Raw genomic sequence first — 49,974 nt, 5'->3', positions numbered from 1 at the left:
CCCCCACCCACCTTCTCCGCAAACACCCACCGATTGCCAGCCAACGCATCATTCGATTCAGGCAGCGGCCCCCGCCCGAGCCGCCGAGTGAAATCGAAGGGGATATGGACCGTCGTGGACCAACCCCTCTGCGCCAAGGCGCCCGCGGAGTCGGGCCGTGGCTCCTTCGCGAACAGGTGCAGCAGGTCGATGCCGATCTGCTCTCTCGTCGCGGTGTACAGCGGGCTGTCCCGGTACTCCATCAAGTCCTTGTCGAGTTTCACCTCGAAGGCCAGCGCGCTGCCCGGCGCGGCCAGGCGGTCCAGCGCGTGGATGAGCTGCGTCTCGGCGGCGCTGGGTAGGTAGAACAGGAGGCCCTCGGCCAGCCAGGCGGTTGGTGCCGTCGGGTCGAAGCCGGCGGTGGTCAGTGCTGTGACCCAGTCGGCGCGGAGGTCGATCGGGATCGGGATGCGTGTGGCCTTCGGGGTGGCCGCCAGGCGGTTGAGGACCTTGTGCTTGAAGGCCAGGACGCCTTCTCTGTCGATCTCGAAGATCACGCAGTCGGGGGGCCAGTCGAGGCGGTATGCCCGGGAGTCGAGGCCGGCTCCGAGGAGGACGACTTGGCGTGCGCCCGCGTGTACCGATTGGTGGAGGAAGTCGTCCAGGACCCTGGTTCGTAGGCCGAAGTAGCGTGCGAAGCGGCCCCACAGGGGGTTGGCGTCGCCGTCTGGGACCTGTTGGGGGTGGACGGGCCAGCCCGCGGAGGCCGGTGCGGCGCGGACGAAGTGCTCGGCGTAGGGGTCCTGGGCCAGGCTGTCGGGGCGGTGGGTCTCGATCGCGCGGGCCGCGGCGACCAGGAGGGCGGTGACGCCGATGCCGTCGTCCACGCCTCCCTCGCCGCTGTTCCGCTGCGGCACGTCGACCGTCATGGGTACTCCTTCTCGGTTCGCGGTATCAGGACCGGTTTGACGACGCGGCCTGTCTGGCAGTCGTGCTCGGCCTCGTTGATCTCCTCGAGCGGGTAGGTGCGGATCAGCTGGTCGAAGGGGAAGCGGCCGGCCTGCCAGAGTGCTGTCAGCCGCGGGATCAGCAGGCCCGGCACCGCGTCGCCCTCGCAGATGTGGGACAGCTTCCGGCCCCGGTCGAGGGTTCCGGGTTCGAGCGGCAGCGTCGTGGGCAGCCGTGCCACCAGGCCGAGGTGGCCGGTTGGTCGCAGGGCCCTGAGTGTGTCGTTGATCAGCCGGGGTGAGGCCGTGGTGTCCAGCGCGTACCGCACGCCGCCGTCTGTCAGTTGCTTGATACGGTCGGGGAGGTCGGCCGTCCCGTACAGGGCGATGGCGCCGAAGCGCTCGGCCATCGCCAGCCGTTCAGGGTGCTGGTCGACGGCGATGGTCACGGCTCCGGCAGCGGTCGCCGCCATGACCGCGGACAGGCCCACCGCTCCCGCCCCGAGGACGGCGATGGCGTCCCCGGGGCCGGCGCGGAAGGTGTTGAGGACCGCTCCGGCGCCGGTGAGGAATCCGCAGCCGAGCGGGCCGAGCAGTTCGACGGGCAGCGCGGGATCGACCCGGACGGCGTTGCGGGCCGGGACCATCGCGTACTCGGCGAATGAGGACTGGCCGAACCATCGGGGGGCCAGGGGGTTGCCGGCCGCGTCGGTGAACCGCCCGGCGTTCTCCTTGCGCCCGCCGAAGAGGTTGAGCTCGGCGAAGGAGCCGCAGTAGGCGGGGGAGCCGTTGATGCAGGCGCGGCAGTGTCCGCAGGAGTCGAAGCTCAGCACGACGTGGTCGCCGACGCTCAGCCGCGTGTCCGGACCGCCCGTCTCCACGACGACCCCGGCGCCCTCGTGGCCCAGGACGGCCGGCAGCGGCGAGCGGCCCGCGGAGCGGCGAACCGCGAGGTCGGTCCGGCACATCCCGCAGCCTGCGATCCGGACCAGGATCTCGTCGGCGGCCGGCCCCGCGTTCAGGGTCACCTTCTCGAGGGCGAATCGGCTCTCGTATGAACGCAGTACCGCCGCACCGAACTGAATGCCCGCTGGAACCCCCGCCGGAACGCCTACCCGAGTGCCCGCCGGAACGCTCACCTCACGCCTCCTGGGGCCGGTGCACGACGAACGGCCTGAGATTCCCGGAGAAGCCCCAAGGGCCGCCCGCGACCCCGACGCCGCTCTCCTTGATTCCCGCGAACGGCTGGGCAAGGGAGAGCTCGCCGTGATGGTTGATCCAGACCGTCCCGCACTCCAGCTGTTCGGCCACCGCCTCGGCCCGGTCCAGATCGGTTCCCCACACCGAGCCGCCCAGCCCGAAGCCGGTGTCGTTGGCCGCCTCGACCGCGTCCTCGACACGTCGATAGGCGAGCACCGGCAGCACCGGGCCGAACTGCTCTTGAGTCACCACCGGGCTCTCGGACGGGACGTCGGCCAGGATCGTCGGGGCGAAGAAGTAGCCCGGCCGGTCGAGCCGGTGTCCGCCGGCCGCGGCGCGGGCGCCGTCGGCCAGGGCCCGGGCCGCATAGTGCTCGACGCGGGCGAATTGAAGGGCATTGTTGATCGGGCCCAGTTGCGACCCCGCTTCCAGCCCCGGCCGCACGACGGTGCTCTTCGCGCGCTGCGCGAGGGCGTCGACGACCTCGGAGTACAGCCGGGCCGGGGCGTAGACGCGCTTGACCGCCATGCAGATCTGCCCGCAGTTGCGGAACGCCGCCCAGAACAGCCGATCCGCGATCTGCTCCACATCCACGTCATCGAGCAGGATCGCGGCGTCGTTGCCGCCCAGTTCCAGGGTGACCCGGGCGAGAGAGGACGCCGCGCCCCGCGCCACGGCGCGGCCGGTGGGAATCGAGCCGGTGAAGGTGACGTGGCGGATGCCCGGGTGGGACGCGAGGCGCTCGCCGAGGGGTTCGCGGCCGGTGACGACCGTCAGCACGTCCTCGGGCAGGGCTGTGGCGAGCACGGATCCCAGCATCCTGGTGGCCAGGGGCGTGAACGGGGAGGGCTTGAGCACCACCGTGTTGCCCGCGGCGAGCGCGGGGGCGAACTTCGCGGAGGCGAGTTGGAGCGGGAAGTTCCACGGGACGATCGCGGCGACGGGCCCGAGCGGTCGCCAGCGGACCTCGCTGCGCACCGGCCGGCCGTCCGTGATCGGCTGGGTTCCCGGGCGCAGCGCGGCGAAGTAGCGCAGGCGCGCCGCTGTGCGGGCGACCTCCGCGTATGACTCGGGCAGCGGCTTGCCCTGTTCGCGGGTGAGCAGCGGAGCCAGGTCGGGCCCGGCCGCCTCGACCGCGTCGGCCGCCGCGAGCAGCGCGGCGGCGCGGGCGTCGGGGTCGACCCGCCACCCGCGCCAGGCCGTGTGGGCCCGTTCGACGATCGCGTCCAGTTCCTCAGGCTGCTGATCGGGCGCGTCGTCGAAGGGCTCGCCGGTCGCGGGATCGAGGACCGCGAAGGTGTCGCCGTGCCCCTCGTGCGGGCGACGGGGCTCAGTCGTCATGTCGACGACTCAGTTCCCGGCGGCGACGGTCGTCTGCTCGCGGGCATCGGGGGCGGCGGGGGCATCGCGGGCATCACCAGCATCGCGGGCATGCCGGTCCATCTGCGCCCGGAAGGCGGCCACCAGGTGCGGTTGGATCCGTCCGGTATTGCGGTCGCCGCGCTCGCAGACCGCCCCGCGCACGCCGACGATATCCGTGCCGATGCCGGTGAGCGTGCCCAGATCGTCCACCCCGACGCTGCCCGCCAGCGCCGCGAGCAGGCCGGTGTCGTGGGCCCGCCGGACGAACTCCGCGCAGAGCTCGGGCGGCACATGGTCGAACAGCCGGGTCCCGTCCTTGATCGCGGTGTCGAGCATGGCCGCGTCGCAGCCGGAGCGGCCGGCGATATCGGGCAGCGCGAGCGGGTTGACGCAGCCGATCCGGTGGGCGTCGGCGTACCCCGAGGCGACGACGAGCGCTTCGGGCCGGTAGTCCTTCACCGCCCGCACGACGCCCCGCATGACGGTGATGGCCTGCTCGGGCGTCGTGCATCCGTAGAGGCCGACCTTGATGTACGTGGCGCCCGAGACGACCGCGCCGAGCGCCGCCTGGGCGACCGTGCCCGGCTTGTAGGGGACGTCCCCCACGGTCGCGGACACCGGCTTGTCCGCCGGGACGACGTCGCGGATCTCCCTGATCACCCACGGGAAGTTCGCACCGAGCGAGCCCTCGTCCGGCTTCTTGACGTCGACGATGTCCAGGAACTGCGCCGCCTTCGCGCAGTCGCGGGCTTCTTCGACGTCGGCCGGGGAGATGAGCAGCAGCACCGAGCTCTCCTTTCGGTGGGCGCTCAGCGCGCCTGCGCCGGTATCAGGTGGTTGCCGCGGGTGTCGCCGTTCTCCGGCTCGTAGAACTCCACGATCGCCGCCCGCCACACCTCGACCTCGATCTGATCCTGGGCGTTGGGCTCGAAGGAGTCGAACAGCGCGTGCAGGTTCTCGTGCCCGAAGCCGATCGCCTTCATCAGCGCCTCGAAGACGGGGCGCTCGATGAGCCCGTCGCCGTCCGGGTCGCCGAGTGCGGACAGCGCATCGGCGAACTGGTCCACGGCCGGCCCGAAGTGTTCCGGGTTGAGCACGAAGGGCCGGAACTCCTCGACGGTGATCCGTCCGTCGCCGTCGTCGAGCTCGGTGGCCATCGTGGCCCAGTAGCGCTCGAAGGCGGCCCGGATCGCGTCCTTCGCCCCCTGGTCGGAGCCGGTCGCGGCGGTGACCACCCGGTTCGTCATGAGCTCGATGTCGGTGGCCTCGATGAAGCCGTTGCCGTCGGTGTCGAAGAGCTCGAAGACGTGCTCGACCCGGCTGGCGGCCTTCGGGTGATGGTTCATGGGGATTCCGGCCTTCTGTTGTTTGGTGACCTACTTGTCTGATTGTCGGCTCCGGGGAGTGAATTCGTATACTGCGACGGCCGGTATTCACTCGAACAGTTGACCCCGCACTGGCGCGCCATGGCGCGCGTGATCTGACGCGCCCCGTTCCAGCTTCGTGACCGGGGCCGTGGTCGCCGCCGACGGAGGTTTCACCGCGATCTAGCCGTCACAGCGTCAGAGGCCGTGCTCGATCGCGGTGGCGTTCGGCGTGACGGTACCGGCGGCGGCGCTCTGGAGCGTGTCCGGTCGATCAGTGACTTGGTCTGGGTCGGTCGTTGTTCTTGGCATGGGGCGAGGTGGTCTGCGTGATGCCGAGTGGTAGCGGTTGCGGCCGCTGCTGCCGGGCAGGTCGACTGGGACATCCTCCGGCGCGGCATCGTCGGCCGCGCCGGAGGCTGATTCGTGCGGCCTGTGGCCTGAGGGCAGAATTCCGCAACTGTCAGCCCGCACTGTCAGCCCGCACTGGCCAACAGGCAACTGTCATCCCGCGGCGTTCAGCAAGTCCAATGCGCTTTGCTGGCGGGCGGCGTCAATGCTGTCGAGCGGGCCGGCCCAGTGGTAGCCGTACTGGTCGAGTGCGTCCCGGTCGTTCTGGTAGGCGCTGTTCACCTGGCTGGTGAGGTAGGCGCTGTACGGGTGGTTGGAGAGCGTGGTGTTCAGGTAGGACAGGCCGCGGACGTAGGCGCCCTTGAATGATGGGCCGTCTCCGCCGCCGTTGGTGCCTGGTTCGCCCGGGTCGGTGAGTACGCCGTTCGGGTTGAGGGCGGTGCTGGTGGTGGAGGCGTTGGCCAGGGCGGTGGCGCTGGTGAGCAGTGAGCTGTCGCCGGTGGCCTTGTACAGCTCGGTGAGGCCGCCCAGGATCACGCCCTGGTTGTAGGTGTACGTGGGCTGTCCGTTGTTGGCGCAGCCGGAGGTCAGGCCGTCGTTGATGAGGTGGGAGCTGTTGATCATGCCGCTGGCCTGGAACCAGTTCCACTCCGCCTGGGCCCGCTGGAGGTAGACGGTGTCGCCGGAGACGCGGTTGTGCAGCGCGGCGGTGAGTCGCAGGTAGAGCTCGTTGGGGATGGCGTTCTTGTAGGTCTTCGCGGTGCTCCACCACACACCGCCGCCACACGTGGAGTCCCAGTACTGGGCCATGTAGTTGGCGTCGGTCTCGGCGGTGGCGAGGTAGCGGGTGTCACCGGTCAGGTCGTAGGCGTCCACCCAGGCCAGGCCCCACCAGCCGGTGTCGTCGATGTAGGAGTTGGTGAAGTTGCCGCCTTGCGCGTTGATGTTGTCGTTGTAGGTGGTGGACACCGCGTACTCGTAGCTGTTCATGCCGGTGGCCCGGATGTTGTCGATGACCGCGGTGAGCGCGTTCGCCGAGTTCCACCAGCCGGTGGTGTTGAACAGGCCGGTGGAGGTGTTGTAGAACATCATCTCCGCGGTGGCCGCGGCGCGGCGCCGGTCCGCGGCGTTCCAGGTGGTGCGGGCCCAGGGGGTGCAGGCGATCTCGGCGCGGTCGCCGGCCTTGCCGCAGGCGCGCATCGCGCCGACGCCCAGGTTGTTCCAGTCGTCGTTGTTGTACATCAGGGTCCGCCAGCCGCGGTCGCCGCTGGGGACGGTGGTGTCGCCGATCTTGCTGCCGGAGGACCAGGTCTGCCCGCCGTCGAAGGACCGGTCCATCCAGACCTCGTCGCCGGGGTTCCCGTTGTCGATGCTGGCCCACATCATGTCGTCGTTGTCGTCGGAATGGAGCACGATGCTGCGCGAGTAGATGCTGGTGCTGACCGGCTGCCGGTCCACCGGGGACAGCGCGGGGTCCCGTGCGTCGCAGTACTTGTCGCAGATGGTGGCGGCCCGTGCGGGGGCGGCGACCGCCAGAGGGACGAGTGTCATCAGAAGACTGAGGATGAGCATTAGAGAACGCTTCACTGTGAAGACGTAGCAAGGCGTCAGGGAAGCGTCAATACGCAGATGACGGCACGCGTCACCGCCAGGCGCGACAGTGCGGTGGGCTGCTTTCCGGAACCAGCCTCTTGACAGAGTCTCAAGGCCGCTGGATGGTAACGAACGTTCCGTTACTAACTCTGGTAGGTGCCGATCGGCCACTCTGGCTGCGCCGTTCGAGAGAGGACTGTCCATGGCGACCCATGCGAGACGCCGTCTACGTTCCCTGATGATCGCGGCCGCCTGTGTGCTGACCGCGGTGGTGGGTGTGCCGACAGCCGCCGCGAGCGCGGCACCGGACCGGCCGGGATGCGGCCGGTCGGCGGTCGGCACGGAAGCAGAGTCGGCGCTTTTGTCGCGGGTGATCGGGCCGGCGGCGAGGCAGGTCTGCTTCCAGGTCACCCCGGCCGGCGGACCGGAGACGTTCTCGATCCACGGCGTCCCGGGGCGAATCGAGATCCGGGCGTCGAGCCTGTCCGCCGCTTCAGAAGGCGCTGGCTGGTACCTGAAGTACGTCGTTCATGCCGACGAGGGCTTGGGGGACTTCCACCCGAAGGTTCCCCACGTCCTGCCCGCGCCACCAGAGGCCATCACCCAGTCGTCCAACGCGGCGAATCGGTACGAAGGCAACGACACCCAGGACGGCTATACGAATCCTTACATGAGCTGGGCCGAGTGGCAGAACCTGCTGGACATGTACGCGCTGCACGGCATCAACCAGGTCTACGTACTGCCGGGCACCGACGCGGTGTACGAGAAGGTCCTGGAGGACTACGGCTATACGGCGGATCAGGCGCGCGCATGGATCCCGCTCTCCGGAACCCAACCGTGGTGGGTGATGCAGAACCTTTCCAACGACACCGCGCCGATTCCCCAGTCGCTGTTGGACGCCGACGCCGCCCTGGCCAGCAAGATCGTTGAGCGGTGCAAACAGCTGGGCATCACCCCGGTGATACCGGGCTACTTCGGCACCGTCCCCACCGACTTCGCCGCGAAGAACTCCACCGCGGACAACGGGAATCCGCCCTACGTCGTCCCCCAGGGCACGTGGGGCGGCGCGCAGCGGCCGTCCTGGCTGGCTCCGACCGACCCGCTGTTCCCGAAGGTCGCCGCCGACTACTACAAGCAGGCCGACACGCTGTTCGGCGGCAGCACCATGTACCGCATGAACCCCCTGCAAGAGGGCGGGAACGCCGGGAACATCGACCCGGGCGCCGCGGCCGGCGCCATCATGACCGCCCTGCAGGCCGGCGAGCCCGGGGCGACCTGGATGCAGCTCGGTTGGCAGGCCAACCCGCGCTCCAGCGAGTTGAACGGTCTGACTCCCGCGCAGCTCTCCCATCTGCTCATCGCCGACGGTACGACCGACACCGGCTCCTCCATGCCGAACCGCGACGCCGACTGGCCGAACACGAACTGGCTGTTCGGCACCATCCCGTTCGGCGGCGGGCAGACCGCGATGGGCGGGAACGGACAGGTGTGGCTGGACCGCTACTTCGCCGAGCTGGCCAAGGGCGGCGGTCACATGACCGGCATCGCGTTCCAGCCCGAGGGCGTCAACGATCCGGCGGCGTTCGAGCTGTTCGCCGAGATGCCGTGGCACGCCACCGAGTTCGACCTCGACACCTGGCTGTCCCGATACGCGCTCGGCCGGTACGGCACGAACCAAGCGAGCGCCGCGTGGTCGGCCATCGCCAAGGCCTACGCCAGACCGGTGAAATGCTGCGGTCAGGAATCCCCGCTCGGCCGGACACCGTCCCTGACCGACAGCACGGCGCCGAACTTCGACGTCCAGACGTTCGCCACGGCCCTGCCGCTGCTCACACCCGCGGCGCGATCGGCGACGCAGACTGCTGCCTTCGACTACGACCTCGCCGACGTCGCCAACCAGGTCGTCACGGACTGGGCCAACGCCGAGCTGCCGCAGATCGGCAACGCCTACCAGGCGAAGGATCTGACGAAGTTCAATGCCCTGACTCAGACCTGGCTTCAGGCGATGGACCTCGACGACCATGTACTCGGCACGGTCCCGGCATTCATGCTCGGTACCTACGTCAGGGACGCCCTCGTCGCCGGTGACGACCCGACCGAGTCCGCCGCCCTGCGCTCCAACCTGCTGCATCTGTGGACGACCTGGTTCAGCGACTCCGGGTCGTCGGCCGGCAATGGGGATCTTCAGAACTACGCGGCGCACGTCTACTCGGGGATGGTCAACAGCTACTACGTGCCGAACTGGCAGTTGTATTTCAATACGCTGAGCACGGCGCTCGCCGACAACACGGCTCCGGCGCCGATCGACTGGCTGACCCGCGGCGATCAGTTCGCCTCGGCCTCCACGCCGTTCCCGACCAGGCCGACTGGTAGCACGGTCGCCTTCGCCAAGCAGCTCACCACGCTGTTGTCGATAGCCCCGATCACCTCGCCGAAGATCACCAGCCCGGTCAACGGCTCCGCCCTCGCGACGTCGCTGCCCACGGTCACCGGCACCGGGGTGTCTGGCGCGACGGTCAACGTGACCGAGAACAATGCACTGATATGCTCGGCCACCGTGACCGCCGGCGGTAGTTGGCTCTGCACGCCGTCGGCGCCACTGTCCACCGGCTCGCACACACTCTCCGCCATCCAATCCAACAGCGCGGGACAGTCCTCCAACGCCACGACGGTCTCGTTCTCCGTGGGGACCGCACCAAGCCTGGTGGACGACTGGACGTTCGACAGCCAGGCGAACGGCGTCATCCAGGACACCGGCAGCAGCCACTTCAACGGAACCGTCACCGGCACGACGACGCTGGTGCCCGGCAGGGTCGGGGATGCGGCGAAGTTCGACGGCACGGCCTCCCCGATCGTCACCTCCGCGCCGAATCTCCAGACGCCTTGGGCGGTCGGTGCCTGGGTGAACCCGAGCGCGAGATCCGGTAGCGCGAACCTGCTCGATGGTCCGCGGGTGCAAGGCGACAGCTCGCTGAAGATCCAGCAGAACGGCACGTCCGGGTTGGTCGGGGCGACGTCGTTCTATGTAGAGGACTACTCGGTCGACTACGCGGCGCCGCTCAACACCTGGACCTACCTCACCTACGTCGATGACGGCAGCCAGATCACGGTCTACGCCAACGGCACGGCTGTCGGGGCGATTCCGGCTAGTTTCGCCCTCAGCCGCGCTGACATCGGCAGCAACCAGAGCAACGCCGGACTCGACGCCTACACCGGGCTCATCGACCAGATGAGTGTTTTCGCCAACAGCCTCACGCCGGGTCAGGTGGCGGCTTTGTATAAGTCGGCACAGTCGGGCGGCACCGGCACTGGCAGCACTGGCACTGGCACCGGCACTGGCACCGACACTGGCACTGGCACCGGCGCTGTCCGATGAAGCTAAGGCGACTGGTTCGCGGCAGAATGACGGCATGAAGCTCGAGCGCGTCGAACTGCGCCGGATCGACATCCCGCTCAGTACGCCCTTCCGGACCTCGCTGGGCCTTGAGCTGAATCGTGACATCCTGCTGCTGCGCGCCGACACCTCTGAGGGGCCGGGCTGGGGCGAGTGCGTCGCCATGCCCGAACCCGGCTACTCGGAGGAGTACCTCGACGGCGCCGCGGAGATCATCCGGCGCTTCCTCCTGCCGGCGGTGGCCGCGCTCGACGAGCTCACACCGGCTCGGGCGGCTGCCGCGATGGCGGCGTTCCCCGGCCACCCCATGGCCAAGGCGACGGTCGAGATGGCGGTCATGGACGCGTGGCTCAGGGCGCGCAGGACCTCCTACGCCGACCATCTCGGCGCGGTCCGCACGGTCGTGGACTGCGGGGTGTCGGTGGGTATCGCTGACACGATCGGTCTGCTCATCGCAGAGGTCTCCGGCTACGTGGACCAGGGCTACCGCCGGATCAAGCTCAAGATCGAGCCGGGCTGGGACCTCGAACCGGTCCGGGCGATCCGCGAGCGCTTCCCGGACATCGCGCTCCAGGCCGACGCCAACGCCGCCTACACCCTCGCCGACGCCCGCCACCTGGCCGCCCTGGACGCCTTCGACCTGGTGATGCTGGAGCAGCCGCTGGGCTCCGGGGACCTGCGCGACCACGCCGCCCTGGCCCGCATGCTGCGCACCCCGATCTGCCTGGACGAGTCCATCACCTCCGCGCGCGCCGCCACCGACGCCATCGGCCTGGGGGCGTGCGCGATCGTCAACATCAAGGCCGGCCGGGTCGGCGGCTACCTGGAGGCGCGACGGATCCACGACGTCTGCGTCGCGCACAGCGTGCCGGTGTGGTGCGGCGGGATGCTGGAGACCGGGCTGGGGCAGGCGGCCAACCTGGCGCTCGCGGCACTGCCGGGCTTCACACTTCCCGCCGACATCGTCCCCTCCGAGCGCTACTTCGCCACCGACGTCACGGCGCCGATCCGCATGAGCGAGGGCCGGATCGCGGTTCCCGGCGGGCCGGGTCTGGGGCTGGAGCCGATGCTGGAGGTTGTTGAGGGGTACACGACGGATGTGGTTACGGTTACCGGGTTCAGCTGATCGCTGATCGCTGACCGCTGACCGCGCCGCCGACTGGGATCGGTTCGGGCCGCCGATCCCCGTGAACCGGCTATGGCTGTTCGGACCAGCACAACCAACCTTCATCGCCGATTCCGCGCCACTATTAGGCGTATGGACTCCATCGACGCCGCCGAGTTGGCGCTGAGCCTGCCCGAAGTCGACCCCAGCCGGGCGAGTATCGCGCGGATCTATGACTTCTGGCTTGGCGGTTCGCAGAACTTCGAAGCCGACCGTGAGGCCGGCCGGCGTGCGGCGGAGGCGCTGCCGACCTTGCCGGCCTGGGCTCGGGCCAATCGGGCGTTCTTGCGGCATGTCGTCGACGAACTGGTGACCACCTATGGGATCCGGCAGTTCCTCGACCTCGGGTCCGGCGTTCCCACGGCCGGCAACGTTCATGAAGTCGCTCAGGCCGTCGCTCCTGAGGCCACGGTCGTCTACATCGACATGGATCCGGTCGCCATCGCCCACGCTCGGGCACTGCTCGCCGACAACCCCACTGCGCACGCGGCGCTGGCCGATCTTCGTGAGCCGCCGGTGGTGCTGGACCATCCGGTGGTGCGCGACACCATCGACTGGAGCAAGCCGGTCGCCGTGCTGATGTTCGCGGTGCTGCACTTCATCCCGGACGATGCCGACGCCGCGCGGATCGTGCGGGCGTTCATGGAGCCGTGCGGGCCGGGCAGCTATCTCGCGATCTCGCACGGCAGCCATGACCGCGCCGCTCTGGCGGCGCAGCAGCAGGCGGCCCGGAACTACCTGCAGTTCACCGGCGTGCCGTTCACGCCCCGATCCGCCGAGCAGATCGCGCCGTGGCTGACCGGTCTGGAGATCCAGCCGCCGGGCCTGGTCGACGTGGACGTCTGGCTGCCGAGCCTGAGAGACGGCGACACTCCGAACGTGCCCAGCCTCGGCGTTCTCGCCCGGAAGGGAGCCGGAGCGGGAACCGCTCGGTGACCGGCCGAGCGGTTGACGACGGGTTCGGCGGGTGTTCGGCGGGTGCTTACCCGGCTGGAAGGCCCGCGGTTTGCAGGGCGGGACCGAACCAGCGTTCCAGTGCCTGCCGGATGCCGTCGGTGTGATCGTGGACGGTGGTCTGGAGCCAAGCGATGTGGCCGTCCGGACGGACCAGGACGGCACGTAGTTCGGGGTGCTCCGGGCAGGTGGCTCGGACGACATCGACGCGGTCTTCCCATCCGCGTGCCGACTCGCTGATGCCGGATCCCTCGGCCAGGTCGAGCAGTAATGCGCGGCCGGGGGTCAGGAACGTGGCCAGGTCGGTGGCTCCAGTGTCGGTGGCCAGCGCGAGGTTGGGGCACAGTCTGCCGAGCCAGGGGTGGTCGGCGTCGGGCAGCATGTCGTATCGCGTGTCCAGGCCCGTGACGGTCTCGACGAAGGCGCGGTTGCCAGCCGGGTGCTTGGCGACGCGGGTGAGCAGGTCGACCAGAGGCCGAAGCTGGCTGTCGGCCTGGGCGAGGAGGACTTGGGCCCGGGTGTTCGCCAGCACCCGGGCACCGGCCGCGTGGCGCTCGGTGTGATAGCTGGCGAGCAGGCCCGTCGGCGCGGTGCCGCGGACGGTGGCGGCGAGTTTCCAGCCGAGGTTGAAGGCGTCGTCCAGGGCGACGTTGACCCCGATCGCGCCGGCCGGCGGGTGGATGTGCGCGGCGTCCCCGGCCAGGACGATCCGGCCGCGCACGTATTCGGCGGCCTGCCGGGCGGCGTCGCCGAAGCGCGTCAGCCAGCGTGCGGCGCGCAGCTCGACGTGCCGGCCGAGCGCGGTGTCGACGGCGTTCTGAAGCAGGCTCAGCGGGACGGGGGTGTCCTTGTCCGCCGGGGGATCCTGGTCCGCGGTGATGATCCGTACGTAGCCGGGGCGGGGGATGGCGAACACCGTGCCGCCGGGGCCGTCGGTGGCGCCGAACGGCAGCGCCGCGGGATCGGTGAGTTCGACGTCGCCGAGCAGGGTGTGGCGGGTCGCGGCGGTACCGGGGAAGTCGATGCCGGCCAGTTTGCGCACGGTGCTGCGGCCGCCGTCGCAGCCGGCCAGATACGCGGCGCGCACCCGGTACTCGCCGGCATCGGTGGCGATGGTGGCGCTCACGGACTGGTCGACCTGATGCAGGGCACGGAGTTCGTGGCCGCGCCGGATGTCGGCGCCCAGGCTGACGGCGTGGGCCTCAAGGACCTCCTCGACGCGGGTCTGCGGGATGCCGAGGGTGAAGGGATGGTCGGTGTGGGTGCCGGCGAGGTGGAACGTCACCGGCAGGCCCGAGACCGGGGCGTTCGGAACCTGCCAGCCCTCGCTGACGAACCGGTCGGCGAGTCCGCGGCGCGCGAGCAGATCCAGGGCGCGGGCGTTGAGATTGAAGCCCCGGCAGAAGTCCGGCCGCCGGGCGTGGCGCTCGATCACGATCGTGTCGACGCCGGCCAGCCGTAATTCGGCGGCGAGCAACAGTCCGGCCGGCCCGGCTCCGACGATCAGCACCTCGGTGGATATAGCTAGTGCCTCGGTATCCGTTGCCGTCTCACTCATCGCTCGGATCCCTTCCCGTCGTCGGCCGCCGACCAGGTCCAGCCTTGCTCGGTGCGTTCGACCCGAGGCCAGGGCAGGCGGCCGTCGCCGATCTCGGCGACGGTCCGCCGGGTCCAGTCGAGCTCGGCCCGCCAGGCGTGCAAGGCGCACTCGACCTCGATCATGAACAGCCGCGGAACCGCGCCGGAGCCGACCGTCTGGTCGAGTACCGCCTGGGTCTGCTCGATCCGCTGGACCAGATGCCCGGCCCGCTCGGTCAACGCGTCCGCCGCACCGTCCGGCCCGAGCGCGCCGAGGTAGGAGACGGCCGCGATGAACTTCGGGTACTCCGCGACCGGCGTGCGGACGAGCTCGTCGACCCAGCGCACGAATTCCCCCTGGCCGAGTTCCGTCGGCGCGTACACGGTCCGCTCCGGCCGCCGGCCGTCGCGCGCCGTCTGCACCGGCTCGATCCACCCGTGCCGGACCAGCGCCTCGACCGTGTCGTACAACGACCCCGAGTTGACCTTGAAGCTGCCGTCCTTGTGGCGCTCCCGCAGGGTGGACGCCATCTCGTAGGGGTGCATCGACTGTTCCTGCAACAGCCCGAGCACCGCCAACGCCAGCGGGTTGGAGACCCTTCGTCTCGCCATCAACATCACCGATCCCTAATAGTCGGAACCGACTATATCGCGGGGGCTGCTTTCGGCGGCGACTTTCGGGGAGCGGGGCTGCGCGCGCTGCCGTCCGAGCAGGATTCCGCCGATCACCAGCGCCAGTCCGCACCATTGGCGGGTGCCGAGCGTTTCGCCGGCCAGCAGAGTGCCCAGCAACACGCCGGTCAGGGGATTGAGCAACCCGAGCAGGCCCACGGTTCCGGCCGACAGGTGCCGCAGCCCGCCGAACCACAAGGCGAAGGCGAGCGCGGTCGCCACCAAGGCGGCGTACCCGAACGCCAGCACCACGCTCGGCTTCGCCACGGGAGGCGCCCCCTCGGCGATGACGGCGAGCGGAAGGAGTGCCAGGCCGCCGATGGTGAGCTGCCACGCCGTCATGGCCAGCGGGTCCGCGCCGTCGCGCCAGCGCGCTGAGAGCACGTAGCCGACCGTGGAGGTGAGCATCGCCGCCGCGGAGGCCAGGACGCCGGACAGGCTGACCTTCTCCCCGGCGCCGCCCAGCAGCATCAGTGCTACTCCGGCCAGGCCCGCCACCGCGCCGATCAGGTGTGCGCGCGTTGCCCGCTGTCCGGCCAGCATCCAGGCGATCAGCAGCATCGCCAGCGGCGAGGCGGCCATGACTGTGGAGGCGATGCTGGTCGGCAGGAGTGTGGAGGCTATGTAGACCAGGACGAAGAACGTCGCGGTGTTCAGCAGGCCGAGGACGGCGGAGCGCCACCACCACCGGCCGTGCGGTCGGCGGCGGGCGATGGCCAACAGGACGAGTCCGGCCGGTAGCGCGCGCAGGGTGGCTCCCCACAGTGGCCGGTCCGCCGGCAGGTAGGCATGGGCGACGTAATAGTTGGCGCCCCAGGCGATCGGCGGGATCGCGGTCAGCGCGGTCCAGCGAGTACTAGCTTCCATGGAAGTTAATATAGCTTCCGTGGAAGTTATCTAGGTAGGGTGAGGTTGTGAACCAGGAGAGGGAGCAGGCTGCGGACACCGGTATGACGGCGGACATCGGTGTGTCGGCGGACACCGGTATGACGAGCGCGCCCGCCGATCACGTGGCCGCGATCCAGGCCGAGTGGCGCCGCGAGCGGCCCGATCTCGACGTCTCCCCGCAGGCGGTGATCGGCCGTCTGCACCGGCTGGCGGCGCGCCTGACCGCCGAGCTGCGCGTGGTCTATGAACGTTTCGGGCTCGGCGAGGGCGAGTTCGACGTGCTGGCCGCGCTGCGCCGGGCGGGCGCCCCCTTCGAGCGGGCCCCGGGCGAACTCGCCGCACACACGATGGTGACCACGGGCGCGATGACCAAGCGGATCGACCGCCTGGAGCGGGCCGGGCTCGTCAGCCGCCGTCGTACCGAGGAGGACGGACGGGGGCGCATGGTCGCCCTCACCGAAGCCGGCCGCCGGCTGATCGATGAGGCTTTCGCCGCGCATATGCGCAACGAGCACCGGCTTCTCGGGCTGCTCGCAGGTGAGGAACGGCAAGCCCTTGAGAAGCTGCTCACCGACTGGCAGGAGCGTCTCGACGGCGGGACCGGCCATCGAATCCAGAAGGCGACCGAGGACGGCGGTTGAGCGCGAGGTCTATTTCTCGGACCCCTGTGCGTCCGCGAACGTTGACTCGATCGCCGCGATGACCGCCTCGGGCTGCTCCAGCATCGCGAGGTGGCCGCCGGGGACGATGATCGAGGGCTGCGACGCCGGGCCGAGCCGCCGTCCCGCGGACAGCGGCAGGATGCGGTTGGACGCGGCCCAGACGGTCAGTACCGGCACCTTGACATCGGCGACGGGGTCGGCGGCGGTGAAGCTGCGCATGTTGGCCGCCAGGCTCATCAGGACTCGGTTCTGGGCCCGGTCGCGGTAGCGTCCGCGGAGGTCGGCGAGGATGGAGCGGTCGACGCGCGCCGGGTCGACGAAGTGCGTCCGTTGGAAGACGCGGCTGCTGATGGCGGCGGGCACCGGCAGCCGGCCGAGGGACTTCGCCGCCAGCGCGCTGCGCCGTGCCAGACCGACGAAGGGGCCCAGGGCGCCGCGGGCGACGGTGTCGGGTGTCAGGATATTGATGGCGATGACCTGCTTTACGCGGCCGGGCCCGGGCTCGCCGGCCGCGTAGCGTAGCGCGGTCGCGGCGCCGACGCAGTTGCCGACCAACGTGACGGCGCGCAGATCCAAGTGCTCGATGAGGGCGGCGAGCATGCGCGTGTAGAGATCGAGCGTGTAATCCACCCGCGGTTTGTCCGACGCGCCGTAGCCGAGCATGTCCGGCGCGATGACGTCGTGCGTGGCGGCGAAGTGCTCGATCTGCGGGGTCCAGATGCGGTGCGTGGTTCCGCCGTTGTGCAGGAACACGATCGGCTCGCCTGAGCCGGCCCGCAGGTAGCCGACGTCGTGGCCCTCGAAGCGGAAGCTGTCCATGACGCCCACTGTCGCAAAGCCCGTTCACAAAACGCGCACAGGCGCTTCACACCCGGGCACCACGATTCTCAGCCTTGCCGGGCAAGCGCTGGTCCAGCCAGGCCGCCGCCGCGGCGAGCGCGATGAACAGCAGGCAGATCCAAAGGCCGTTGAGGATCACCCGCAGGTAGCCCAGGGCGTGCACATCGGCGAACGGGTAGGGGTACCAATTCGAGGACAGCGGGCCGCGGATGGCGGTGAAGGCCATGTAGGCGAGTGGGTACAGGACGGTCAGCGTCACGACCCGCGGTGAGGTCAGGCCGCGGGGGCCGAACGCGAGCCACCCCAGTACCGCCAGGATCGGTACCACGAGGTGCAGGAGTCTGTCGGCGACCAGGGCCCAGGTGTCGAGTTCGAGCAGGTTGCCGAGCGCGACGTGGTAGACCAGGCCGGTCACCGCGATCGCGACCACCCCGATCAGCCTGAACACCCGGAACACGGTCGAGGTCCGGTTCGGATTGAGGGCGAGCAGCAGGCAGGTGCCGCCGACGATCAGGTTCGACTGGACGGTGAAGAACGCGAGGACGTTCAGGGCCCGCCCCGCCGGGCTGCCGCCGAAGGTCTGGAACGGCTCGCCGGTGTCGGCGAGTACGGGCATGTGGTTCCGCCAGGCCAGAACCATCTGCACGGCCACGCCGACGACGACGCATGCCGCGGTTCCCGCGAACCAGGGTCGTGCCCACTTCGTTCCCATAGACGGACAATATTCGCTTCTCGCCGCCGCCGCGGGGGACACGCCCGGGACAGGTCGCCGGCCGGGACGATCAGCGGGCAGAGACTCACGCTCACCCCCGGAGGCAGAGACTGACGCTCACCCCCGGCCGGCCGACCGCCCCGTCACCAGCGTGGACGAGATGCACGTTCCGGTACGGCCGCGCAGCTGATCGCGGCAGGGGTCAGTCGGCCCAGTTGCGCTTGATGAACGCGGCGGCGGCGTTCAGGGCGTGGTCCGCGTCGTCGAGGATCGCGGCGAAGCCCTGGAAGACGTGCGGGACCTCCGGCCAGACCTGGAGTTCCACGGGGACGTCGTGCTCTCCGGCGCGGGCGGCGAGCCGGACGGCGTCATCGAGCAGGATCTCGTGCGAGCCGACTTGGATGAGCAGCGGGGGCAGGCCGGTGAGGTCGGCGAAGATCGGGCTGGCCAGCGCGGTGGCGGGGTCGCGGACGCCGAGGTAGTCGCGGGCCCTGGTGCGCAGTGCTTCGGGGGTGAGGGCCGGGTCGAGGGCGGCCTTGCCGGTCGCGCTGGCTCCGGACACGGTCAGATCGGTCCACGGGGAGAAGACGGCGGCCGAGGCGGGCAGCGGGACACCGGCGTCCTTGAGCGCGACGAGGGTGGCCGCGACCAGGCCGCCTCCGGCCGATTCGCCCACGAAGGCGATGTCCGAGCTGGGCACACCCTGGTCGAGCAGGGCGCGGTAGGCGGCGACCGCGTCATCGACGGCCGCGGGGAACGGGTGCTCGGGGGCGAGGCGGTAGTCGACGGATATCGCCCGGGCCGCCACGCGGCGGGCGAGGTCTGAGGCCAGGCCGACGGAGTCGGGTGCGGATCCGAGGGCGTACGCGCCGCCGTGCAGATAGAAGATCACGGCCGACGGATCGAGCTGGGAGGTCTCCACGATCACGACGGGAACGCCGCCGAGTTCGTCCTGCTTGGTTGAGACATCGTCGGGCAGGGGCGCCGAAGCGATCATCTCGTGGAAGATCGCGCGCTGTTCGGCGACGTCGCCACCGATGTCGAGCGGGCCGTGCCGCAGGATCTCGTCGAGGTCTTGGCGTTGCTGTTGCGTCATGGTGAGGCCTTTCCGAGGGCTTAGTAGGGGTTCGGGGCTACGAGGGGTTTGGCGTTCACCGCGCCGCGCTGGACGGGACGAGCAGGACCTTGCCGTGGATACCGCCGCCGGCGCTGAGTTCGTGGACCGCCGCGGTTTCGGACAGGGGGCGGGTGGCGCTGATCTCGACGGCCAGCTCTCCGGCGTCGACCAGCTTGGCGAGCTCGGTGAGCTGCTCGGCGTCGGTCCGCAATTGCATGGCGACGGCCCGCACGGCGCGGTCCGGGTCGCCGGTGGCGGGCGTGGCCGTGGTGACGATCACCCCTGCGTCCCGGATCAGCGCGGTCAGGGCTTCGGTGTCTGATCCGGGGCCGGCGACGAGGCTGAGCACGACATCGACGGGCTCGCTGATCGCCTCGGCCGGGGCGGTCGCGGTGTAGTCGATGATCTCGTCCGCTCCGTGCGCGCGGACCGCTTCGGCGCTGCGCGGGCTCGCGGTCGCGATGACGTGGGCCCCGGCCCGCTTGGCGAGCTGTACGGCGTATCCGCCGACGCCGCCGCCCGCGCCGTTGATCAGGATCCGGGCCCCGGGCTGGAGCTCCGCGTGCTCGGACAATGCCTGCCACGCGGTCAGGGCCGCCGCGGGCAGCGCGGCCGCCTCCTGGAGCGGGATGCTCGTCGGCGCCGGGGCCAGGACGTCGGCCGGCGTGGCCACGTACTCGGCCGCCGCGCCGTCCCGGACCATCGACAGGAACCCGAACACCGCGTCCCCGACCTTCCAGCGCGTCACCCCCTCGCCGAGGGCGGCGACCCGGCCGGCCACGTCCAGGCCCGGGATGTGCGGGAGCGAGATCGGGAAGACCTGCTGCAGGTAGCCCGCGCGGATCCCGGCGTCGGCCGGGTTGAACGAGGTCGCCGAGACCTTGATGAGGACCTCGCCCGCCGCGGGCTCGGGCCGCTCGGTCTCCTCGTAGCGCAACACGCCGGGCCCGCCGTATGCGTGGAATCGGATTGCCTTCATCGGAGCCTCCACTCCTCAGTGCTTCGAATTCGAAGCCGATTCGATGCTAGACGTATTTCGATTTCGAAGCAAGTAGAATGGGCCGCATGCCCGACGCCACACCTCTGGACCCCGAGCAACTGGCCGCCTACTTCGCTCTGATGGAGGTCGGCAACCTGCTCCAGCACGCCGTCGACCAGCAGCTCCGCGACGAGGGCGGCCTGAGCTTCATCCAGTTCCAGATCCTCGCCGTGCTCAGCGAGGCCGCCGGGGGGCGGGGGCGGATGACCGACGTGGCGGACCGGCTCGTACACAGCCGCAGTGGGCTGACGTATCAGGTCTCTCTGTTGGCCGAAGCCGGTCTGGTGGCCAAGGAGGCTTCGGCCGAAGACGAGCGCGGCGTCGTCGTCACGCTCACCGCGCAGGGCCGCGACCTGCTGGACCGGGTGATGCCCGGTCACATCGAGGTTGTACAGCGCGTCCTGTTCACGCCGCTGAGCGACCGGGACGTCGCAGAGCTCGGCGACGTCCTCGGGAGGATCCGGGCGCACATGCGGACGCTTCCGCCCCGCTCCGCGGCGCTGCGTCGCAGGCGCGGTGAGGCGAGCCGGGCGTCGGACAAGCGCTGACCGTGGATGGACGGCTGACCGTGCACTGCGGCTGATCGTGCACGGTTGACCGCGCGCGGCGGCTGATCGTGGACGGGCGGCTCAGCGCGGCGGCCCGACGATGACGTTGCCGTACTTGGCGGCCAGACCCGGATCGGGCTTGACCTCGAAGCCGGGCGGGCGCGGCGTGGACTTGTCCCGGCCGGTCTCCCGGAACATCCCCTCGATCCCGGCCGGCGTGTTGATCATCAGCAGGTCGGCGCGCTTGGAGGTGATGCGGTAGCCGTGCGGGATGTTCTTGGGCAGGTAGACGACGCCGCCTTCGGCGAGCTCGTATTCCCGGTCGTCGCACCAGACCAGGGCGGTGCCCTTGATCAGCAGGAAGACCTCGTCCTCGCGGGTGTGCTTGTGGTAGGGCGGTGCCTCACCTTCGGCGACGTCGAAGCGCCCGATCATCAGTTGCCCGTCAGTGGCCTTGCCGTCGAGCAGCATCGCCAGGGTGCCGCCGTCGAGCCATTCGAGGTTCTGCTGCTGTTCCGGTTGTGCGAGATAGGCCATGATCATGGATCGCTCCGCTCGGATCGTTCAGGGTCAGGTTCGGGATTCAGACTCAGGTTCGGGGACGCTCGTGCAGCCGCAGCGTCGAGAGATATGCACGGTCGTGATGGTAGGTATCGGTTCCGACCTTGGTCCCGTAGAAGTGGGTCATCGGCGCGTCGGTGATCAGTGAGTCCTGATTCGTGATCTCCAGCCGGATCCGATCACCGGCGCCGGCGAGGAAGGACATCGGCAGCAACTCGACGCGCAGTTCGTAGACCTCGCCGGGAGTGAGGGGCTCGACCTGCGTGTGCCGGTGGAAGGGGCGCATGTCGCGGGTCAGTTCCGGGTCTTCGGCGCGGTGCGAGGCACGCAGCCAGCCCTGGCTGACCTTGATCGCCTGTCCCGCGCTCGCACCGGAATCGCCATCGCCATCAGTACCGCCATCGGCGGGCAGGAGCGAGACCTTCACGAAGACGTCGAGGTCGCTCTGGTCGGTGGAGGCGAACAGCGTCAGCACGCCGTGGCCGGTGAACTCGCGGTCGCCCTCCATCGGCGCGGTGGTGAAGGTGTTGACGCGGGCGACGTGATCGGGCATGCCACGGTCGTCGAACACGGTGACACCCGCCGCCCACCGCGGATCCGGGTAGGACCACGAAGTCGAATCCTGATCCGTCCCCGGCGCCGTCTCGGTCAGCGAGCCGTCGTTGAGCGAGGTGACGGCGCCGCTGGGCCGACTGGTCAGGTAGAACGCGGTCGGCCGCGCGTCCGGCGGCGGCCAGGCTTCGGCCGAGCGGTACGCACCCTCGCCGTTGACGTAGAACCGCACCGCGGGCTGCTCCATCACCCCGTTCTCGGCGCCCTTGAGGTGATGGTCGTACCAGGGCAGCAGCTCGTCGCGGTGGAACCGCTCGTCGAAGTAGTACTCCTGCGCCGCGGCGAATCCGGACGGGTGCGCGACCAGGAGCTTCTTCGGCCCGCTCACCCGCTCGTAGCCGTAGAAGTTGCCGCGCAGGTGCAGCGCGGCCTTGCCCCACACCCCGATGGAGAACACCGGGATCTCGACCTCCGGCAGCTCCCAGAACGGCGATCTGCGGCGCTGCCACTCGTCGTCGAGCGGGTGCGAGAGCACGTCGTAGACGAACTCGTGCTTGTCGCCGACGTGGAAGTCGATGCCCCTCAGCTCGTGCTGGTAGAGCACCGATCCGAACAGCCAGCTGCTCAGGAAGCCCTGGATCGGGATGCCGCCGTGGTACATCCAGTCGCGGTACATGTCGGTCGCGCCGTCGTAGGCGACGATCGTCTTCAGGTGCGGCGGCCGGGTCCGCGCGGCGTTCCACTGGCTCCAGCAGTAGTGCGACATGCCGATCATGCCGACCGCGCCGGTGGACCACGGCTGGACGGCCACGTGCTCGATCATGTCGTGGATCGCCTCGCCCTCGCCGCGCGAGACCGGGTCCCAGGTCCCCTCGGAGCGGCCCGTGCCCGGCAGGTCCATGGCGACGTAGGCGTAGCCGTTGTCGAGATACAGCTGGATCGGGCCGTACTCGGTGAACGGGAACACGCCGTTGGGCGGCAGATAGCGCAGAGCCTTCTGATAGGGGGAGGCACCCAGCACGATCGGGTACACGCCATCCCCGTTCGCGGGGAGGTACACGTCGGCGCGCAGCAGGTCTCCCGTGCGCCCGAGCACTTCGACTTCGAAGGGCGATACGTCGACGTCGACCATGGTGATCCATTCCTGTCTGCGGTGGGCTGGACGTTCCAAGCGTGCAGCGGGATCTGGTGAGCCGACGTCACCAAGTCTTGGTGATCCGTTCGGTGGTGCGGGTGATCCACCCGGCGCTACATTTGACCCATGCGCGACCGGATCGTCTCCCGTGCCGCGCTGTTCGATCAGCTGGACCGCGCGAACCGCATCACCGAGATGTCGGCGCCCGCCGGGAGCGGCAAGACCACCCTGCTCCGGTCCTGGGTCGAGACGTCCGATCTGGCCGAGCGTGCGGCGCAGGTGTCGGGCGAGGCCCGTGACCCGCGACGGTTCTGGCCGACGGTGGTCGCCGCGCTCCGGGGCACCGCGGCCGGCTCAGCCCTGGTACGGCCGCTGACCACGGCGCCCGATCTGGACGGCTGGGCCGTCGTCGAGCAATTGCTCTCCGATCTCGGCCCGCTGCCAGAGCGCCTCTGGCTGATCATCGACGATCTGCACGAGCTGGCCGGCACCCAGACGCTGCACCAACTTCAACTGCTGATGATGCGGGCGCCCGCCGAGCTGCGGTTCGTGCTGGCGACCCGGCATGACATGCGACTGGGCCTGCACCGGCTGCGGCTCGACGGCGAGCTGACCGAGATCCGCGCGTCCCAGCTGCGGTTCACCCGCGAAGAGAGCGGTGCACTGCTCGACGCGGCAGGGGTGACCCTGTCCGAGAACGCCGCCGACCAGCTGCACCGGCGGACCGAAGGCTGGGCCGCCGGGCTGCGCCTGGCCGCGCTGTCCCTGGCCGGCCACCCGGACCCGGAGCGGTTCGCGGCCGAGTTCTCCGGCAGCGAGCGCACAGTGGCCGACTACCTGCTGGCCGAAGTGCTGGACCGGCAGCCGGAGCCCATCCGGCAACTGCTGCTGCGGACCTCGGTGCTGGAAAGAGTCAACGGCGAGCTCGCAGACCTGCTGACCGCGAGCTCGGAAAACGAGCAGATCCTGCTGGACCTGGAGAACGCCGGCGCGTTCGTGATCGCCGCGGATCCACAACGGTCGTGGTTCCGGTACCACCGCCTGTTCGCCGATCTGCTTCAGCACGAACTGCGGCGCACCGACTCCGCCCGACTGCCCGCCCTGCACAGCACCGCCGCCGACTGGTACGCCGCGAACGGATACGTGATCGAGGCCGTCCGGCACGCCCAGGCGGCACAGTGCTGGGAGCAGGCCGTGCGCCTGCTGTCCGACCACTGGGTCGACCTGTACCTCGACGGCCGGATCGGCACCGCTCAAGAACTCCTCGCCGGCTTCCCCGCGAGCGCCGCCACCGCAGACGCCGAACTCTCCGTCCTGATGGCGGTCAGAGACCTCGACCACGGGTCGCTGCTGAAGGCCGAGCGCCGACTGGCCCTCGCGGTCGACCAGTCCACGACAGTGCCCGCTGACCGGCGTACCCACTTCGAGGCCATGTGCACGGTCCTTCGCCTGCGCATCGCCCGCAGACGGGGAAACCTCCCGACCGTGGCAGAGCAGGCACAGCGGCTGCTCACCGTGGTCGAGACCGCGGACGCGCAGCGGTTGGGCGTCGGCGACGGACTCCAGGCCCTGGCCCTGATCAGCCTGGGCAGCGCCGAGATATCCGCACTGCGGATCGGCGGCGCCAACCGGCACCTGGAACAGGGCATCGACCTCGCACGGCGAATCGGCCGGCCGTATCTCGAACTCGCCGGGCTGGTCCACGAAGCACAACTCGTGGTCGCCAGCTCCTATACCGCCGGCGCCGACCTCAGCCTGCGGGCGATCGAACTGGCGAAGCGACACGGATGGAACGACAAACCGGTCACAGCCGTCGCGCACACGGTGCACGCCGCCGCCCTCGTCGCCCAAGGACACACGACGGAAGCCGAGTTCTGGATCAATCAGGCCCGACGCACGCTGCGCCCCCAGGAAAACCCCGTCGCCGCGTTCAAACTCCACTACGTTCACGCCCGCATCCAGCTGGCACGCGGCGAACACGTCGCGGCGCTCGCCACCCTCGACGAAGTCGAGCACCTGTCACGCGCTCTGGGCACGCCGCACGTGCTGCGGCCGATGGCGCGTGCGCACATGCTGCACGCCCTGGTCCGGCTGGACGAGACCGCACGCGTCGAGCAGCTCCTGGCGGACATGGACGCCGACGAGCGCGACGGCACACCGGCGCGGACGGCCCAGGCGGCGCTGCGACTCGCTCAGGCCAACCCGCGAGCGGCGCGCGACTTGCTCCCGTCAGATGCCGACGACCCGCGGGCTGGGACTCGTCCGCTGTGGAGGGTGGCGGCCTTCCTCCTCGACGCTCTGGCCTGCGACGCACTCGGCCGTACGCAAGACGCCTCCGACGCGCTGGAGCGAGCCTTCGACGCCGCCGCACCGGACAACCTGCTACTCCCATTCCTCCTCCACCCCGCACCCGCCTTGCTCAAGCGGCATGCCGAGGCGCGCACCGCGCACCCCCGGCTGCTCGGTGAAGTCCTGAGTCGGCTTCAGGCAGACGAAGACGCGACTCAGGCAGCTACGGCGCCGGGGGCGTCGGAGTCGGTGTCGGTGTCTGTGCCGACGTCGGCGCATCTGCGCGAGCCGCTGAGCGGAAGCGAAATGCGAGTGCTGCGATACCTGCCGACCAACCTGTCCGGGCCGGAGATCGCCGCGGAGCTGTCGTTGTCGGTCAACACCGTCCGGACGCACATGCGGCACGTCTACGAAAAGCTCGGCGCGCACAGCCGATTCGAAGCCGTGGAGCTCGCCCGCTCATACGGGCTGGTGGCGCCCGCCGTCGGGCTGCGGTGAATCACGGCGTCGGCGTCGGCGACCCGGTTCGCCGAGGCCGCCACGGAATGACCGCCGAGGTCCGCCGCTGATAGTCCGCATACTCCGGGTACCGCGAAACACTGATGCTCTCGGTGAAACGGGTCGAGCCGATGAACAGCGCGGTCAGAAGCACCGCGCCGAGCACCGTCCACGGCACCGTTCGGGCCGCCGCCACGCCGAACCCCGCGATCATCCACCACTGCGCCTGCTCGAAGAAGAAGTTGGGATGCCTGGAGAACCGGAACAGGCCCGTCGTGACGAAGCGCGCCGACGGCTCGCGGCCGGCGACCAGGTCGGCCCGCTTCGCCTGCTGGAATCGCCACTGCTGCTGGTCCGCCACCGTCTCGCCGAGGAGGAACCCGGCGAACAGCACGGTCAGGATGCCGTCCGCGATGCTGAACGGCCTTCGGTGCGCCAGCGCGGTGTCGGCAGGCAGGGTGATCAACAGGAGGATCGCGTTCTGATAGAGCGTGATGAAGAAGAGATTGAAGAGCTGGAACTGCCAAGGCGCCATCCGGGCCCGTAGCACCGCCCAGCGGTAGTCCTCGCCGCCGCGCGCATAGCCGCCCTTGCGCGCGAAATTGAAGGTGAGCCGCGCTCCCCACAGCGTGACCAGGGCGAACATGACGTTGAGGCGCGCGTCGTGGAAGCCTGCCGCTCCGGCGAAGATGCCGGTATAGGCCAGGGGGACGAGCGACCAGATCCGGTCGACCCACGAGTATTCGCGGGTGAGGACCGACATCAGCCAGGTCGCGAAGCAAACTCCTGCGTACACGTACAAGCAGATCCTGAGCGCGTCCATAGGCTGACTGTAAGGTCCCGGATCGTAGAAGGGCAGCACCGCCCCGCTCTACGATCAGGTCATGGCCGACGTTGATGACCGGCCGGAACCGGATCCAGCTGCCCTCGGTGACACACGCGACGATGATCGTCACGCTGACCGGCGTGGTCGTCTTCGGAGCGGAGTCTTTCGATGAGCCCGCGACGAGGAGAAACGATGACAGGTCCAGAGATCCTCGATACCGCCGTGGTGGGTGCCGGGCCTTACGGCCTCTCGGTGGCGGCGCACGCCAAAGCGCGCGGCTCCGGCACCCGGGTTTTCGGCACGCCGATGCGGGCCTGGGCCGAGCACATGCCGGTGGGCATGAAGCTCAAGTCCGAGCCTTGGGCCTCGCACCTGTCGGACCCGCGCGGCCGGTACACGCTGAAGGCGTACTGCCATCTCAATGGGCTGCCGTACGCGCACGGCCTGCCCACGCCCGTCCAGACGTTCGCCGACTACGGCCGCTGGTTCCGGCAGCAGACCGCGCCGGACCTGCACGAGACCGATGTGCTGCGGGTCGACCGGGAAGGTCCGGTGTTCGGCCTGGAGCTGGCCGACGGGTCCTCGGTGCGGGCCCGCGCGGTGGTGCTCGCCGTCGGTTTCCTGCCGTTCCCGCGGATCCCCGAGGCGCTCGCCGGACTGGAGGCGCCGCGGGTGCTGCACAGCAGCGCGGTGAACGAGTTGTCGGGCTTCGGCGGCAAGCGGGTCGCCGTGGTCGGCGCCGGACAGTCGGCGGTGGAGACCGCGGCGCTGCTGGACCAGGCGGGCGCGGAGGTCACGCTGGTGGCGCGGGCCGGCACGCTGAAGTGGAACGACCTCCCCGGCGACCTCGCCACCGGTTGGTGGCAGCGCCTCCGCTACCCGGACACCGGCCTCGGGCCCGGGTGGTACAACAAGGTGCTGGCCGACATGCCGACCCTGTTCCGGCGGTTGTCGGGGGAGCGCCGCGTGAAGATCGTCGCCAACACGCTCGGCCCGGCCGGCTCGTGGTGGCTCCGCGAGCGCTTTGAGAAGTCGTTCGACGCCGAGCACCTCCGCACCGGAACCCGGATCACCTCGGCCCGGTCTGAGGGTGACAGGGTCCTGCTGGAGCTGTCCGACGGGCGGAAACTCGAGGCCGACCACGTGGTCGCCGCGACCGGGTACGAGGTGGACGTCAGGAAGCTGACGGTACTCGGCGAGGGGCTGCGCGGCCGGGTCCGAGGCATGCGGGGCTCGTACGGCCCGCCGGACCTCGGCGCGGGCTTCCAGACCTCGGTGCCCGGGCTGAGCATCGTGGGGCTGGCGGCGGCGGCGACGTTCGGGCCGTCCATGCGCTTCGTGTTCGGGTCCGCGTTCGCCTCCCGCACCGTGGCGGCGAGGTTGCCGCGTTGACGCGGGAAATCCGCGCCGGCGGACAGATCACGACTCCGCGCGTTTTGGTAGGACGATGACTACCTTGAGCTTCAATAGATGACTACCTTGAGCTTCGACATAAGATGATTGCCATGTCACCGAACGCGTCGGTGGACGCGGATACCGCGACCGACGCCGTGCTCCTGAAACTCGACCGGAACATCTTCCACCACGGTGGGCTGGGAGTGATCCGCAGCCTGGGGCGGCTGGGGATCCGGGTCCACGCCATGCGCGAGGACCGGTTCGCCCCGGCCGGGGCATCCCGATACGCCCGCGGGTCGGCGTTGCCGATGCCGGCCTGCGCCGATCCCGCCGACGTGCTCGAACTGCTGGACCGGCTCGCCGGCCGGCTGCCCGGCCCGGCCCTCCTGGTCGCCACGGACGACGCGGGCGCGATCCTGCTGGCCGAGCACGGCGACAAGCTGCGTCCCCGGTACCTGTTCCCCAACCCCCCGGCCGACTTGCCGCGCCGGGTGGCCGGGAAGGCGACGCTCGCCGAGATCTGCCGCGCCGCCGGGGTGCCGCATCCGGCGACGATGGTTCCGGTGGATGCCGCCGAGGCCACGGCCTTCGCCGACGCCTACGGATATCCGGTCGTCGCCAAGGTGAATCTGCCCTGGTCGGCCGACAAGGCGGTCGGATTGCAGAGCACGACGGTCGTCCACAGCCGGCACGCGATGCTCGGGCTGGTCGCCCGCGCCCGCCGGGCGACCGGCGACGGCCCGGACACCGGCCTGCTGCTCCAGGAATACCTCCCGCCCGGGCCGGACGGCACGCGCCAGGACTGGTTCTTCCACGGCTACTTCGACGCGAGCGCGCGCTGCCTGTTCGGCCACACCGGAATCAAGGAGCGGTCCTTCCCGGTGCACGCGGGCCTGACCAGCTACGGCCGGTGGGCACCGAACGAGCGGCTGCGCGCGGAGGCGGTCGCCCTGTTGTCCGGGCTGGGCTATCAGGGGGCTGTCGACCTCGACTACCGGCGGGACCCGCGGGACGACAGCTATCGCCTCCTGGACTTCAACCCCCGGCTGGGCGCCCAGTTCCGGCTGTTCCAGGACTCGGCCGGCATCGACGTCGTCCGGGCCCTGCACCTGGATCTCACCGGACGCGACGTCACCGCGGGGGAGGCGGTGCCCGACCGGACCCTGGTCGTGGAGAACTTCGACCCGATCGCCGCCCTCGCCTATCGGCGGGAGGGGCACCTGTCTGTGCGCTCCTGGCTGGCCTCTGTGCGCGCCGCGGACGAGGCCGCCTGGTTCTCCTTTGACGACCCCGTCCCGTTCCTCCTGACCGGCGCTCGGACGCTGTGGCAGGCCGCGGAACACCGCTTGCGCCGATAAGATCCGCGAGAACGTGAGCCCGCCGGCCGAGGACTGAAGGGCATCGGACGGGGCCCGTCGGCGCGGGCCCCGTCCGCGTGCCGGCGGAGTACTAGGAGGTGCGGCGCTGGACCTTTCCGGCCTTCAGGCAGGCTGTGCAGACCTTGAGCCGCACCGGCCGGCCGTCGACGGTCGCCTTCACGGGCTGGATGTTCGGGCGGAACATCCGCGCCGAGCGCCCTTGCACCCGCCGCCGCTGGGCGCCGCGTCCCAGCCGGGCGACCTGGTTGCCGAAGCTCGGTTCCTTGCCGCACACGTCACAGCGTTTTGACATCAGCATTCTCCTCGAAAAAGTTCGCGATGGCATGCCGACCGCCCATCGCGATGTCGATCGGGAAGGGAGAAGTGCCGCTGCGGAAGCGGTGGTCGGCGGCATGGGAAACAAGGGCAGGACTGAGCGCGCAGCGTCGGGGAATCGACCGCTGTCGCCTGCCTGATGAGGTGTCTCGACCTATGCCGCTTTTAGAACATGCGGCCGACCGTAACGGCATGCTCCAGCGCGTTCAAGCGGTTTACGCACGACCGCGCGCCGCGACGGCCTCGCGGTACCAGGATTCGTAGTCGTCGAGGCAGCGGTCCAGGCCGAACGCCTCGGCCCGCCGGGCCGAGCCCGCGCCCAGCCGTGCCAGCCGCTCCGCGTCGCCGACCAGCCCGGCCAGCGCCTCGGCCAGCGCGGTCGCGTCGCCGGGAGCGACGAGCACACCGTTGTCCGGCCCGACCAGTTCCGGCAGCGCCCCGATCCGGCTGGCGACCAACGGCCGGCCCAGCCCCAGCGCTTCCAAGGCGGTCAGCCCGAAGATCTCCGGAGTGGTCGACGGCACAGCGAGCAGCGCTGAGCCGCGCAGGCACTCGGCGACCTCCGGCGGCGTCAGCCAGCCGCGGAACTCGACCGTGCCGGCCGCTACCAGTTGGGCGGCCCGCGTCTGTAGCCGCGCGCGCTCCGGGCCGTCGCCGACCACCACGAGCCGTGCCTTCGGCTGCGTCCGGGCCAGGATGCCGAACGCTTCCAGCAGGACGTCCGCCCCCTTCAGGGGACTGAGTCGACCCACGTAGACCGTCTGCCACACGTCCGAGGCCGGGGCCGGGGTGAAGACCGGGTCCACCGCGTGCGGGATCACGCGGATCGGCACCCGGCCGACGTCGGCGCGGATCAGCTCGGCGACGAACCGGCTCGGGGCCGCGAGGCCGTCGATCCGGCGCAGCCCCGCCAGCCGGTAGGCGGGGCGCATCAGGAAGCGTAGATGCAGGTAACGGGGCAGCGCGCCGGGGGCGATCCGGCCGGTGTTGTCGGCGACCTGCCAGCGCAGCAGTTTCCGGGTCCAGTCCTCGGGGCCGTGGATGGTGAGGATCCGCACGGCGCCGCGGGTGGCCGGGAACACGGCCGGGCCGAACCCGCCGACGGTGTGCAGATGGACGCAGTCCGGCCGGAATTCCCGCATGATGCGTCGCACCCCGCGGTAGGCCCGGTGATGCCAGAGGAACCCGGCCAGCTTGCCGACCGGGCCGCCGGCCACCGGCTCGACCAGGTCGTCGGCGAACACGGCCCGGTCGCCCGGGTCGGCGTCCAGGGCCACCACCCGGACCTGGTGCCCGCGGGCGGCCTGGCCGTCCCGGAGCATACGGACGAACTTCTCCGCGCCGCCGGCCTCGAAGCCCAGATTGACGATGTGCAGAATTCTCACCGGCGCCGCGCAATCCTCGAAGATGTCAGGGTTCTAACCGCCCGGGATCGAGAATCGGCACAAGCACACCGAAGACGGCCGAACCATGGGACTATGAACCCTTACAGGCGGGAAATCATAATGGCGAACAGCAAGCGACGGCACTGGACGTTCGTCGGGGCCGCCGCGGCCGCGGTGGTCCTCGCCGCCGGCATCGCGACCGCCGTCTCCGGCGGCGACCCCGGTGAGCCCAAGGCGTTCGGCCACCCGCCGCCGGCGGCCGTCGCCACGGACACCTCCGGGGCGACCACGACCCCGGGTGCCGGTCCAGGCTCCGACCCGGGCTCCGCGCCCGACACCGCCGCCGGGACCGGACCGGCCGCGAGCGGCACCAAGACCTCGCCGACCTCGTCGCCGGCCGACCTGAAGTGGGGTCTGGACTACAGCGACACCCTGACGTTCGACACGCCGGACCAGCTCAACACCGCGCTCGACGACGCCAAGCGACTCGGGATGGACTACATCCGCGTCGACTTCGGCTGGGAGGACTACCAGTCCTTCGCGAACTACCCGCCGGACTTCTCCAAGTTCGACAACGTCGTCGCCGGGGCGAACGCCCGCGGCCTGAAGGTGCTGGCCACCATCGACTTCCCGCCGCCGTGGGCGCGCCGGGCCGCCTGCAAGGACACCGCCGCCTGCCCGCCCGCCGACAACGCGGTGTTCGCGAACTTCGTGAAGCAGGCGGTGGCGCGCTACTCGGCTCGCGGCGTCCACTACTGGGAGGTGTGGAACGAGCCCAACATCACGGCCTGGGCCCCGCTCCCGGACCCGGCGGACTACACCAAGCTCCTGGTGACGGTCTCCGCGGCGATCCGCGCCGCCGACCCGCACGCCTTCATCCTGATGGGCGGCCTCGCGGCGGACCACCCGAGCCCCGGCGCGCCGTTCATCGCCCCGTACGACTTCATCACCGCGGTGGCCAAGGCCGGTGGATTGAAGGCGGTCGACGGGATCGGCTACCACCCCTACCCGGACGGCGACCCGGCGACCAGCAGCACGTTCCTGGCCATCAGCCAGTCGCCGAAGAGCATCATCACCGCGCTGAACCAGGCCGGGGCCCCGAACATGCCGATCTGGATCACGGAGACCGGGGCGAACATCCCGGCCCTGATCTTCGGGCCGCCGGACCAAGTCAAACCACAGGAGGCGCAGCAGGTGCAGCAGGCCAAGCGGGAGGTGGACGTGCTGTCCTCGTATCCGAACGTGGCGTCGTTCTTCTGGTTCTCCTATCAGGACTCGCCCCCCGATCGCCTGTTCTTCGGGCTGCGGCGGGGTGACGGGACCTACCGGCCGGTGTTCGACACCCTGCAACAGATCATCGCCGACGCGAAGAAGGCGCCATGAGCGCGGGCCGGGCGCCGCGGGTCTCCGTGCTCATACCGTGCGCCCCGCGTCAGCACTTCCTGGAGGAGACGCTGCTCTCCATCCAGAAGCAGACCTTCCAGGACTGGGAGGTGGTCCTGGTGCTGGACGGCGAGTGCGAAGAGAACCGGCGGATGGCCGCTGTGCTGCCCGCCGACCAGGTCCGGATCGTCCTCACCGCGCGCCCCCGCTCCGGCATCGCGGCGGCCCGCAATGCCGGTCTGCCCGAGTGCCGCGGCGACCTGGTGGCGTTCTGCGACGGGGACGACCTCTGCGAACCCGGGCGGTTGGCCGGCCAGGTCGCCGAATTCGACCGCCGTCCGGCCTTGGGGATGCTCGCCACCTGGTCCCGCCGCTTCGACAGCGGCACCGGTGCCGACCTCGGCCCGCGCCGCTGCCCCGCCGAGTCCGAGGCGCTGGCCCGCAAGCTGTTGCTGTTCAACACGGTGACGGTGTCCACGGTGATGGTGCGGCCGGAGGTGGTGCGCGAGGCGGGAGGCTTCCGCGACGCCGCGGTCCAGTGCGAGGACTACGACCTCTGGCTCCGGATCCTCGGCCGGGCCGAGGTGGCCGCGCTGCCGGAGGAGTTGGTGCGCTACCGGGTGCACGAGGGGCAGACCAGCCACCGGGCGAAGATCATGCCGAGCAGCGGCCTGCTGCGGCGCGAGAAGCTGGCGGCGGCCCGGCGGCTGGGGTACAGCGTGCCGGTGGCGCGGATGAAGCACCTGGCCTGGGTGGGGGTCCAGCTGGCGAACCGGCGTTGGTAGCGGCCGGTGGGGCGGGGCGCTCGGGCGCGCCTGCCTCACTGCCGGGGTGGTCGCCAGGGGCCGTCCCCGGAGGCGTCGTCGACCGGCGGCTCCGGGCGCGGATCGCGATCTTCTTCGGGCTCGGGTCGGAAGAACGATTCGGGCACATTGATCGGCCGGACGATCGTCGGCTCCGGCTCCGGCTCCGGCTCCGATGACGGCCGCGGCACCGCCGGTCGCGCCTGGCGGGGTATCCACCGGGGCCGTACTCGCAAGCCCCCGGCCCCGACCGGCTGCCAGCTCTCCCGTCCGTAGAGCTGCGGCGGGGCGTAGTCGTCACCATCGGAGCCGTACGCCTCGAACCGGTCGCTCCGCCCTCGTGCCTCCGGACGGTTCCACGGGAAGAACATCGGCTCGGTGATCGCCGTCGAGTCGCCCACCGCGACCCGCGCGAAGTCCTGCTCGGGCTCCGGCCTCTCGGAGGGGCCGCGGTCCTCGCCGGCCTCGTCCAGCGCCGCCATCTTCGCCCCCGGCACGAACGCCACGGCGAACAGCCCCGAGGCCAGGTTCCCCAGCGCCCAGGCCCAGCCGATCCAGTTCAGGCCCCGGTGGGCGAAGCCGAGCGCCAGCGTCAGCGTCGCGAGCAGGTACACCAGGTTGCTGCCGAGCAGCGCCGTCATCCGCCCGGTGATCCGCAGCGCGCTGCTGGCCCAGGTGTGGAACGCGACCGCGAGCGCGCCGAGCGCCAGTATCGTCAGCAGCCCCTGAGCGTGTCCCGGGTACTTGCTGCCGAACAGGCTCAGCAGCGGCTCGCGCACGAGGATCACGGCCGCGACGCCCGGGACCATCACCGCGGTCATGATCGCCGCCGACCGCTTCATCAGACTGCGAAGTTGCTCGGGGTCGTGGGCGCCCTCGGAGAAGAGCGCGTCGCCGATGGCGTAGGAGCCGGTCGAGAGCAGGGCCGCGACCTGCGAGCCCAGATAGTAGTAGGTGACGTCGTCCGGCCCCAGCCAGCGCAGCGTGATGATCGGCAGGGCCAGCTGCGGTATCAGGTTCAGCAGCGAGGAGAACTGCGTGGTCGCCGAGTAGCCGGCCGTCTCCCGGATCCGGGTGCCGCCGAGCCGGAAGGAGAACCGGAAGTCCAGCTTCCGGTACATGAAGTACAGCGAGGCCAGCGTGGCGACGACGTATCCGGTCCCGGAGGCCGCCACGATGCCCATGGCGCCCATGCCGACCACGAACACCGGTATCGCCAGCTTGGCCACGCTCTGGATGAAGCCGTCGACCAGCGTGTTGTACTCGGCCCGGCGCGCGGCCATGAAGACCGAGTCGGTCACCAGGTTGACCGTGGCGAAGACGCAGATGACGATCAGGACCAGGGCGTAGACCGGTTTGTCGCGGACGAAGGCGAGATCCGGGGAGATCATCCGCACGGCCAGGACATAGCCCGTGCCGAGGACGAAGCTGGCGGCCGCAACGAGCGCCAGCATCATCGACACCTGACGGTGCCGCGCCGCGCCGCGGGCCGGGAACCGGATCATCGTGGCCCCGAACCCGAACGTGCTCAGGAACGAGATGAGCGAGATCGCCGACAGCAGCGTGGTGGCCAGGCCGATCTGGGTCGAGCTGTAGAGGTGGGCGACGAGCGCCCAGAATATGAAGCCTATGCCAGCGGTGAGGCCGGCGGAGGCCATGAGGAACAGCGAGTTCCGGAGCATCTTCGTGCCCGGGCCGCCGCCGGTGTCGTCGGTGCCGGTGCCGGTGCCGTCGGTGTCGCCGGTCTCGTCGGTGCTGTCGATGCCGTCGGGGTCCGAGTGGCGCCCCCTAGCCATGTCGTGTCTTCCGGACCCGGAGGCCGAACAGGCAGCCGGACAGCAGCACGAAGCACAGCACGGCCGTTGTGCCCTCCGACGGGTGCGCCAAGAAGTGGGTGAGCCGGTACCCGGTGGTCCAGGGGTGGATCAGGTTGTTGAGGCACAGGTAGACCCATACCAGGAACGCGTACCCGCCGACCGCGGCCAGAGCGGCCTCGGCCGCGTCCGGCCGGCCGGCGCGGCGGGTCCAGAACGTGCCGGTCCGGGCCCGCAGCGGATACGCGCAGCCGAACGACACCGCCAGGCTCAGGGCCCCGAAGGTGTCACGCCGTATCGGCAGCACGGTGCTGACCGGCGTGCTGAGCACGTCGGGCCGCAGCACCGCGACCAGGGCCACATAGGCCCAGCCCAGCAGCCCGGCGACCATCAGCGTCTCGGCGGCGGGCCGGCACAGCGTCCTCATACGTCATCCCCGGTCGGCGGAACTCGTTTTCGGGTGGATCGCCGCGCGGTATGCCTCGATCAGCAGGGAAGCGTGGTCCGGCCACGCGAAACGCTCCACCGCGTACTCCCGGGCGTACTTGCCCATCTGCCGGCGCAGTTCGGAGTCCGCGGCGATCTCCCGCAGCCGGACGCGAAGCGTCTCCGTGTCCCGGTTCACCAACGATACGCGATCACGATCCAGGCCATAGGCCGCGTAGCCGGTGTCGTCGGTGGTCAGGACGGCGATTCCGGAGCTCATCGCCTCCTGGACGGTGAGCGGGAACCCCTCGGAGGTCGAGGGCAGGGCGAAGACGTCGCAGGCCCGGTAGACCGCGGCCACCTCGGCCGGGGCGAGGGAGCCGAGGTAGAGCACTGATTCCGCCGCTCCGGACAGCGCTCCGGACAGCGCTTCGGCCGGCCCGCCGGCGAACACCAGCCGGTAGCCCGGATCGGCCGCCGCGAGCAGCAGGTCGAAACCCTTCTTGGGCACGAACCGCCCGACGAACAGCACCAGCACGCCCGCCTGTGGCAGGCCCAGCCGCTCCCGCTCCGCGGCCTGCTCGGCGGCGTCCCGGATCGGCCGGAACAGCGTGGTGTCGACGCCGTTCGGCAGATGGCGGACCCGCTCCGGCCGCGCGCCGAGGCCGCGGGCGAAGGCCGCGACGTCGGAGTTCATGGTGAAGACGGACCGCGCGCCGCGCATGAGCAGCCGTCCGGCCGTCGCGTAGACGGCCTTCTGGACCAGGCCCACGGCGGCCGAGTCGTGGTGCACCAGCGCCACGTGCTGCGTGGCCACTATCGGGGTGTGGGTCAGCTTCGCCGCGGTGAGCGCGGCCCACGACGTCAGGTAGAAGGCATCGTGGATGTGCACGACGTCAGCCCACCGCGCCCAGTGCACCGCGCGGCGCAGCAGCTTCGGTCCCGGGATCGGGAACGGCACTCCGGCCTTGCGCTCCAGCCCGTTCCAGGCCCGGACCCGCACCACCCGGACCCCGTCCTCGACGGTGACGCCGCTCCGTTCCCCGCTGGTGAGCACGGTCACCTGCATCCCGGCGGCGGTCAGGTGCCGGGCTTCGGCGTGTGCGACGTTCTCTATGCCGCCCAGGTGCGGCGGGTAGTAGTGGCTGACCATAAGGACTTTGAGTGGTCCGGCGTCGTCGTGGCTCATCGGTAGATCTCCACTCCGGGGCTGACGTAGATCTTGTCCTTCAGGTCTTCGAGCAGAGCGGTCGGGTACACGTACGGCACCGCCGTGCCCCGATAGTCGATGGACGCCCGATCCTGGTCCACCTCCGCGTGCCCGAGCATGACGTAGCTCCCGGGTCGCAGCAGGAGCGGATCGACCGTGCCCTCGGCCGGACCGATGTAGACGCTCTGAATCCGCTCGAAGACGTCCTGGCTGGTCTGGAGCAGCATGGTCTGCTGCGCGTCGGGCGGGATGTGGTCGTACACGCTCTGGAGCCAGGCGGCCGCGTCCAGCTCCTCAGGGGTCGGGTAGTACTCGTCGTAGTACTGGCCGGAGTCCGACAGCGCGAGCTGCGGCGGATAGCCGCCGGTGAGGCGCGGTACGACGCCGGTGAGGTCGACCGCCATCACGGCCAGCACCGTCGCGAGCACCGGCGTCCGGTAGCGGCCGCACCAGCGCAGTGCCCAGAGCAGGCCGGCGGCCATGAACGGGCCGAAGAAGAAGATGCCTTGCTGCAGCGCGCGCAGGACGCTGTAATCGACCGTCAGCTGCGGCACGAGCGTCAGCAGGACCAGCACCGCGATCGAGCCCACGGCCAGCGCGGCCTGGTCCCGGCTCGGGGTCAGCTCGGCCCGGATCCGCCGGTAGCGCAGGCCCAGCAGGGCCACGGCCGTGCCGATCACCAGCAGCAGCTGGATCGCGGCGGCGATGCCGAAGCGGACCAGGCCGTTCAGGCTCGCCACCGGCAGGCCCAGGCGCTGCAGGCCGGTGCCGACCGAGGTCAACGGCAGGTCAGGGATGGCGGTGACCGGGGTCGGGGCCTTGTCGATCACGTCTTGCGGGTACAGCAGACCCTGGTCACGGTCGTGGGCGGTCGAAGCGCGGGTCTCGGCCAGGTAGGCGGCCATGCGCTGGTCGTCGGTGACGTGGGAGCCGCCGACCAGGCTGTTGCTGGTGTCGGCGGAGCCGACGTCCGAGGAGTGGCCGATGACCTCTTGCCAGGAGGAGAACAGAGTGCTGGTCAGTTGCCCGCTGGTGTGGGTGATCGGGCCAGCCCAGGCCACGGCCAGGACCGCGGTGAGGGCGACCAGCCAGACGGTGAGGAACGCCGGGGCGGCTGATCTCGGTTTCGCGGCCTCGTTGTCAGAGCTCTCAGAGCTCTCAGGGTTATCGGAGCTGTCGTCATCGTCGTCGCCGCTGTCGGTGACGTCGTCGACGTAGTCCCAGTCGCCGTAGTCCCAGATGTCGGCGGGGGCGCGCCGGCCGGCCCGGGTCCGCCGCCGCTCGCCGATCCGGTCCAGCAGCCGCCAGACCGTCGTGACCACCACCCCTGACCCCAGGACCATCACCAGCACATAGGCCGTCGCATAGTGCGCGAGCACGATCCCGGCCAGCAGGGGGATCATCGCGTAGCGCCGCAGCCGGGCGTCCCGGTGCTGCTCGGACATCACCACGGCCGCCGCGCCGAGGATGACGAACGCGATCTCCTGGCGTGCCATGTACGCCATGTCGGTGAAGAACGTCGGGAACGTCAGGAACAGCGCCGAGGACAGCAGGGCCACCTGCCGCGAGGCCAGGTTGTGGACCGACCGGAACAGGGCGACCGGCGCCACCGCGAACATCAGCGGGAACACGATCTTCCAGACCCCGGTGGCGGAGATCGCGGTGAGTTTGGTCAGTGCCAGCGGCAGCAAGGTGATGCTCAGGCAGGCGTTGTACGAGGTCGGATAGTCCGCGATCACCCAGTGTCCGCCGCCGAGGTTGAGCCGGTAGACCTCGTACTCGACCTGGATGTCGTGCCCGGTGATCAGCCACCCGCGCAGCGAGGTCAGCAGCAGCAAGGCGGCCGCGCCGAGGAAGACGCCCAGCTCCAGCACCTCGACCGCGTACCGGTTGTGCCGGATCAGCAGCAGCGCCAGCATCCCGGCGATCGCCGTGTATGCCAGCATGCTGGCTTGCGGGCCGAGTCCGTTGTTCAGCCGGGTGGCGCCCGCGACGGCCAGGACGACGCACAGCGCGCCGTAGCCCGCGACGATCCGCACGCCGGGCAGGCGTACCCGCCGGATCCGGGCCCACGTCCCCTGTCCGCACTCCGGGGACAACGAGCCGATCACCAGGTCGACCAACGCGAACCCGGCCGCCAGCGGCACCTCCGCGAGCGGTCTGCTGTAGCCGACCAGCGGTGCGCCGAAGTTCACGAGCAGCAGCACGGCGAAGTCGGTGACCACGGCGAAGCCGAAGGCGAGGAGCAGTGCGGAGTCCATCCGGGACACGACACGCCGTGCCAGGGCCACCCAGAACACGGTCGGCGCGCCGAGGATCAGCCACAGTCCGGCCAGGGTGGCCAGCGGGCCGGGGAGGTAGTAGGCGCCGAAGGAGGCGGTCACACCGGCGAGGACGACGCTCGCCAGGAGTGCCTTTCTGGCGTCCGAGCTCTCCGTCTTCAGAATCCCACCTGCTCGTAGACGTCCTCGATCGCGGCCACGACGCGGTCCCAGCGGCTGTCGGCGACCCGCGCCGCACCCGCCGCCGCCGGGGCGGCCAGCGCCGAGCGGTCCCGGGCCAGGCTGTCGATCGTGGTGGCCAGGGCTTGCGGGGTCGGCTCGACGAGCACTCCGACGCCTTGGACCGTCTCGATGTTGCCGGGCACCGCCGTGGCCAGCACCGGCAGCCCGGCGGCCATGGCCTCCAGCGCCACCAGCGCCATGCCCTCCCGGTCCGACGGCAGGACGAACAACTCAGCGTCCTCATACTCCTTGACCAGGTCCTCGCCGTGCTTGCGGCCGACGAACTCCACCCGGTCGTCCAGCCCGAGCCGGCTCGCCTGCGCCTGCAGGGCCTGGCGCAGGTCGCCGTCGCCGACGAGCCGCAGCCGCACCGGCTCGGTGACCCGCGCCATCGCGTCGAGGAGCCGGGCGACGTTCTTCTGGATGTCGAGGCGGCCGACGAACAGCAGCCGCAGCGGGTCAGGACTCGAACCGGTCGCAGGCTCCGTACTCGGCGCGCGCAGCGGCAGGAAGAACTCCTCGGCCACGCCGTTGGGGACCACGTGGACCAACGCCGGGTCCACGCCGTAGCGCTCGGCCAGGAAGTCGCGCTGGGACTCGGTGAGCACGATGACCCCGGCCGCGCCCCGGACGACCCGGCCGAACAGGTGCGTCTTGTAGAACGGCAGCAGGCGGCCGAGCGGTCCGGAGGCGTCGACCTCCATGTGGAAGTGCAGCAGGTACTTCAGGCCACGTATTCGGGCACTGATCCAGACCTGCTCCGGCACGACCGCCGTCGCGCAGTGCAGATGGATCACCGTGCCGCGCCGGATCCGCAGCAGCGAGCCGAACATGCCGGGGGCGAGCGAGGTGTGCGCGACGGTCAGCGCCCGGTGTCGCCGGACCTTGACCCCGCCCGCCTCGACCGCGCGGTGCGGCGCGCCGTCCGCCTTGTTGTCGGTGGTGACCACGCTGACGTCGTTCCGGGCCGCGAGCCGGGTGGCCAGGATCTGGACCACCTGCTCCAGGCCGCCGAGCAGCGGCGGGTAGTTCGGGGTGACCTGAACGATGTGTCGGCGCCTGCCCGGCGCGGAGCCGGTGGCGGGTATGTGCTCGGGGGAGCTCTGCTGGGTCATGCCACCGCGATCTTGTAGTGGAGGGTCTCGGTGCTGCCGTTGAGCGCGACCCACACGTAGTCGGCCTGGGGGTTGACGGGCATGCTGACGACGGCGCTCAGCGCCTGACCGTCCCACTTGAGGTCGGCGGTCTGGCTGTCGTCGACCCGGCCCTTGGCGTCGACCGTCCACACGCGGACGTTGTAGGTGTCAGTGCTCGTGTCGACGGCGTGCACGCTCACCGGCACGGTCAGGACGGTGCCGTCGACCCGCGGCGGTGAGGTGAAGTACAGGGCCGTGTAGGGCTGCGGCAGCCGGGTGAAGGAGTCTCGCAGCTGGGTGCGGATCGGCGGCAGCGCGAGCAGCACGCCGACGGCCGCGACCCCCGCCGTGCCGATCGCGAGCCGCCTGCGCTGCCGGGTGAGCCGGGACCGGATCGCGGACCAGGACCGCGGCGACTCGGCGTAGGGGGCAGCCGGTTCTGTGGTCGGCTGCGGCAGGGATCTCCGGAACCGCGCGGCGGACAGCCGGGTGATCACATCGCTCAGGCGGCCCTGCCGCTGCTGGGCTGGCATCCCGGTGTTGCTCCTTCTGCCGTTGCCACGTTCACCGTTGCCACGTTCGCCGATGAGACGTTCACCGAACGCATCGCCGGGAGCGGGACGCTCTTGGCCTGGGTCCGGACGGGGACTTCCTGGTCTTGCTGGGAATCGCCGGACGCCGGGCCGTCGTGCCGGATCCGGTGGCCGAACTGTTGCGCCAGATTACGAACACCGTCGCGCACTGAGTTGAGCTTCACATCGCCGCCGCGCACCCGGTACTCGATGGTCGTCTCGGCCACTTTATAGCCAGCGAGCACCACCGCGTTCTTGATCTCCTGGGAGAAGGCCATGCCCGGGGAGCGGACGTCCACTCCGGCCCAGACCCGCCGGTGGAAGACCCACATCCCGGACTGCGAGTCGCGGATGTCGTGCCGGAAGATCAGCCGGGAGAAGAAGCTCAGGATGTGGTTGGCCCAGAAGTGGGACTGCTTCATGGCGCCGCGGTTGCCCGAGTGCAGGCGATCGGTGGTCAGGAAGTCCGCGCCGGAGCTCTCCAGCTTGGCCAGCAGCTCCGGGAGGTAGTCGAACGGGTAGGTCCGGTCGGCGTCGCCGGAGGCGATCACCTCGCCGTCGGCGGCGGCGAAGCCGGCCTTGTAGGCGTTGCCGTAGCCCTGCTCGGGCTGGAACACGACTTGGGCGCCGCAGGACCGCGCGAGCTCCCCGGTCCCGTCGCTGGAATTGTTGTCCACCACGACGATCTTCGTCGACCAGCCCAGATCGGCCAACTCCGATACGGGTATGGAAGCGATAACCTCTTCAATGTTCCCAGCTTCGTTATACGCTGGAATTACTACCGACAGCGAACGCATTCGAGTCCCCCCAAGGGAAAGTCTGACGGTGGTACCCGCCCAGCCCTGCAGCCCGCAATGGCTTTTGGCGGAAGGTGTACGACAGCTTACGCGTGGTGAAGGTATTCGGGGGGCGGGAGAAGGAAAGGATTCTGAGACAGAATGTGAGTGATCGAATTCGCCACGGGCGCCGGGCCGGCGTGCGCGCCCTGGAGATCAGGCGGTATTCCGACCGGAAATCCGGCGGTGGAGCCGATACGTATACAGCATTTTGACAATATGCTTCGATGTATGGGCTTGGCCGACGTAGATCCTCGGCAGGGCCCGCGGCCCCAGGGACAGCCGGGAGATGATGGCGCAGGCGTAGTCGTAACCGGCCTCGGCCACCGCCGCGCGGGCCGCGGCGTCCATCGACCCGTAGGCGTAGCAGTAGCCGCTCACCGGTTTCCCGACGAGGTCTGACAGCTTCCTGCGACTGTCCGCGACCTCGGTGCGCAGCACCTCCGGGTCCGCGCCGGCCAGTGCCACGTGCATCGCGCCATGCGACCCGACCTCGAACCCGGCGTCGGCCCAGCGCCGGATCCCCGCCTCGTCCAGCAGCGGCCACGGCGTGCCCTCGTCCCACTCGTTCGCCCCGCCGATCCGGCCGGACAGAACGAAGGACGTCGCCGAGAATCCGAAGCGCTGCAAGACGGGCAGCGCGTGCTCGACGGCATCGGTGTAGCCGTCGTCGAAGGTGAGGCCGATCAGCCCGCGCGCCGACCCGGCGGCCCGGGCGGCGAGCAACTCGGCCACCGAGACGCCGCGCAGCCCGCGCCGGCTCAGCGTGGCCATCTGCTCCTCGAACCGCTCCGGAGTCACGGCCAGATCGTTCGGGTCGTGCGCCCGCACGCCCACCGAGTGGTACATCAAGATCAGCGGCAGGTGCGGCAGGCGCCGGCCTGACGCCGCCGAGTCGTGGGAAAGCGCTGCGGTCATTGGGTTTCCGACTCCAATACAAGTCGAAACGGCCGGGCTGCCAGTGGGCAGCATATGCCCAGGCGCGCCTGATCCGCGTCGCCGCAGAGCTCCACTATCAGCGGCGGTCGCCGCCACGGAGTTCGGACGTGGTCTTGCCGGTGCGGTCGCGCAGGAGCGAGCGCAGGGTGCGGGGGTGCTCGTAGCCGACTTTCCGGGAGATGGTCTCCACCGACATGTCGGTGGTGCGCAGCAGGTGGCAGGCTCTTTCGATTCTCAAGTCCTGGACGAAGCGGATGGGCGAGGTCCCGATGGTGCGCTGCACGGCGCGTTGCAGGGTTCGCTCGCTCACGCCGATCGCTTCGGCGGCGTCGGGCATGCTGAGGGGTTCGGCCAGGTGCTCGCGGGTCCAGATCAACCCGACGACGACTACGTCGAGGACATCACGTTCCGCGCGACCTTCCCGATCGGCCGGGACGACATCGCGGCGGTGGTCGAGGCCGGCGGCACCTATGGCAAACCTCCCCAGGCGTTCCCCACGGCACGGGCCTACGGCGCGTGGGCGGCCGACAGGCTGCTCCCGAACGTCATCAGGTTCGCCGGGGACCGTCGCGCTCTGGGACCCCTGGTGCGACGTTCAGAACGGTAAGGGCATCGTCGAGGACATCGCGTCCAACATCATCAAGATGGTCGTGAACCAGGACTTCTCCTCGGGGCTCACACCCGGGCCGGTCCTGGACTACTTCCCCTACCTCGCCCCGCCGCCGCAGGCCGGCCGACTCCCTCATGCCCCGAAGGGTGCACCGCCACCGGCGGTGCCACGACCTGCGACCTCCGCCTGGGAGGCTCGGACTCCTACGGATGGCCGCGCGGTTGGCTGAGCGGTTGGCCGAGCGGGTGGTGCGGGTCCGTGTGCGGAAGCCAAGCCCCCGCGGCGTCCAGGCCCAGCGTGCCGACGCCGTCCGTCAGGGCTTTGATCACGCCGCGGACCGCCGTGCGGGTCTCGTCGCGGCGGGCCACCAGCGACCAGGTCCAGTACGGCGCCGGACGGACGACCGGCCGCCGGGCCAGGTCCGGGGGCAGCGCGGCGTGCTGGCCCTTCGGTGAGTTGAGTACCGGCCGGCGCAGTCTGCGGACGTGTTCGAAGAACGCCGGCCCGGTGATGCCGCCGTCGTCGACGCGTTCGATGCGGGCGCCGGTGTCCCGGGCGAACTGGCTGGCGTAGAGGTTCCATGACGACCAGCTGTCCGTGTCGGCGTCCACGAGGACCACGGTGTCCTGCGCGGCGACCGCCGAGGTCTGCGTACCGGTGCTCACCGCGTACAGTTCATCGGCCCCGATCAAGGCCGCTTCGAGTTCGTACTCGGCCAGGTCGGCGGTCTGCACCCAGCAGATCGCCAGGTCGATGCTGCGCTCGGCGACCCGGGCGGCCTGGGCGTGCGAAGGCAGGACCCAGGCGTCCACCCGCAGGTCGGCGACCCCCGCGACTTGTTCGGCCAGGTCCGGCGGCCGCCAGTTGACGTACCCGAGGCGGACCGGCTCGCCGCCGGACAGACCTGCGGCGTGCCGGCGCAGCCGGTCGGCCTGTTCCAGGACCGCCCGCGCGTCTGTCAGCAGGACCTCGCCGGTCGAGGTGAGCGCCACCGAGCGGCGGTCGCGGTCGAACAACCGCACCCCGAGATCCCGCTCAAGCGCCTTGATCTGCTGGGACAGCGACGGACCGGCGATGCGCAGCCGGTCGGCGGCGCGCCCGAAGTTCAACTCCTCGGCGACCACGACGAAGTAGCGCAACTGACGCAGTTCCACCCCCTCATCCTACGGCCGCCTGCGGTGGGAGCCGGGGGCTCACAGCCGGAGGCAGCAGGTCGTGGCGTCGCGGCCGGCTGCGGACCGAAGATCGCCCTACCCCGATCCCGAAAGTGAGCCATCGCCATGGCCGGCAAGCAGAAGGTCGTCATCATCACCGGTGCCTCGCAGGGCATCGGCGCGGCGCTCGTCCCCGCCTATCGCAAGCTCGGATACGCCGTCGTCGCCAACTCCCGCGCCATCGCGCCCTCGGAGGACCCCGAGGTGCTGACGGTGCCCGGCGACGTGGCGGTACCCGGCGTCGGAGCCCGCATCGCCGCCGAGCCGCTCGCCCGCTTCGGGCGGATCGACTCGCTGGTCAACAACGCGGGCGGGCCACTGAGGAAGGCGAGTCAGCATGAACTCCACGAGTACGCCCACTAGCACTGCTACGACCACGGCTACCACTACGGCCCCGGCTGCAACTTCGCCGACGACCGCGGTCGAGAACGAGACGGCGCTCCGCGACGTCCTCGACCGCTGGAAGACCCACGTGGACGCGCACGAGCCCGAGCGCGTCGCCGCTCTCTTCACCGAGGAGGCGCTGTTCCAGGGCCTGCACCCATACAGCGTCGGGCGGCCCGGCGTCGCCGAGTACTACGCATCGCAGCCCCTCGGCATGACGGCCGACTACCAGATCCTCCACACCCGGCGCCTCGCCGATGCTCTGGTGCTCGGATACCTTCGCGTGTCCTTCGCGTTCACCGACCGTCCGACGCTCCCGGTGTATATCAGCGTTCTGGCCAAGAGGGAGTCAGAAGGCTGGTTCCTCGACCACTACCAGGTCTCGAAGCCGGACTGACACCGGTCTTCAGCCGATCGTGGCGCGCAGCCGGTCTTGTGTCTCGTGCATGAGGGCTCGTGCCTCGGTCGCGTGCGGCCCGGCCAGGACGCCGTCGCGTTTGGCGAACTCTCCGCCGACCAGGACCGTCTCGACGTCGGCCGGGCCGGCGCCGAGTCCGAGCATCGCGACCGGATCGCCGAAGCCGTCCAGGTGCGGCGAGCGCAGGTCGACGACGGCGATGTCGGCCTGCTTGCCGGGGGTGAGGGAACCGGTCTGGTCGGCCAGGCCGAGTACCTCGGCCCCGCTGAGCGTGGCCAGCCGCAGCATGTCCCGCTGGTGCAGGGCGACCTCGTGCACCATCGTGAAGCAGGGCCCGCGCAGTGCCATGCCCATGCGAAGTCTTCCGTGCTTTCCCGGTCCTGCGTGTGCTCCCGGTCCTGCGTGTGTTCCGGGTTCTCCGTGTGCTCGGTGCCCGCCGGGTCCTCCGGTGTCGCTGTCGGCGGGGAACTGCTCGTCGCGCATGCGCCGGGCGTCGAGCGGGTGCGGCGGGTTGGGATCGGTGCTGGCCGGGCCGGGGCCGCCGTAGAAGAAGACGCCGCGGATCCCGGATTCGCGCAGGCCGCGCAGATCGGCGTCGGCGTGGTCGGCCGACTGGAGCGCGTGGGCCCAGTCGCCGATCGTGGTGATGCCGGCGTCCAGTGCCTGCAACGCTCCCCACAGGGTGCCGGCGTAGATGTCGGCCGGGGTGTGTTTGAGGGAGATCCCGGTCAGGACGGCGGGGCCGTAGCCGTATCCGGTCATCTGCGGGGTGACGCCGTCGAGCACGCGCACGTCGCCGCCGGGGACGTCGCCGAGTGCGTCGTCGAACGTCACCACATAGCCGCCGGTGATCAGGATCTCGTTGGGCATGGCGGGCTCTTCCTCTCGGATCGTCATTTCAGACCGTCATTTCAGACCGTCATTTCAAATCGCTGTGCCGGTGAGCTCAGCGCAGTAGTCGAGCAGCGCGTCTTGAAGCGTCGCGTCCTGCGCCTCGGCGGAGACGAAGCGCTCTTGCCGGTGGTAGAAGTGCCGGCCGGTGACCATCGCGGCCGGGTCGTCGCTGACGGCGAGCCAGGCTTGAGTCACAGGGCCCTGATCCAGGTCGTCCGGCGCGCCGGGCCCGCCCATCCTCGTCGCGACCCACCCGGGTTCCACGGAGTTCGACAGCACGTCCGGCCATCGGCGCGCGACCCCGAAGGCGAGCAGGACATCGAACAGCTTGCTGTCGCTGTAAGCCTGCGTGCCGCTCCAGCGGCGGTCGGTCCACTGCGGATCGGACAGGTCCGGATCCCCGCTGCGGGCCAGGCCCGAGCTGAGGTAGACCAGTCGGCCGGGCCGCGTCATCAGCGCGGTCAGCAGGTAGGGCGCGAGGACGTTGATCGTGAACAGCTGGGACAGGCCGTCGACGGTCTGGACGCGGCGCGGCTCGCGAAAGCCGATGCCCGCGTTGTGGATGACGGCGTCGAACCGGCCCGCCGCGTTGGCCGCGGCGGCGAGCGATCGGATGCCGTCCAGCGATCCCAGATCGCCCACCAGCACGTTCTCGGCGTCGGGCACAGCGGCGCGGGCGTGCGCGGCCCGCTGGTCGTTGCGGGCGTGCAGAGTGACCGCGTGGCCCTGGCCGACCAGCAGTCGACCGGCCATCAGGCCGAGCCCGTCGGAGGATCCGGTGATCAGGATGTGAGCCATCGTTACACCTTCAGGAGAAGTGTTCGAGATTCCTCTCGGGCCGCTGTCGCGGCGACACATCCACTGTCGATCTCCCGACCTCGTGCTGTCCAAGACCTGTCGCGCGTCCTGTGATGCCGTCCGGGTATCTGCGCGGCATCTACGTGACGCGCGCGGCATCTGCGCGGCGTGATGCCTTACGGGCATCACAGAGCGTGATACAGGTCTTGGACGTCGGCGTCGATCAGGCCGCAGGGTGGAGACGAACCTGAAGAACGACGAGGGATGAGACATGAGGATTTTCCTGACGGGTGGATCCGGCTACATCGGCCGGGCCACGATCGCCGAGCTGGTGCGCCGCGGTCACGTCGTGGAGGCGCTGGCCCGCAGCGAGGGCTCGGCACAGGCCGTGACGGCAGCGGGAGCGGTCGCGGTGCGCGGCGGGCTGACCGACCTGGACGTGCTCAATCATGCGGCCGTACGTGCCGAAGCGGTGATCCACCTCGCGCAGGCCGACTCTGCGCAGACGGATCTCGCCGCGGCCACGGCCATGCAGGACGGCGTCGGAGCCGGAACCTACGTACACACCGGTGGCAGCTGGGTCTACGGCGACACCCACGGCGTGCAGGACGAGACCGCGTCGTGGAACCCGCCGAGCGTGGTGGCCTGGCGCGAGTCGGTCGAAGGCCAGGTCTTGGCGCGTGCCGCTGACGGCGGCCGTCCGGTCATCGTGCAACCGGGGCTGCTCTATGGAGGCGACAACCGGCTGATCGACCACTTCTTCATCACGCCGGGTAAACTGAATGGTGCCGTTCCGTATATCGGTGACGGCGCCAACCGCTGGGCGCTGGTGCACATCGACGACATAGCGACGCTGTATGCCGCCGCGCTCTCGGCGAAGGCGGGATCGGTCTATATCGGGGTCGGCGAGAGCCACCCGACGACGAAGGAAGTCGCCGAGGCGGCGGCGCGCGGCGCCGGGCTTGCGGGCAAGACGGCGTCGATCACAATGGAACAGGCCCGCGCCCAGATGGGGCCCATCGCGGACGCGTTCGCGCTGGACCAGCGCCTGACCTCGGCCAAGGCCCGCCGGGAGCTGGGCTGGGCACCGACGCACGACGATCCGCTCGAGACCTTCGAGCGGATCTGACATCCGAAGGAACCGCATGGACGTCGACCTGCGCAAGCTCCGCTACTTCCTCGCGGTGGCCGAGGAACTCCACTTCGGACGCGCCGCGGAGCGCCTGCACATCGCCCAGCCCGCGCTCTCCCGTCAGATCCGGGCGCTGGAAGGCGAACTGGGCGCGGAGCTGTTCATGCGGGACCGCCGCCACACCGAGCTGACACCGGCCGGCGAACAGCTGGTCCAGGAGGCCAAGCCGCTGCTGGCCGGTGCGGACGCGCTGCTGCGCCGGGTGCGCGCGGCCGGCGAGGGCCTCACCCGCTTCACGATCGGCTTCATGCCGGGGATCACGGTGACCCCGGTCGTCCGCCTGCTCCGCGAGCGCCATCCCGGGCTGGACGTGCGGATGCTGCGCACCGGCTGGCACGACCAGGTGGCGGTGCTCCACGACGCCCGCGCGCAGGTCGGCATCGTGCGGCTGCCGATCGACCCGGCGGGCCTGGAGATCAGGCCGCTGTTCACCGAGCCGCGGGTGGTCGTGGTGGCCTCGGCGCACCGCCTCGCGGGCAAGGAAGCCGTGCGCGTCGCCGACCTGGCGGCCGATCACCTCCTGCAGGACCCTGACGCGGTCCCCGAATGGCGTGACATCGCGGTGGAGCTGCGAACAGGCGACCGCCGCCCGGTACCGGCGATCCACAGCGTCGAGGAGAAGCTCGAACTCGTCGCCGGCGGACAGGGGATCGCCGTGATCCCGGCCTCCACCGCGAACTTCTACACCAGGCCGGGCATCGAGGTGATCCCGGTCGAGGATCTCGGCCCCAACCGGGTGGCCGCGGCTTGGCCTATCGGCCAGACCGGCGGACTGGTCGCGGAGTTCGTCGAGGCGGCTGTCACCCTTCTGCCGGAACAGTAGGCCTGCTCGGGTGGGGTTGTTCGCCGACGGTTGGGGTGGGGATGGCTGGCACGGCTTGTGAGCGGGCGGCAAGCACGACCGTGAGAAGGGCTGGCAGCAGTAGGAGTACGAAGACCGCAGAGTAGCCAGCTTGGTTGGTGCCGGTGCCGCACAGTTCTCTTTGCCTGCCGCGGCGAGCGGGTGCTGTCGTTCTGGCCGCACTGAGATTTCTTCGTTGCGTGACCGTGGCGGCGGTTGCGTGGGGTGGGTCCTGGCTGTGGGCTGTTCAGGGCTCGGATCCTCTTCTGGAGGTTGGGGTTTGTGGGCCGGGTTGCTGTTGGGTTGTGGGTTTCAAAGCTTTTTACGGCCTTCGGTCATGGTTGTGCCGGTTCGGGGTTCGGGTCGGCGGGTGTGTTTGTCGGCTGCCGGTTCCCGCGTTCACAACCCCGCCTCACCTCAGGCCTCTTCAACTCCGGCAGGTTGGAGCAAGGGCAAAGGGCCAGATCAAGAGCAAGAGCAAGATCAACGGCACAGGCAAGATCAAGAGATGAAGATCAAAGGCTGAAGGTCAAGGTCAAGGTCAAGGGCTGTGATGAACGGCCGGGCCTCCGGCGGGCCTCGGCAACCTCAGGGAAACTAGCGCGGTTCCCTAGGGTGGCCGGATCAGTCTCAGCGGCGGCGGTCCCTGGGGTGGTTGCGGTCCGTTCCCCTCGGTCGCGTCGTCAGCCCGGGGGGTACAGCACCGGTGTCCGGGGGTAAAGTCCGCGCGCGGCGGACATGCAGGTAGGCGGCGGTTTCGCGCAGCGCGAACTTGACCCCCGGCCACCGGCACTGTAGGCGAAGCCCTGCCGACGCGACCGAGGGGAACGAACCGAAAACCGACCGGAAGAATGGCAAGGCCCAGTGGTTCGGTACCGGCGGCTCGGCGAGTTCGGCCGCCGGTCTGGAGCTGGCAGCGCGACAGTCCCGAAGGTGCGCATTCTGGGCTGGCGGGTGCGGACCGGCCCGACTGCCGAGATGGACACCGGCCGACAGCGGATTGACCTCGCCGCCAAGGCCGATGCTGCGGACATTGAGGTCTACCAGGGATATCAGCAGCTGGCGGTTGGCTGTTGTGGCACATGCCCCATATCGCGCTGCACTGCACCCGGGCGTGTTCTCGACTAACTGACCACCGACCCGCCACCACGCCCTCACCGGCAGCCGCACCATCCAACCGGTGTCCTCGTTCCCTGCGTTTTGTATTTCTCCGGCTGGTTTTCGGTTCGTTCCCCTCGGTCGCGTCGGCAGGGCTTCGCCTACAGTGCCGGTGGCCGGGGGTCAAGTTCGCGCCATACGA

Annotated in this window: 45 protein-coding genes; 15 read left to right on the top strand and 30 right to left on the bottom strand. The window is 70.0% G+C overall.

Features of this window, described 5'->3' with window-relative positions; all coding sequences use genetic code 11:
* The 6 genes from KGQ19_RS19180 to KGQ19_RS19155 form a co-directional block, all read right to left on the bottom strand.
* Nucleotides 1-908: class I SAM-dependent methyltransferase (locus tag KGQ19_RS19180; RefSeq protein ID WP_212010567.1), on the bottom strand; the 908-nt coding region annotated here is incomplete at its 3' end.
* Complete coding sequence (locus tag KGQ19_RS19175; RefSeq protein ID WP_212010568.1) at nt 905-2,011, bottom strand: NAD(P)-dependent alcohol dehydrogenase; 1,107 nt, start codon at nt 2,009-2,011, stop codon at nt 905-907. The genes KGQ19_RS19175 and KGQ19_RS19180, both read right to left, overlap by 4 nt.
* A gap of 55 nt (nt 2,012-2,066) precedes the next feature.
* The gene (locus tag KGQ19_RS19170; protein WP_212010566.1) at nt 2,067-3,467 is read right to left on the bottom strand and encodes an aldehyde dehydrogenase family protein; all 1,401 of its coding nucleotides are present in this window, start codon (nt 3,465-3,467) and stop codon (nt 2,067-2,069) included.
* A gap of 9 nt (nt 3,468-3,476) precedes the next feature.
* On the bottom strand, nt 3,477-4,274 hold the full coding sequence (locus KGQ19_RS19165) for a (5-formylfuran-3-yl)methyl phosphate synthase (RefSeq protein ID WP_307856454.1): 798 nt from the start codon (nt 4,272-4,274) through the stop codon (nt 3,477-3,479).
* A 23-nt stretch (nt 4,275-4,297) separates the two neighbouring features.
* Complete coding sequence (locus KGQ19_RS19160) at nt 4,298-4,834, bottom strand: EF-hand domain-containing protein (protein WP_212010565.1); 537 nt, start codon at nt 4,832-4,834, stop codon at nt 4,298-4,300.
* Nucleotides 4,835-5,356: 522 nt separating this feature from the next.
* Nucleotides 5,357-6,754, bottom strand: a complete 1,398-nt coding sequence (locus tag KGQ19_RS19155; RefSeq protein WP_212010564.1) for a glycoside hydrolase family 76 protein — start codon at nt 6,752-6,754, stop codon at nt 5,357-5,359.
* A 244-nt stretch (nt 6,755-6,998) separates the two neighbouring features.
* On the opposite strand from KGQ19_RS19155, the gene KGQ19_RS19150 reads away from it, so the two are divergent.
* The 3 genes from KGQ19_RS19150 to KGQ19_RS19140 all read left to right on the top strand — a co-directional run bounded on the left by KGQ19_RS19150 (nt 6,999) and on the right by KGQ19_RS19140 (nt 12,291).
* The gene (locus tag KGQ19_RS19150; protein WP_212010563.1) at nt 6,999-10,172 is read left to right on the top strand and encodes an alpha-N-acetylglucosaminidase TIM-barrel domain-containing protein; all 3,174 of its coding nucleotides are present in this window, start codon (nt 6,999-7,001) and stop codon (nt 10,170-10,172) included.
* Between the two features lie 34 nt (nt 10,173-10,206).
* The gene (gene menC, locus KGQ19_RS19145) at nt 10,207-11,316 is read left to right on the top strand and encodes an o-succinylbenzoate synthase (protein WP_212010562.1); all 1,110 of its coding nucleotides are present in this window, start codon (nt 10,207-10,209) and stop codon (nt 11,314-11,316) included.
* Between the two features lie 132 nt (nt 11,317-11,448).
* A complete protein-coding gene (locus tag KGQ19_RS19140; RefSeq protein ID WP_212010561.1) occupies nt 11,449-12,291 on the top strand; it encodes an SAM-dependent methyltransferase in 843 nt (280 codons plus the stop codon).
* A gap of 46 nt (nt 12,292-12,337) precedes the next feature.
* On the opposite strand, the gene KGQ19_RS19135 is transcribed toward KGQ19_RS19140, so the two are convergent.
* Genes KGQ19_RS19135 through KGQ19_RS19125 form a run of 3 tightly spaced genes read right to left on the bottom strand, consistent with a single transcriptional unit; the run spans nt 12,338 to nt 15,426 of the window.
* Nucleotides 12,338-13,867 carry an FAD-dependent monooxygenase gene (locus KGQ19_RS19135; RefSeq protein ID WP_212010560.1) on the bottom strand — a complete coding sequence of 510 codons (1,530 nt, stop codon included), beginning with the start codon at nt 13,865-13,867 and terminating at the stop codon, nt 12,338-12,340.
* Nucleotides 13,864-14,499: a PadR family transcriptional regulator gene (locus tag KGQ19_RS19130; RefSeq protein ID WP_212010559.1), complete on the bottom strand. Its 636-nt coding sequence runs from the start codon at nt 14,497-14,499 to the stop codon at nt 13,864-13,866. Before KGQ19_RS19130 ends, KGQ19_RS19135 begins: the two co-directional genes overlap by 4 nt.
* A 15-nt stretch (nt 14,500-14,514) precedes the next feature.
* Nucleotides 14,515-15,426 carry a DMT family transporter gene (locus KGQ19_RS19125; protein ID WP_212010558.1) on the bottom strand — a complete coding sequence of 304 codons (912 nt, stop codon included), beginning with the start codon at nt 15,424-15,426 and terminating at the stop codon, nt 14,515-14,517.
* A gap of 119 nt (nt 15,427-15,545) precedes the next feature.
* On the opposite strand from KGQ19_RS19125, the gene KGQ19_RS19120 reads away from it, so the two are divergent.
* Nucleotides 15,546-16,088 (top strand): MarR family winged helix-turn-helix transcriptional regulator, encoded by a 543-nt coding sequence (locus tag KGQ19_RS19120; protein ID WP_230421719.1) that lies wholly within the window; start codon nt 15,546-15,548, stop codon nt 16,086-16,088.
* A 9-nt stretch (nt 16,089-16,097) separates the two neighbouring features.
* Here KGQ19_RS19120 and KGQ19_RS19115 read toward each other — a convergent pair whose 3' ends face one another.
* From KGQ19_RS19115 to KGQ19_RS19100, 4 genes are all read right to left on the bottom strand, one after another.
* Nucleotides 16,098-16,928 (bottom strand): alpha/beta fold hydrolase, encoded by an 831-nt coding sequence (locus KGQ19_RS19115; protein WP_212010556.1) that lies wholly within the window; start codon nt 16,926-16,928, stop codon nt 16,098-16,100.
* Between the two features lie 46 nt (nt 16,929-16,974).
* Nucleotides 16,975-17,661: a Pr6Pr family membrane protein gene (locus KGQ19_RS19110; protein ID WP_212010555.1), complete on the bottom strand. Its 687-nt coding sequence runs from the start codon at nt 17,659-17,661 to the stop codon at nt 16,975-16,977.
* A 202-nt stretch (nt 17,662-17,863) separates the two neighbouring features.
* A complete protein-coding gene (locus KGQ19_RS19105) occupies nt 17,864-18,757 on the bottom strand; it encodes an alpha/beta hydrolase (RefSeq protein WP_212010554.1) in 894 nt (297 codons plus the stop codon).
* Nucleotides 18,758-18,812: 55 nt separating this feature from the next.
* On the bottom strand, nt 18,813-19,757 hold the full coding sequence (locus KGQ19_RS19100; RefSeq protein ID WP_212010553.1) for an NADP-dependent oxidoreductase: 945 nt from the start codon (nt 19,755-19,757) through the stop codon (nt 18,813-18,815).
* 86 nt (nt 19,758-19,843) lie between these two features.
* Here KGQ19_RS19100 and KGQ19_RS19095 point away from each other — a divergent pair, with 86 nt between their 5' ends.
* Entirely contained in the window at nt 19,844-20,365 is a 522-nt protein-coding gene (locus tag KGQ19_RS19095; protein WP_212010552.1) for a MarR family winged helix-turn-helix transcriptional regulator, read from the top strand.
* 81 nt (nt 20,366-20,446) lie between these two features.
* On the opposite strand, the gene KGQ19_RS19090 is transcribed toward KGQ19_RS19095, so the two are convergent.
* Nucleotides 20,447-20,908, bottom strand: a complete 462-nt coding sequence (locus KGQ19_RS19090) for a cupin domain-containing protein (protein WP_212010551.1) — start codon at nt 20,906-20,908, stop codon at nt 20,447-20,449.
* 46 nt (nt 20,909-20,954) lie between these two features.
* Complete coding sequence (locus tag KGQ19_RS19085) at nt 20,955-22,610, bottom strand: CocE/NonD family hydrolase (protein ID WP_212010550.1); 1,656 nt, start codon at nt 22,608-22,610, stop codon at nt 20,955-20,957.
* A gap of 129 nt (nt 22,611-22,739) precedes the next feature.
* Between KGQ19_RS19085 and KGQ19_RS19080 the strand changes: the two genes are divergently transcribed.
* Entirely contained in the window at nt 22,740-25,400 is a 2,661-nt protein-coding gene (locus tag KGQ19_RS19080) for a winged helix-turn-helix domain-containing protein (protein WP_212010549.1), read from the top strand.
* A 1-nt stretch (nt 25,401) separates the two neighbouring features.
* On the opposite strand, the gene KGQ19_RS19075 is transcribed toward KGQ19_RS19080, so the two are convergent.
* A complete protein-coding gene (locus tag KGQ19_RS19075; RefSeq protein WP_212010548.1) occupies nt 25,402-26,223 on the bottom strand; it encodes a DUF1295 domain-containing protein in 822 nt (273 codons plus the stop codon).
* A gap of 195 nt (nt 26,224-26,418) precedes the next feature.
* Between KGQ19_RS19075 and KGQ19_RS19070 the strand changes: the two genes are divergently transcribed.
* Together KGQ19_RS19070 and KGQ19_RS19065 are read left to right on the top strand one after the other, a co-directional pair.
* Nucleotides 26,419-27,618, top strand: coding sequence for an FAD-dependent oxidoreductase (locus KGQ19_RS19070; RefSeq protein WP_212010547.1), 1,200 nt, complete (start codon nt 26,419-26,421; stop codon nt 27,616-27,618).
* A 113-nt stretch (nt 27,619-27,731) separates the two neighbouring features.
* A complete protein-coding gene (locus KGQ19_RS19065; RefSeq protein ID WP_212010546.1) occupies nt 27,732-28,979 on the top strand; it encodes a carboxylate--amine ligase in 1,248 nt (415 codons plus the stop codon).
* Between the two features lie 91 nt (nt 28,980-29,070).
* On the opposite strand, the gene rpmB is transcribed toward KGQ19_RS19065, so the two are convergent.
* Nucleotides 29,071-29,292 (bottom strand): 50S ribosomal protein L28, encoded by a 222-nt coding sequence (gene rpmB, locus KGQ19_RS19060; protein WP_212010545.1) that lies wholly within the window; start codon nt 29,290-29,292, stop codon nt 29,071-29,073.
* A 238-nt stretch (nt 29,293-29,530) separates the two neighbouring features.
* Nucleotides 29,531-30,700, bottom strand: a complete 1,170-nt coding sequence (locus KGQ19_RS19055; protein WP_212010544.1) for a glycosyltransferase family 4 protein — start codon at nt 30,698-30,700, stop codon at nt 29,531-29,533.
* Nucleotides 30,701-30,820: 120 nt separating this feature from the next.
* On the opposite strand from KGQ19_RS19055, the gene KGQ19_RS19050 reads away from it, so the two are divergent.
* Nucleotides 30,821-32,083 carry a cellulase family glycosylhydrolase gene (locus tag KGQ19_RS19050; protein WP_212010543.1) on the top strand — a complete coding sequence of 421 codons (1,263 nt, stop codon included), beginning with the start codon at nt 30,821-30,823 and terminating at the stop codon, nt 32,081-32,083.
* On the top strand, nt 32,080-32,868 hold the full coding sequence (locus KGQ19_RS19045) for a glycosyltransferase family 2 protein (RefSeq protein WP_212010542.1): 789 nt from the start codon (nt 32,080-32,082) through the stop codon (nt 32,866-32,868). Before KGQ19_RS19050 ends, KGQ19_RS19045 begins: the two co-directional genes overlap by 4 nt.
* Before the next feature lie 35 nt (nt 32,869-32,903).
* Here the strand turns inward: KGQ19_RS19045 and KGQ19_RS19040 are convergent, their stop codons facing one another.
* The 9 genes from KGQ19_RS19040 to KGQ19_RS19000 form a co-directional block, all read right to left on the bottom strand.
* On the bottom strand, nt 32,904-34,682 hold the full coding sequence (locus KGQ19_RS19040) for a lipopolysaccharide biosynthesis protein (RefSeq protein WP_212010541.1): 1,779 nt from the start codon (nt 34,680-34,682) through the stop codon (nt 32,904-32,906).
* Nucleotides 34,675-35,127, bottom strand: coding sequence for a hypothetical protein (locus KGQ19_RS19035; protein ID WP_212010540.1), 453 nt, complete (start codon nt 35,125-35,127; stop codon nt 34,675-34,677). The genes KGQ19_RS19040 and KGQ19_RS19035 overlap by 8 nt, the downstream gene beginning before the upstream one ends.
* Nucleotides 35,128-35,130: 3 nt before the next feature.
* A complete protein-coding gene (locus tag KGQ19_RS19030; RefSeq protein WP_212010539.1) occupies nt 35,131-36,315 on the bottom strand; it encodes a glycosyltransferase family 4 protein in 1,185 nt (394 codons plus the stop codon).
* The gene (locus KGQ19_RS19025; RefSeq protein WP_212010538.1) at nt 36,312-38,720 is read right to left on the bottom strand and encodes a DUF2206 domain-containing protein; all 2,409 of its coding nucleotides are present in this window, start codon (nt 38,718-38,720) and stop codon (nt 36,312-36,314) included. Before KGQ19_RS19025 ends, KGQ19_RS19030 begins: the two co-directional genes overlap by 4 nt.
* Before the next feature lie 56 nt (nt 38,721-38,776).
* Complete coding sequence (locus tag KGQ19_RS19020; RefSeq protein WP_212010537.1) at nt 38,777-39,955, bottom strand: glycosyltransferase family 4 protein; 1,179 nt, start codon at nt 39,953-39,955, stop codon at nt 38,777-38,779.
* Nucleotides 39,952-40,509: a hypothetical protein gene (locus KGQ19_RS19015; protein ID WP_212010536.1), complete on the bottom strand. Its 558-nt coding sequence runs from the start codon at nt 40,507-40,509 to the stop codon at nt 39,952-39,954. The genes KGQ19_RS19020 and KGQ19_RS19015 overlap by 4 nt, the downstream gene beginning before the upstream one ends.
* Nucleotides 40,479-41,345, bottom strand: coding sequence for a glycosyltransferase family 2 protein (locus tag KGQ19_RS19010; protein ID WP_212010535.1), 867 nt, complete (start codon nt 41,343-41,345; stop codon nt 40,479-40,481). The genes KGQ19_RS19015 and KGQ19_RS19010 overlap by 31 nt, the downstream gene beginning before the upstream one ends.
* 195 nt (nt 41,346-41,540) lie before the next feature.
* Complete coding sequence (locus tag KGQ19_RS19005) at nt 41,541-42,302, bottom strand: polysaccharide deacetylase family protein (RefSeq protein WP_212010534.1); 762 nt, start codon at nt 42,300-42,302, stop codon at nt 41,541-41,543.
* A 97-nt stretch (nt 42,303-42,399) separates the two neighbouring features.
* A complete protein-coding gene (locus KGQ19_RS19000) occupies nt 42,400-42,660 on the bottom strand; it encodes a helix-turn-helix domain-containing protein (RefSeq protein WP_212238062.1) in 261 nt (86 codons plus the stop codon).
* An 18-nt stretch (nt 42,661-42,678) separates the two neighbouring features.
* On the opposite strand from KGQ19_RS19000, the gene KGQ19_RS18995 reads away from it, so the two are divergent.
* The gene (locus tag KGQ19_RS18995) at nt 42,679-42,930 is read left to right on the top strand and encodes a hypothetical protein (RefSeq protein ID WP_212010532.1); all 252 of its coding nucleotides are present in this window, start codon (nt 42,679-42,681) and stop codon (nt 42,928-42,930) included.
* A gap of 206 nt (nt 42,931-43,136) precedes the next feature.
* On the opposite strand, the gene KGQ19_RS51940 is transcribed toward KGQ19_RS18995, so the two are convergent.
* A complete protein-coding gene (locus KGQ19_RS51940) occupies nt 43,137-44,087 on the bottom strand; it encodes a LysR family transcriptional regulator (RefSeq protein ID WP_212010531.1) in 951 nt (316 codons plus the stop codon).
* Nucleotides 44,088-44,213: 126 nt separating this feature from the next.
* Between KGQ19_RS51940 and KGQ19_RS18985 the strand changes: the two genes are divergently transcribed.
* Nucleotides 44,214-44,510 (top strand): SDR family NAD(P)-dependent oxidoreductase, encoded by a 297-nt coding sequence (locus tag KGQ19_RS18985; protein WP_212010530.1) that lies wholly within the window; start codon nt 44,214-44,216, stop codon nt 44,508-44,510.
* Nucleotides 44,485-44,928, top strand: a complete 444-nt coding sequence (locus tag KGQ19_RS18980) for a nuclear transport factor 2 family protein (protein WP_212010529.1) — start codon at nt 44,485-44,487, stop codon at nt 44,926-44,928. The genes KGQ19_RS18985 and KGQ19_RS18980 overlap by 26 nt, the downstream gene beginning before the upstream one ends.
* A 9-nt stretch (nt 44,929-44,937) precedes the next feature.
* On the opposite strand, the gene KGQ19_RS18975 is transcribed toward KGQ19_RS18980, so the two are convergent.
* Together KGQ19_RS18975 and KGQ19_RS18970 are read right to left on the bottom strand one after the other, a co-directional pair.
* The gene (locus KGQ19_RS18975) at nt 44,938-45,846 is read right to left on the bottom strand and encodes an amidohydrolase family protein (RefSeq protein WP_212010528.1); all 909 of its coding nucleotides are present in this window, start codon (nt 45,844-45,846) and stop codon (nt 44,938-44,940) included.
* A 27-nt stretch (nt 45,847-45,873) separates the two neighbouring features.
* Entirely contained in the window at nt 45,874-46,641 is a 768-nt protein-coding gene (locus KGQ19_RS18970; RefSeq protein WP_212010527.1) for an SDR family NAD(P)-dependent oxidoreductase, read from the bottom strand.
* A 271-nt stretch (nt 46,642-46,912) separates the two neighbouring features.
* Here KGQ19_RS18970 and KGQ19_RS18965 point away from each other — a divergent pair, with 271 nt between their 5' ends.
* Together KGQ19_RS18965 and KGQ19_RS18960 are read left to right on the top strand one after the other, a co-directional pair.
* Nucleotides 46,913-47,770 (top strand): NAD-dependent epimerase/dehydratase family protein, encoded by an 858-nt coding sequence (locus KGQ19_RS18965; protein WP_212010526.1) that lies wholly within the window; start codon nt 46,913-46,915, stop codon nt 47,768-47,770.
* 16 nt (nt 47,771-47,786) lie between these two features.
* Nucleotides 47,787-48,656, top strand: coding sequence for a LysR family transcriptional regulator (locus KGQ19_RS18960; RefSeq protein ID WP_212010525.1), 870 nt, complete (start codon nt 47,787-47,789; stop codon nt 48,654-48,656).
* The last annotated feature ends 1,318 nt before the right edge of the window (nt 48,657-49,974 follow it).

The organism is Catenulispora pinistramenti (genome assembly GCF_018274385.1).
In the GTDB taxonomy this organism is placed as follows: domain Bacteria; phylum Actinomycetota; class Actinomycetes; order Streptomycetales; family Catenulisporaceae; genus Catenulispora; species Catenulispora pinistramenti.
Note: the sequence above shows the minus strand (reverse complement) of the source record. Positions and strands in the feature narration are given on the sequence as shown.

What these genes read in the sequence shown, in the direction of transcription:
- KGQ19_RS19170 (WP_212010566.1), bottom strand. Translation starts at nt 3,467, where the DNA reads ATGACGACTGAGCCCCGTCGCCCGCACGAGGGGCACGGCGACACCTTC.
- KGQ19_RS19160 (WP_212010565.1), bottom strand. Translation starts at nt 4,834, where the DNA reads ATGAACCATCACCCGAAGGCCGCCAGCCGGGTCGAGCACGTCTTCGAG.
- KGQ19_RS19155 (WP_212010564.1), bottom strand. Translation starts at nt 6,754, where the DNA reads ATGACACTCGTCCCTCTGGCGGTCGCCGCCCCCGCACGGGCCGCCACC.
- KGQ19_RS19150 (WP_212010563.1), top strand. Translation starts at nt 6,999, where the DNA reads ATGGCGACCCATGCGAGACGCCGTCTACGTTCCCTGATGATCGCGGCC.
- menC (WP_212010562.1), top strand. Translation starts at nt 10,207, where the DNA reads ATGAAGCTCGAGCGCGTCGAACTGCGCCGGATCGACATCCCGCTCAGT.
- KGQ19_RS19140 (WP_212010561.1), top strand. Translation starts at nt 11,449, where the DNA reads ATGGACTCCATCGACGCCGCCGAGTTGGCGCTGAGCCTGCCCGAAGTC.
- KGQ19_RS19135 (WP_212010560.1), bottom strand. Translation starts at nt 13,867, where the DNA reads ATGAGTGAGACGGCAACGGATACCGAGGCACTAGCTATATCCACCGAG.
- KGQ19_RS19130 (WP_212010559.1), bottom strand. Translation starts at nt 14,499, where the DNA reads ATGGCGAGACGAAGGGTCTCCAACCCGCTGGCGTTGGCGGTGCTCGGG.
- KGQ19_RS19125 (WP_212010558.1), bottom strand. Translation starts at nt 15,426, where the DNA reads ATGGAAGCTAGTACTCGCTGGACCGCGCTGACCGCGATCCCGCCGATC.
- KGQ19_RS19120 (WP_230421719.1), top strand. Translation starts at nt 15,546, where the DNA reads ATGACGAGCGCGCCCGCCGATCACGTGGCCGCGATCCAGGCCGAGTGG.
- KGQ19_RS19115 (WP_212010556.1), bottom strand. Translation starts at nt 16,928, where the DNA reads ATGGACAGCTTCCGCTTCGAGGGCCACGACGTCGGCTACCTGCGGGCC.
- KGQ19_RS19110 (WP_212010555.1), bottom strand. Translation starts at nt 17,661, where the DNA reads ATGGGAACGAAGTGGGCACGACCCTGGTTCGCGGGAACCGCGGCATGC.
- KGQ19_RS19105 (WP_212010554.1), bottom strand. Translation starts at nt 18,757, where the DNA reads ATGACGCAACAGCAACGCCAAGACCTCGACGAGATCCTGCGGCACGGC.
- KGQ19_RS19100 (WP_212010553.1), bottom strand. Translation starts at nt 19,757, where the DNA reads ATGAAGGCAATCCGATTCCACGCATACGGCGGGCCCGGCGTGTTGCGC.
- KGQ19_RS19095 (WP_212010552.1), top strand. Translation starts at nt 19,844, where the DNA reads ATGCCCGACGCCACACCTCTGGACCCCGAGCAACTGGCCGCCTACTTC.
- KGQ19_RS19090 (WP_212010551.1), bottom strand. Translation starts at nt 20,908, where the DNA reads ATGATCATGGCCTATCTCGCACAACCGGAACAGCAGCAGAACCTCGAA.
- KGQ19_RS19085 (WP_212010550.1), bottom strand. Translation starts at nt 22,610, where the DNA reads ATGGTCGACGTCGACGTATCGCCCTTCGAAGTCGAAGTGCTCGGGCGC.
- KGQ19_RS19080 (WP_212010549.1), top strand. Translation starts at nt 22,740, where the DNA reads ATGCGCGACCGGATCGTCTCCCGTGCCGCGCTGTTCGATCAGCTGGAC.
- KGQ19_RS19075 (WP_212010548.1), bottom strand. Translation starts at nt 26,223, where the DNA reads ATGGACGCGCTCAGGATCTGCTTGTACGTGTACGCAGGAGTTTGCTTC.
- KGQ19_RS19070 (WP_212010547.1), top strand. Translation starts at nt 26,419, where the DNA reads ATGACAGGTCCAGAGATCCTCGATACCGCCGTGGTGGGTGCCGGGCCT.
- KGQ19_RS19065 (WP_212010546.1), top strand. Translation starts at nt 27,732, where the DNA reads ATGTCACCGAACGCGTCGGTGGACGCGGATACCGCGACCGACGCCGTG.
- rpmB (WP_212010545.1), bottom strand. Translation starts at nt 29,292, where the DNA reads ATGTCAAAACGCTGTGACGTGTGCGGCAAGGAACCGAGCTTCGGCAAC.
- KGQ19_RS19050 (WP_212010543.1), top strand. Translation starts at nt 30,821, where the DNA reads ATGGCGAACAGCAAGCGACGGCACTGGACGTTCGTCGGGGCCGCCGCG.
- KGQ19_RS19045 (WP_212010542.1), top strand. Translation starts at nt 32,080, where the DNA reads ATGAGCGCGGGCCGGGCGCCGCGGGTCTCCGTGCTCATACCGTGCGCC.
- KGQ19_RS19040 (WP_212010541.1), bottom strand. Translation starts at nt 34,682, where the DNA reads ATGGCTAGGGGGCGCCACTCGGACCCCGACGGCATCGACAGCACCGAC.
- KGQ19_RS19035 (WP_212010540.1), bottom strand. Translation starts at nt 35,127, where the DNA reads ATGAGGACGCTGTGCCGGCCCGCCGCCGAGACGCTGATGGTCGCCGGG.
- KGQ19_RS19030 (WP_212010539.1), bottom strand. Translation starts at nt 36,315, where the DNA reads ATGAGCCACGACGACGCCGGACCACTCAAAGTCCTTATGGTCAGCCAC.
- KGQ19_RS19020 (WP_212010537.1), bottom strand. Translation starts at nt 39,955, where the DNA reads ATGACCCAGCAGAGCTCCCCCGAGCACATACCCGCCACCGGCTCCGCG.
- KGQ19_RS19015 (WP_212010536.1), bottom strand. Translation starts at nt 40,509, where the DNA reads ATGCCAGCCCAGCAGCGGCAGGGCCGCCTGAGCGATGTGATCACCCGG.
- KGQ19_RS19010 (WP_212010535.1), bottom strand. Translation starts at nt 41,345, where the DNA reads ATGCGTTCGCTGTCGGTAGTAATTCCAGCGTATAACGAAGCTGGGAAC.
- KGQ19_RS19005 (WP_212010534.1), bottom strand. Translation starts at nt 42,302, where the DNA reads ATGACCGCAGCGCTTTCCCACGACTCGGCGGCGTCAGGCCGGCGCCTG.
- KGQ19_RS19000 (WP_212238062.1), bottom strand. Translation starts at nt 42,660, where the DNA reads ATGCCCGACGCCGCCGAAGCGATCGGCGTGAGCGAGCGAACCCTGCAA.
- KGQ19_RS18985 (WP_212010530.1), top strand. Translation starts at nt 44,214, where the DNA reads ATGGCCGGCAAGCAGAAGGTCGTCATCATCACCGGTGCCTCGCAGGGC.
- KGQ19_RS18980 (WP_212010529.1), top strand. Translation starts at nt 44,485, where the DNA reads ATGAACTCCACGAGTACGCCCACTAGCACTGCTACGACCACGGCTACC.
- KGQ19_RS18975 (WP_212010528.1), bottom strand. Translation starts at nt 45,846, where the DNA reads ATGACGATCCGAGAGGAAGAGCCCGCCATGCCCAACGAGATCCTGATC.
- KGQ19_RS18970 (WP_212010527.1), bottom strand. Translation starts at nt 46,641, where the DNA reads ATGGCTCACATCCTGATCACCGGATCCTCCGACGGGCTCGGCCTGATG.
- KGQ19_RS18965 (WP_212010526.1), top strand. Translation starts at nt 46,913, where the DNA reads ATGAGGATTTTCCTGACGGGTGGATCCGGCTACATCGGCCGGGCCACG.
- KGQ19_RS18960 (WP_212010525.1), top strand. Translation starts at nt 47,787, where the DNA reads ATGGACGTCGACCTGCGCAAGCTCCGCTACTTCCTCGCGGTGGCCGAG.